The organism is Polycladidibacter hongkongensis (assembly GCF_001561995.1).
GTDB lineage: Bacteria > Pseudomonadota > Alphaproteobacteria > Rhizobiales > Stappiaceae > Pseudovibrio > Pseudovibrio hongkongensis.
In genome coordinates, this window is record NZ_LLWC01000017.1 from 171426 (window position 1) to 227870 (window position 56445).

55 protein-coding genes, 2 tRNA genes, 1 other RNA gene and 1 riboswitch (2 of these 59 running past the window's edge) are annotated in these 56445 nt (G+C 53.7%); of the genes, 37 read left to right on the top strand and 21 right to left on the bottom strand.

Going from position 1 to position 56445, the window contains the following annotated elements:
• A protein-coding gene (locus AYK82_RS07265; protein WP_068313392.1) for a propionyl-CoA synthetase crosses the window boundary here: on the top strand, positions 1-620 show its final stretch. 1288 nt of this gene lie to the left of the window's left edge; only the last 620 of its 1908 coding nucleotides appear in the window; its start codon lies beyond the left edge, outside the window; the stop codon is at positions 618-620.
• Between the two features lie 51 nt (positions 621-671).
• Here the strand turns inward: AYK82_RS07265 and AYK82_RS07270 are convergent, their stop codons facing one another.
• Entirely contained in the window at positions 672-2471 is a 1800-nt protein-coding gene (locus AYK82_RS07270) for an ABC transporter transmembrane domain-containing protein (RefSeq protein ID WP_068313395.1), read from the bottom strand.
• A 259-nt stretch (positions 2472-2730) separates the two neighbouring features.
• Here AYK82_RS07270 and rpmE point away from each other — a divergent pair, with 259 nt between their 5' ends.
• Positions 2731-2955, top strand: a complete 225-nt coding sequence (rpmE, locus tag AYK82_RS07275) for a 50S ribosomal protein L31 (RefSeq protein ID WP_068313612.1) — start codon at positions 2731-2733, stop codon at positions 2953-2955.
• A gap of 48 nt (positions 2956-3003) precedes the next feature.
• On the opposite strand, the gene rcdA is transcribed toward rpmE, so the two are convergent.
• A complete protein-coding gene (rcdA, locus tag AYK82_RS07280; protein ID WP_068313398.1) occupies positions 3004-3552 on the bottom strand; it encodes a protease adaptor protein RcdA in 549 nt (182 codons plus the stop codon).
• A 395-nt stretch (positions 3553-3947) separates the two neighbouring features.
• Positions 3948-4142: a DUF1192 domain-containing protein gene (locus AYK82_RS07285; RefSeq protein WP_068313400.1), complete on the bottom strand. Its 195-nt coding sequence runs from the start codon at positions 4140-4142 to the stop codon at positions 3948-3950.
• Positions 4143-4247: 105 nt separating this feature from the next.
• On the opposite strand from AYK82_RS07285, the gene AYK82_RS07290 reads away from it, so the two are divergent.
• Together AYK82_RS07290 and AYK82_RS07295 are read left to right on the top strand one after the other, a co-directional pair.
• The gene (locus AYK82_RS07290; protein ID WP_244265725.1) at positions 4248-5228 is read left to right on the top strand and encodes an NAD(P)H-quinone oxidoreductase; all 981 of its coding nucleotides are present in this window, start codon (positions 4248-4250) and stop codon (positions 5226-5228) included.
• Between the two features lie 171 nt (positions 5229-5399).
• Positions 5400-6110, top strand: a complete 711-nt coding sequence (locus AYK82_RS07295) for a DUF1013 domain-containing protein (RefSeq protein WP_068313404.1) — start codon at positions 5400-5402, stop codon at positions 6108-6110.
• Between the two features lie 63 nt (positions 6111-6173).
• On the opposite strand, the gene AYK82_RS07300 is transcribed toward AYK82_RS07295, so the two are convergent.
• The 9 genes from AYK82_RS07300 to tkt form a co-directional block, all read right to left on the bottom strand.
• Positions 6174-7205, bottom strand: a complete 1032-nt coding sequence (locus tag AYK82_RS07300; protein ID WP_068313406.1) for a peptidoglycan -binding protein — start codon at positions 7203-7205, stop codon at positions 6174-6176.
• Positions 7206-7207: 2 nt separating this feature from the next.
• Positions 7208-8188 (bottom strand): flagellar motor protein MotA, encoded by a 981-nt coding sequence (locus AYK82_RS07305; RefSeq protein WP_068313408.1) that lies wholly within the window; start codon positions 8186-8188, stop codon positions 7208-7210.
• A 129-nt stretch (positions 8189-8317) separates the two neighbouring features.
• Complete coding sequence (locus AYK82_RS07310) at positions 8318-9112, bottom strand: inositol monophosphatase family protein (protein WP_068313410.1); 795 nt, start codon at positions 9110-9112, stop codon at positions 8318-8320.
• Between the two features lie 62 nt (positions 9113-9174).
• Complete coding sequence (gene efp / locus AYK82_RS07315) at positions 9175-9741, bottom strand: elongation factor P (RefSeq protein ID WP_068313413.1); 567 nt, start codon at positions 9739-9741, stop codon at positions 9175-9177.
• A gap of 183 nt (positions 9742-9924) precedes the next feature.
• Complete coding sequence (locus AYK82_RS07320; protein WP_068313416.1) at positions 9925-11049, bottom strand: tetratricopeptide repeat protein; 1125 nt, start codon at positions 11047-11049, stop codon at positions 9925-9927.
• Between the two features lie 17 nt (positions 11050-11066).
• Complete coding sequence (locus AYK82_RS07325; RefSeq protein ID WP_068313419.1) at positions 11067-11708, bottom strand: thiamine phosphate synthase; 642 nt, start codon at positions 11706-11708, stop codon at positions 11067-11069.
• 182 nt (positions 11709-11890) lie between these two features.
• Complete coding sequence (locus tag AYK82_RS07330) at positions 11891-13084, bottom strand: phosphoglycerate kinase (RefSeq protein WP_068313422.1); 1194 nt, start codon at positions 13082-13084, stop codon at positions 11891-11893.
• A gap of 143 nt (positions 13085-13227) precedes the next feature.
• A complete protein-coding gene (gene gap, locus AYK82_RS07335; RefSeq protein ID WP_068313424.1) occupies positions 13228-14235 on the bottom strand; it encodes a type I glyceraldehyde-3-phosphate dehydrogenase in 1008 nt (335 codons plus the stop codon).
• 131 nt (positions 14236-14366) lie between these two features.
• Complete coding sequence (tkt, locus tag AYK82_RS07340) at positions 14367-16367, bottom strand: transketolase (protein WP_068313427.1); 2001 nt, start codon at positions 16365-16367, stop codon at positions 14367-14369.
• A gap of 567 nt (positions 16368-16934) precedes the next feature.
• Between tkt and AYK82_RS07345 the strand changes: the two genes are divergently transcribed.
• The 6 genes from AYK82_RS07345 to AYK82_RS07365 all read left to right on the top strand — a co-directional run bounded on the left by AYK82_RS07345 (position 16935) and on the right by AYK82_RS07365 (position 20560).
• Positions 16935-17234, top strand: a complete 300-nt coding sequence (locus tag AYK82_RS07345) for a DUF4164 domain-containing protein (protein ID WP_068313430.1) — start codon at positions 16935-16937, stop codon at positions 17232-17234.
• Positions 17235-17633 (top strand): cell division protein ZapA, encoded by a 399-nt coding sequence (locus AYK82_RS07350; RefSeq protein ID WP_068313433.1) that lies wholly within the window; start codon positions 17235-17237, stop codon positions 17631-17633. It abuts the gene before it with no gap.
• A gap of 265 nt (positions 17634-17898) precedes the next feature.
• Positions 17899-18058: non-coding RNA, 6S RNA (ssrS, locus tag AYK82_RS07355), on the top strand.
• The gene (locus AYK82_RS17715) at positions 18049-18786 is read left to right on the top strand and encodes a 5-formyltetrahydrofolate cyclo-ligase (protein WP_244265726.1); all 738 of its coding nucleotides are present in this window, start codon (positions 18049-18051) and stop codon (positions 18784-18786) included. Before ssrS ends, AYK82_RS17715 begins: the two co-directional genes overlap by 10 nt.
• A gap of 3 nt (positions 18787-18789) precedes the next feature.
• Positions 18790-19614: a TIGR00282 family metallophosphoesterase gene (locus AYK82_RS07360; RefSeq protein WP_068313439.1), complete on the top strand. Its 825-nt coding sequence runs from the start codon at positions 18790-18792 to the stop codon at positions 19612-19614.
• A gap of 202 nt (positions 19615-19816) precedes the next feature.
• Positions 19817-20560, top strand: coding sequence for a YebC/PmpR family DNA-binding transcriptional regulator (locus AYK82_RS07365; protein ID WP_068313442.1), 744 nt, complete (start codon positions 19817-19819; stop codon positions 20558-20560).
• A gap of 87 nt (positions 20561-20647) precedes the next feature.
• On the opposite strand, the gene AYK82_RS07370 is transcribed toward AYK82_RS07365, so the two are convergent.
• Positions 20648-21136 carry an Lrp/AsnC family transcriptional regulator gene (locus tag AYK82_RS07370; RefSeq protein WP_068313445.1) on the bottom strand — a complete coding sequence of 163 codons (489 nt, stop codon included), beginning with the start codon at positions 21134-21136 and terminating at the stop codon, positions 20648-20650.
• Between the two features lie 126 nt (positions 21137-21262).
• Positions 21263-22018: a sulfite exporter TauE/SafE family protein gene (locus tag AYK82_RS07375; protein WP_068313448.1), complete on the bottom strand. Its 756-nt coding sequence runs from the start codon at positions 22016-22018 to the stop codon at positions 21263-21265.
• Positions 22019-22135: 117 nt separating this feature from the next.
• On the opposite strand from AYK82_RS07375, the gene ruvC reads away from it, so the two are divergent.
• From ruvC to serA, 16 genes are all read left to right on the top strand, one after another.
• Positions 22136-22681, top strand: coding sequence for a crossover junction endodeoxyribonuclease RuvC (ruvC, locus tag AYK82_RS07380; protein ID WP_068313452.1), 546 nt, complete (start codon positions 22136-22138; stop codon positions 22679-22681).
• Positions 22678-23295, top strand: coding sequence for a Holliday junction branch migration protein RuvA (gene ruvA, locus AYK82_RS07385; protein WP_068313454.1), 618 nt, complete (start codon positions 22678-22680; stop codon positions 23293-23295). The genes ruvC and ruvA overlap by 4 nt, the downstream gene beginning before the upstream one ends.
• Positions 23292-24338 carry a Holliday junction branch migration DNA helicase RuvB gene (gene ruvB / locus AYK82_RS07390; RefSeq protein ID WP_068313457.1) on the top strand — a complete coding sequence of 349 codons (1047 nt, stop codon included), beginning with the start codon at positions 23292-23294 and terminating at the stop codon, positions 24336-24338. The genes ruvA and ruvB overlap by 4 nt, the downstream gene beginning before the upstream one ends.
• Positions 24335-24787, top strand: coding sequence for a tol-pal system-associated acyl-CoA thioesterase (gene ybgC / locus AYK82_RS07395; RefSeq protein ID WP_068313460.1), 453 nt, complete (start codon positions 24335-24337; stop codon positions 24785-24787). The genes ruvB and ybgC overlap by 4 nt, the downstream gene beginning before the upstream one ends.
• Before the next feature lie 276 nt (positions 24788-25063).
• A complete protein-coding gene (tolQ, locus tag AYK82_RS07400) occupies positions 25064-25777 on the top strand; it encodes a protein TolQ (RefSeq protein WP_068313463.1) in 714 nt (237 codons plus the stop codon).
• A 3-nt stretch (positions 25778-25780) separates the two neighbouring features.
• Complete coding sequence (gene tolR, locus AYK82_RS07405; RefSeq protein ID WP_068313466.1) at positions 25781-26239, top strand: protein TolR; 459 nt, start codon at positions 25781-25783, stop codon at positions 26237-26239.
• A gap of 2 nt (positions 26240-26241) precedes the next feature.
• Positions 26242-27168 carry an energy transducer TonB family protein gene (locus AYK82_RS07410; protein WP_068313470.1) on the top strand — a complete coding sequence of 309 codons (927 nt, stop codon included), beginning with the start codon at positions 26242-26244 and terminating at the stop codon, positions 27166-27168.
• A gap of 102 nt (positions 27169-27270) precedes the next feature.
• Positions 27271-28551: a Tol-Pal system beta propeller repeat protein TolB gene (tolB, locus tag AYK82_RS07415; RefSeq protein ID WP_244265730.1), complete on the top strand. Its 1281-nt coding sequence runs from the start codon at positions 27271-27273 to the stop codon at positions 28549-28551.
• A 155-nt stretch (positions 28552-28706) separates the two neighbouring features.
• Positions 28707-29201: a peptidoglycan-associated lipoprotein Pal gene (gene pal / locus AYK82_RS07420; protein WP_156453285.1), complete on the top strand. Its 495-nt coding sequence runs from the start codon at positions 28707-28709 to the stop codon at positions 29199-29201.
• A 137-nt stretch (positions 29202-29338) separates the two neighbouring features.
• Positions 29339-30277: a tol-pal system protein YbgF gene (gene ybgF, locus AYK82_RS07425; RefSeq protein ID WP_068313477.1), complete on the top strand. Its 939-nt coding sequence runs from the start codon at positions 29339-29341 to the stop codon at positions 30275-30277.
• A gap of 3 nt (positions 30278-30280) precedes the next feature.
• Positions 30281-31627 (top strand): tRNA lysidine(34) synthetase TilS, encoded by a 1347-nt coding sequence (gene tilS, locus AYK82_RS07430; RefSeq protein ID WP_068313480.1) that lies wholly within the window; start codon positions 30281-30283, stop codon positions 31625-31627.
• 155 nt (positions 31628-31782) lie between these two features.
• Positions 31783-33759 (top strand): ATP-dependent zinc metalloprotease FtsH, encoded by a 1977-nt coding sequence (gene ftsH / locus AYK82_RS07435; protein ID WP_082733801.1) that lies wholly within the window; start codon positions 31783-31785, stop codon positions 33757-33759.
• A gap of 222 nt (positions 33760-33981) precedes the next feature.
• On the top strand, positions 33982-35328 hold the full coding sequence (gene glmM / locus AYK82_RS07440) for a phosphoglucosamine mutase (RefSeq protein ID WP_068313483.1): 1347 nt from the start codon (positions 33982-33984) through the stop codon (positions 35326-35328).
• A 173-nt stretch (positions 35329-35501) separates the two neighbouring features.
• On the top strand, positions 35502-36254 hold the full coding sequence (locus tag AYK82_RS07445) for an outer membrane protein (protein ID WP_068313485.1): 753 nt from the start codon (positions 35502-35504) through the stop codon (positions 36252-36254).
• Between the two features lie 144 nt (positions 36255-36398).
• Positions 36399-37571 carry a phosphoserine transaminase gene (locus AYK82_RS07450; protein WP_068313487.1) on the top strand — a complete coding sequence of 391 codons (1173 nt, stop codon included), beginning with the start codon at positions 36399-36401 and terminating at the stop codon, positions 37569-37571.
• A gap of 133 nt (positions 37572-37704) precedes the next feature.
• Positions 37705-39297 (top strand): phosphoglycerate dehydrogenase, encoded by a 1593-nt coding sequence (gene serA / locus AYK82_RS07455; RefSeq protein ID WP_068313490.1) that lies wholly within the window; start codon positions 37705-37707, stop codon positions 39295-39297.
• A gap of 51 nt (positions 39298-39348) precedes the next feature.
• On the opposite strand, the gene AYK82_RS07460 is transcribed toward serA, so the two are convergent.
• Positions 39349-40296 carry a DMT family transporter gene (locus AYK82_RS07460; protein ID WP_208976429.1) on the bottom strand — a complete coding sequence of 316 codons (948 nt, stop codon included), beginning with the start codon at positions 40294-40296 and terminating at the stop codon, positions 39349-39351.
• Between the two features lie 326 nt (positions 40297-40622).
• Between AYK82_RS07460 and AYK82_RS07465 the strand changes: the two genes are divergently transcribed.
• From AYK82_RS07465 to AYK82_RS07480, 4 genes are all read left to right on the top strand, one after another.
• Positions 40623-41915, top strand: a complete 1293-nt coding sequence (locus tag AYK82_RS07465; protein WP_068313496.1) for an adenylosuccinate synthase — start codon at positions 40623-40625, stop codon at positions 41913-41915.
• Positions 41916-41945: 30 nt separating this feature from the next.
• Positions 41946-43589 carry a hypothetical protein gene (locus tag AYK82_RS07470; protein ID WP_068313499.1) on the top strand — a complete coding sequence of 548 codons (1644 nt, stop codon included), beginning with the start codon at positions 41946-41948 and terminating at the stop codon, positions 43587-43589.
• A 77-nt stretch (positions 43590-43666) separates the two neighbouring features.
• A riboswitch (TPP riboswitch) is annotated at positions 43667-43770 on the top strand.
• Positions 43771-43849: 79 nt separating this feature from the next.
• Entirely contained in the window at positions 43850-44605 is a 756-nt protein-coding gene (locus tag AYK82_RS07475; RefSeq protein ID WP_244265727.1) for an ABC transporter permease, read from the top strand.
• 30 nt (positions 44606-44635) lie between these two features.
• Positions 44636-45577, top strand: a complete 942-nt coding sequence (locus AYK82_RS07480; protein ID WP_068313502.1) for an ABC transporter substrate-binding protein — start codon at positions 44636-44638, stop codon at positions 45575-45577.
• Positions 45578-45614: 37 nt separating this feature from the next.
• Here the strand turns inward: AYK82_RS07480 and AYK82_RS07485 are convergent, their stop codons facing one another.
• The 3 genes from AYK82_RS07485 to AYK82_RS07495 form a co-directional block, all read right to left on the bottom strand.
• Positions 45615-47654: a CHASE2 domain-containing protein gene (locus tag AYK82_RS07485; protein ID WP_068313505.1), complete on the bottom strand. Its 2040-nt coding sequence runs from the start codon at positions 47652-47654 to the stop codon at positions 45615-45617.
• A gap of 154 nt (positions 47655-47808) precedes the next feature.
• A complete protein-coding gene (gene rpoH, locus AYK82_RS07490; RefSeq protein WP_068313508.1) occupies positions 47809-48708 on the bottom strand; it encodes an RNA polymerase sigma factor RpoH in 900 nt (299 codons plus the stop codon).
• A 141-nt stretch (positions 48709-48849) separates the two neighbouring features.
• The gene (locus tag AYK82_RS07495) at positions 48850-49899 is read right to left on the bottom strand and encodes an RluA family pseudouridine synthase (protein WP_068313512.1); all 1050 of its coding nucleotides are present in this window, start codon (positions 49897-49899) and stop codon (positions 48850-48852) included.
• On the opposite strand from AYK82_RS07495, the gene AYK82_RS07500 reads away from it, so the two are divergent.
• The 3 genes from AYK82_RS07500 to AYK82_RS07510 all read left to right on the top strand — a co-directional run bounded on the left by AYK82_RS07500 (position 49898) and on the right by AYK82_RS07510 (position 50537).
• A complete protein-coding gene (locus AYK82_RS07500) occupies positions 49898-50251 on the top strand; it encodes a DUF6476 family protein (RefSeq protein ID WP_068313515.1) in 354 nt (117 codons plus the stop codon). The two genes, AYK82_RS07495 and AYK82_RS07500, sit on opposite strands and share 2 nt — an antisense overlap.
• 90 nt (positions 50252-50341) lie before the next feature.
• Positions 50342-50416, top strand: a tRNA-Glu gene (locus AYK82_RS07505).
• Between the two features lie 46 nt (positions 50417-50462).
• Positions 50463-50537: transfer RNA gene (locus AYK82_RS07510), tRNA-Glu, on the top strand.
• A 114-nt stretch (positions 50538-50651) separates the two neighbouring features.
• Here AYK82_RS07510 and AYK82_RS07515 read toward each other — a convergent pair.
• The gene (locus tag AYK82_RS07515; protein WP_068313517.1) at positions 50652-50906 is read right to left on the bottom strand and encodes a hypothetical protein; all 255 of its coding nucleotides are present in this window, start codon (positions 50904-50906) and stop codon (positions 50652-50654) included.
• 322 nt (positions 50907-51228) lie between these two features.
• Between AYK82_RS07515 and AYK82_RS07520 the strand changes: the two genes are divergently transcribed.
• Positions 51229-52014, top strand: a complete 786-nt coding sequence (locus tag AYK82_RS07520) for a DeoR/GlpR family DNA-binding transcription regulator (RefSeq protein ID WP_068313520.1) — start codon at positions 51229-51231, stop codon at positions 52012-52014.
• Here the strand turns inward: AYK82_RS07520 and AYK82_RS07525 are convergent.
• Together AYK82_RS07525 and AYK82_RS07530 are read right to left on the bottom strand one after the other, a co-directional pair.
• Positions 52011-52931 carry a hypothetical protein gene (locus tag AYK82_RS07525; protein WP_156453286.1) on the bottom strand — a complete coding sequence of 307 codons (921 nt, stop codon included), beginning with the start codon at positions 52929-52931 and terminating at the stop codon, positions 52011-52013. The two genes, AYK82_RS07520 and AYK82_RS07525, sit on opposite strands and share 4 nt — an antisense overlap.
• 263 nt (positions 52932-53194) lie before the next feature.
• On the bottom strand, positions 53195-53782 hold the full coding sequence (locus AYK82_RS07530; protein WP_068313528.1) for a DUF1134 domain-containing protein: 588 nt from the start codon (positions 53780-53782) through the stop codon (positions 53195-53197).
• Between the two features lie 138 nt (positions 53783-53920).
• Here AYK82_RS07530 and AYK82_RS07535 point away from each other — a divergent pair, with 138 nt between their 5' ends.
• The 3 genes from AYK82_RS07535 to AYK82_RS07545 form a co-directional block, all read left to right on the top strand.
• Positions 53921-54427, top strand: coding sequence for a YHS domain-containing (seleno)protein (locus AYK82_RS07535; protein ID WP_068313530.1), 507 nt, complete (start codon positions 53921-53923; stop codon positions 54425-54427).
• An 87-nt stretch (positions 54428-54514) separates the two neighbouring features.
• Complete coding sequence (gene chpT / locus AYK82_RS07540; RefSeq protein WP_068313533.1) at positions 54515-55159, top strand: histidine phosphotransferase ChpT; 645 nt, start codon at positions 54515-54517, stop codon at positions 55157-55159.
• 140 nt (positions 55160-55299) lie between these two features.
• Positions 55300-56445: the 5' portion of a hybrid sensor histidine kinase/response regulator gene (locus AYK82_RS07545; RefSeq protein WP_068313536.1), read on the top strand. The gene runs 1548 nt beyond the window's last position; 1146 of the gene's 2694 nt are visible here — the first part of the coding sequence; it begins with the start codon at positions 55300-55302; its stop codon lies off the right edge, out of view.

A 56445-nucleotide genomic window follows, 5' to 3' on the forward strand; every position in this document is an offset into this window, starting at 1 on the left:
AGGTGCTTGACGACGCGGGGCATCCGGTTGAAGCTGGCGTTCTGGGCAATATTGCCGTACGGCTGCCGTTGCCCCCGGGGTGCCTGCCTACACTATGGGAGGCCGAGGAGCGCTTCAAAGACGCGTATTTGAGCGAGTTCCCCGGATTTTATAAGACGTCGGATGCCGGTTTAAAGGATGAGGACGGGTATCTGTTCATCATGTCGCGTACCGATGATATTATCAACGTGGCCGGGCATCGGCTTTCAACTGGCGCGATGGAAGAGGTTCTTGCCAGCCATGATGATGTGGCGGAGTGCGCGGTGATTGGGGTCTCGGATAAGCTAAAAGGGCAACTGCCCTGTGGCTTTGTGGTGCTGAAGAGCGGCGTGGAGCGTGAGCATAGCGAGATTGAGAAGGAGCTGGTTGGGCTGGTTCGGCAGCAAATCGGACCAGTTGCCGCCTTTAAACTGGTGATCACAGTGGAGCGTCTACCCAAGACGCGCTCTGGCAAAATCTTGCGTGGCACGATGCGATCCATAGCAGATGGGCAAGACTACAAGATGCCTGCCACCATCGATGACCCCTCTATTCTTGATGAAATTTCAGAGGCTTTGGAGGGCTATCGCTCAACCTCTTAACTCGAGGTAGTTTAGTGGCGCGCAAGCAGGTTTGCTGCGCCGCTACACCTATTAGGGCAGGGCAGCGGCGCTTATGTCGTCTTGTTGCTGCGAGAACTGCATGCGCGCGAGCTTGGCATAAAGACCATCTTTTGCCACCAGTTGTTGGTGGGTGCCGCTTTCGACGATCTCACCTTTATCCATCACCAAAATGCGATCAGCCTTAAGCACCGTTGCCAAGCGGTGGGCGATAACAAGAGTGGTGCGGCCAACCATGACCTCATCCAACGCTTTTTGTACGAGCTTTTCGCTGTGTGCGTCCAGTGCGCTGGTTGCCTCATCGAGCAGCAGAATAGGAGCATCTTTTAAAAACGCCCGCGCGATTGCGATGCGCTGACGCTGGCCGCCGGATAGGGTGACCCCGCGCTCGCCGATTAAGCTGGCGTAGGCTCCATTCATTTTCTCGATGAACTCGTGCGCTTGCGCCATGGCGGCTGCGCGCTGGATATCCCGAGCATTGCCGGTTTGGCGGCCTATGCCGATGTTTTGTGCCACGGTTTCGGCGAAGATCGCCGGATCTTGCGGTACAAGGGCAATCCGTTCGCGCAGGTGTGTAGGGTCTAGTTGTTTGATGTCGACATCATCAACAAGAATGCGGCCCGCCTGCGGATCGTAGAAGCGGCAGAGTAGCTGGAAGAGTGTCGACTTGCCTGCGCCAGATGGACCGACGATCGCAACTGTTTGCCCTGCCTCTACCGAGAAAGAAAGCTGCTCGGTGATGCCAGCGTTTGCCGCACTGGGGTAGGCAAACGAAACGCCTTCAAAGCGGATGTTGCCTTTGGCTGGGGTTGGTAGGCTGGCGGGTTGCGCTGGCGCTGTGATCTGCGGTTTTTCCGATAGGATCTCCGAGAGGCGGCCGGCTGCCCCTGCTGCCTGTGACAGTTCACCCCAAACATTTGATAGTTCTGACAGGGATCCGGCGGCCATAACCGCGAAAATGACAAACTGGGTGAGCTCGCCGCCTGTCATTTGCCCCTCAATAACTGCGATTGCGCCGCTCCATAGCACGCCTACAACGGCGGTGAGCGCCACAAAAATCACTAGGAAAATCAGAAAGGCGCGGGCCCGGGTCGCGGACTGAGCAGCCTTGTAGGCTTCCTCTGCTGAATTGGAGAAGAACTCGCTGGTTTGGGTTTCGGCAGTGAAGGATTGCAGAGTACGAACTCCGCCGAGTGCCTCTGTGGCGAAGGAAGCGCTTTCGGCTAAGGCATCCTGCGCTTTACGCGCGCGGTTGCGCACCATGCGGCCAAAGCCGATGAGCGGGAGGACGATGAAGGGAATTGCGATAATTACAAACGCAGAAAGGCGCGGGCTGGTGACGACCATCATAGCAACCGCGCCGATCAGGGTTAGGAACTGGCGAAGCGCTATGGAGGCGCTGGCTCCGAAGGCGGATTTAATGAGTGAGGTGTCTGCGGTAAGGCGAGAGAGAATCTCTCCAGACTTGTTTTCATCATAAAACTGTGGGCTGAGCTTTAACAGGTGTGCAAAAACATCTTGCCGCAGGTCCGCCGTGACCCTCTCACCAATTGTCATCACAAGATAGTAGCGCAGAGAGCCGCTAACCGCGAGGACCACAGTCACTGCAATAATTGCCAGGAAATAATCTTGAATAAGGGTTGGGTTATCGCCTGCAAAGCCATTGTCGATCATAAAGCGGGCGGCAACAGGTAGCATTAATGCGGCCGCTGCGGCCACAATAAGCGCGACAAAAGCCCAGAAAACACGCAGTTTTCGCTTTTGTAGGTAAGGAAGCAAGGCCGCAAGCGAGCTAAGGCTTTGCTGTTTGGCTGAGCTAGTGGCTTTGGACATAAAAATGGTCCCTGGTGCAAGGTCTTTGGCTATTTATATAAGTGAGCATAGAGATTGTGTCATGCCCGATATCCTGCAAGGGCAAAAGCTTGAATTTCTCTCGCGATTGCCCCCTTGTTTCCCCGCCAGTGATAGGGTATAGACCCTGCACGATTTATTGCTGCGGGGTTCCTGCGGCTTATTCAAGAACAAAGCGCATATCGCCTGCGACCCCTTTGAAAGCAAGATGCGGGCGCGGCGGACGCTGAAAGGACTGGCCATGAAAGAGGGTATCCACCCAGACTACCACGCAATCAAAGTGGTAATGACCGACGGTACCGAGTTCTCCACTCGCTCCACCTACGGTAAAGAAGGCGACACATTGCAGTTGGACATCGATCCAAACTCCCACCCAGCATGGACCGGCGGTGACCGTCAGCTCATGGACCGCGGTGGTCGTGTTTCTCGCTTTAAAGACAAGTTTGGTAGCTTCCTCGGCAACTAAATCTTGTAAAAAGCGTTATTGCTTTAGGGCCTCGGATTTTCCGGGGCCTTATTCTTTTGGGGGCAGCTTGCTAAAGCTTGGGAGTTCTGCCCTTAGTTTCTCAATTTGCTCATCAATCGGGCTTTGTTGCTGTGCCTGTGTTTCTTGTCTACGGAATTGCACAAGCGCTTCTTCCAGATGCTGAACGCGCTCTTGCAGGCGTGTCGCTTTTTCAATGAGAATACAGAGCGGAGTGGGAAGTTCATCCCAGCATTTCGTGTTTTGCGCAGTCATGGCCGGTCCGAACTGCACGCGGCGGCGCTCTGAGTTGGCCTCAGATGGCGTAATTTCTCCCTCTAGTACAGCGCGTTGCAGCAGCAACCATGAGGCAAGTTGCATTAGTCGGGTGGTCAGGCGCATGGATTCGCTTGCGTAGGCCAATGCGGGCGCGCGGGCGAGGCTGCGGGACTGTTTCTTGCCGGGGCCATCGAGATAGGATGCTGTTTCTTCTATCAATGCCATGCCATCTTGAAAGAGATCTTCGAAACCTTGTGACTGTATGACGTGTTGACCGAAGTAAGTCGGAGGTGAGGGGGAAGTTTTTTTGGGCCTAATCATTATTCATACTCCGCACTGTTGATCCCCTTTTGGGATGGCTGGGCTGCGCTGCGGATGTTCTTCGGGAGGTGCAGCGGCTGTGGGATCAGCTTTGCATTTCGTGTCGTGCGAAGGGAATACTTGAGAAATTCTAGGGCACAAACCGCAGATAATTCCCTTGGTTACCTGAGTTTTTCGGCTGTTAGTTTTATTTAAGGTAAATGTGCGGGAAGCGCAGCTTTATATCATTAAGAAAAAAGAAAGCCGCAGAAGAGCGGCTTCTAGAAGTTTCCATAGTCAGGGAGGCGTCTTGGAGCGATGGAAAAGCTCCTTCCACTAACCGGATAGATATATTAAAGATTACTATGGTAAATAAATGGTTAACTTGGCGTGTTTGCTTGTGTAACCTTAGGTAGCTATTTGCTTTTAAAGAGACTTTCAGCTGCCTCTGTCGAAGTTTCTTTGGACCTTATCTCTGATTCAGTACGGGTGATTTCAGCTTTTAATCTCTCGAGGCGCTCTTGCAGTTCGGCTAGCGAGAAGCTGGATAAATCCGGCGAAAGCATGGCTTGGTTTCCGGTCGGTTTCGGGGTTTCATCAAACACACTCATGGTGATCTCCTCGGCTTTTGGTTAAGTCTATTGCGAGATTGGGCGGTTTGCCTAGAGGTAAACGTTTGTGACGGATTGGATGTGAGGGCGGAGATGGGTAACAGCATGATGCAAGCAGTGGAAATTAGCGCAGTTGGTGGGCCGGAGGTGCTGCGGGTTATCGAGGTTGATCTGCCGGTGGTGCAAGCAGGGCAAGTGCTGATTGAAGTAGCAGGCGCAGGGGTAAACCGCCCAGATATTTTACAGCGCCAAGGGGTGTATCCCGCGCCCCAAGGGGCTTCCCCTCTGCCAGGTCTGGAAGTGTCGGGCCGGGTGCATACGGTGGGTGAGGGCGTTGATCCAGAATTGCTCGGGCAAGAGGTTTGCGCTCTGGTTGCTGGGGGCGGGTATGCACAGTTCGCCGTAGCTGAAGCAGCACATTGCCTGCCTGTGCCCGTGGGCGTAAGCCTTTTGGATGCGGCCGGGCTGCCGGAAGTATACATGACGGTGTGGTCAAACGTATTCCAGCGATGTGGCCTGAAAGCAGGCGAGAGTTTTCTTGTGCATGGGGGCAGCTCTGGAATTGGGATCTGCGCTGTGCAGCTTGCCAAAGCCTTTGGTGCTTGCGTGTTCACCACTGTTGGTAGTGAAGAGAAGGTAGGGGCCGTTTTAGAGCAAGGGGCGGATATTGCTATCAACTACAAAGAGCAAGACTTCGTGAAAGAAGTACTGGGGGCTACTGACAAGCGGGGGGTTGATGTGATTTTGGATATGGTTGGCGGCGATTATGTGGAGCGAAACTGGAAAGCTGCCGCTGTAGAGGGGCGCATTTGCCAGATAGCGGCCCTTACAGGTGTCAGCGAGAGTGTGAATATCAACCGCTTGATGATGAAGCGGCTTACTCATACCGGTTCAACTTTGCGTGCGCGTTCCAATGCTTTTAAGGCACAAATCTGCGCGGAGTTGAAGGAGCAAGTGTGGCCACTGTTTGCCGAGGGGCGCCTACGTACAGTGGTGGATAGCGTCTATTCCCTTGCATCGGCGGAGCAGGCGCATCGACGGATGGAAAGTTCGGCTCATATCGGCAAGATACTCTTAAAAGCTTAGTGGTATGCTGCAAGGTGCCCTGTGGGAATTACGGGAAATGCCGCAGTGAGGCGGAAGGGGTTTGCTTTCCGGCAACTCTCGGCCTATATTGTCGTCAATTCCCCGAAATTCAAAGGAATCTGGCTTCACCCTCTTAACTGACCGGTGGGGCATACAGGAGGGTTATATACTATGGCCAATGCGCCTCTTATGCCAAAGGCAACCGCTGTCTGGCTCGTAGACAATACAGCACTGGGCTTTGATCAGATTGCTGCGTTTTGTAAACTTCACCCGCTTGAGGTGAAGGCTATTGCCGATGGCGAATTCGCTCAGGGCATTAAAGGCCTTGATCCGATTGTGGCTGGCCAGCTGACGCGTGATGAGATCGAAAAAGCGCAGAACGAGCCGACTTACCGGATGAAGGTGCATCAGTCCAAAGTGAAAGTGCCTGAAACCAAGCGGAAGGGGCCGCGCTACACGCCTGTATCGCGTCGGCAAGACCGCCCGAACGCGATTTTGTGGTTGGTTGTCAACCATCCAGAGCTGCTTGATGCGCAGATTATCCGTCTGGTTGGCACTACCAAGCCGACGATTGAAGCGATCCGTACACGCACGCACTGGAATTCCTCTAATCTGGAAGCAATGGATCCGGTGACGCTTGGTCTCTGCTCGCAGATTGAGCTGGACATCGAAGTTGAAAAGGCTGCTAAAAATGCGCCGCCTCGCCCTGAAGGGCAGGAGCTGGAAGGCCTGCTTCCGGTGGAAGAGACAACGTCTGAAGAGGCGATTGCGGCAGCATTTGCGCAACCTGCGCCCAAGACCAATGAAGAGGAAGAGATTGACGCTGATGCGGTCTTTGCTAACTTCTCCAGCCTTGGTGAAGATGGCGAAGACGAGCGTTAGGCGCTTTTCTGAACCCTCTGATTATGTAAAAGCCGGGCAAGTGCCCGGCTTTTTCTATAGCTATCAGCGCTGTGTGAGCTTAAGCTCGATGCGGCGGTTCTTGGCAAGATCGCTAGGGCTGTTGCCTGTAGCGCGCGGCTGGTACTCGCCAAAGCCTGCTGCTACGAGGCGGTTTGGCTCCACCCCTTTGCTAATCAGATAGCGAACCACGGAGATGGCACGACCTGCAGAAAGCTCCCAGTTGTTGCGAAAGCGCCCATTGCCGGAAAGAGGCCGGTCATCTGTGTGCCCGTCAACGCGCAATACCCAGTTGATGCCTTCGGGTATTTGTTGTTCCAACTCCAGAACAGCGTCGGCAAGTATATCGAGCTGGGCGCGCCCTTGCGGATTGATCTCATCATCACCGGAGGAGAACAAGACCTCCGACTGGAAGACGAACCGGTCGCCAACCACTTCAATATCAGCGCGCTTTGAGAGAATTTCTCGCAGGCGGCCAAAGAAGTCGGAGCGATAGCGTGAGAGCTCCTGTACGCGCTGCGCGAGGGCTATATTGAGGCGTTTGCCCAGATCTGCAATCTTGGTCTGGCTTTCTCTGTCTCGCTTCTCTGAAGCGTCCAGAGCGGCCTCCAGAGTGGCGATCTGCCGACGCAAGGCGGAAATCTGCTGATTGAGCAACTCTACCTGCGCAAGCGCGCGCGATGAAATGGACTTTTCGCTTTCCAGCGCGTTGCGCAGGCTGGAAATCCGTCCGTCGGCGCTGTCCAACTCTCCGCCGCTGGCACTCAGTAAACCTTGCAAGCGGTTCTTTTCTTCGTTGGCGTCATCCAGATTGAGTTGCAAAGAAGCGATGGTGGCTTCAAGGCTGCCCACATTGGCTTTTTGCAGGGCGAGCAGCTCTGTCAGTTCGGCGATTTGCTGATTCAGCCGGTTAAGCACTGTGTCGCGTCCGGTGAGCTGCTGTGAAAGGAAAAACTGTGCGATCATAAAGATCGACAAGAGGAAGATAAAGACAAGCAGCAGAGCGGACATGGCATCCACAAAGCCGGGCCAATAATCTTCCGAGCCTCGTTCAGCGCGTTTGCTTCTTACCGCCATGCTTAGCCTTTCTCGCGCTCAAGCTGGTCGTTCAAAGTTTTTAGCAGGCGTTCGACACGGCGCTGTTGCATGGATTGAGATTCAGCCCACTCGCGCATCATTTTTTGCTCGGAGCGCACGTGCTGGACAAGGGCCTGTATACCTTCAGCGAGATTGGCCATAGCGGCGCCGGAGGTGCCGTTGGTACCACCTTCGACAGCGCGGCTGATCTTTTCTAGCGAGTGACGGATATCTGCGCCTGCGTTGCCGATGCCGCCCTCTTCCGGATCGATGTCGGTGAGGGTGGAGAGCCAATCTTCGAGCTCTTGGTAGAAGCGGTTTTGTGCCTGACCGGCCTGCAGATCCAGAAAGCCGAGAACAAGCGAACCGGTAAGGCCAAGCAAGGATGAGGAAAATGCGATGCCAAGGCCGCTCATTTGAGCGGTGATGCCGCCAACAAGGTCCTCAAAGATAACGGTGGCATCGGAGCTGGAAGCGTTTAACGTTTGCACCGTAGTTGCTACCGCGCTAACGGTTTGCATCAAGCCCCAGAACGTGCCGACCAGCCCGAGGAACACAAGCAAGCGGGTAAGATAGCGGGAGATTTCGCGGGATTCGTCCAGACGCATGCCGATAGAATCGAGCATGGAGCGCATGGCGGTTGGAGAAAGCGACATATCGCCTGCTTTGTTGCCCAGCAGAGTCGCCATTGGAGCAAGCAAAACGGGAGGGCGACGCACTTCTAGGCGTGGATCGCCGATGCGAAAGCCGTTTACCCAGCTAACTTCCGGGAAAATGCGCAGTGTCTGGCGAAAGCTAAGCAATATACCAAGCGCAGCAACGGCGAAGATGAGGCCATTTAGCGCCGGGTTGGCCATGAACGCAGTTGAGAGCGGTCCAACCAGCAAGAAGGCGATAAAGCCTGCAATGATGAGGAAAATGATCATGCGCCACAGGTAAACCTGCGGGCTCGAAAGGCTGTAGGGATCGTATTCGCGTGCCATAGTCCAGAGCGCATCACTTTTTTATTAAGGATGGTTCTTGATAGCGCGATTTCTGCGGCTTTGAAAACCGGAAATCGCGCTGCTCTGGTATATTTGTCGTTTCACTGCGTTGATTTACGCAGGGAAATCTTAGGCACAGGCCTTGGCGAGGAGCTCGTGAAGTTGCAAGTGGGTAAACTCGTTGCCTGCAACAACCGACTTGGTTTCAAACATTTTCTGCTTGCCGTTTGCATCAGAAACATAGCCACCTGCTTCGCGAATCAAAAGCAGGCCAGCTGCCATATCCCATGGGTTCAGGCCATTTTCCCAAAATGCATCAAGGCGACCGGATGCCACCCATGCCAGATCCAGTGCTGCGGCGCCGCAGCGACGAATACCAGCGACTTCGCCCATGACATGGCGGATTTCTTTTAGGGCGCGGCCATGATCGCCCACGCCGATAAACGGAATGCCGGTGCCGATGAGGCAGTCTGGCAGATCCTTACGCGCGGCAACGCGCAGGCGGCGGTCATTACAGAATGCGCCAGAGCCGCGCTCTGCGGTGTAGAGTTCATCCATGATCGGGTTGTAGATCACTGCCGCAACGATTTGCCCCTGACGCTCCAGCGCGATAGAGACTGCGAACATGGGAATACCATGAAGGAAGTTTGTTGTGCCATCTAGCGGATCAATGATCCAGCGATGCTGGCCGTCCTTACTCTCGATCTCGCCGCCTTCTTCCATCAGCAGGCCGAATTTCGGGCGGGCCCGCTGCAGTTCCTCGCGCAGGATCTGCTCTGCTTTGGTATCTGCCTGCGAGACGAAATCGCCCGGGCCTTTACGGGATACCTGCAGATTTTCAACCTCACCGAAATCACGGGCGAGAGAGCGGCCAGCTTTGGTGGCTGCTTGCACCATGACGTTAAGAAGGGCGGTACGCGCCATTTTTCTTGATCCTTTAATCGGAAGAGGCAGGGGGGCTGCCTCATCCTGTTTAATTGTTGCTCTTAGGATTCCGCGCGGCGGACGTATTCGACGGTTTCAGTGTCGACAATGATTTTTTCACCGGTGGTGATGAATGGCGGAACCATGCAGCGCACACCGTTTTCCAGCTTGGCCGGTTTGTAGGAGGACGACTGAGTCTGACCTTTTACAACAGCGTCAGCCTCGACGATTTCAAGGGTGACGTGCTGTGGCAGAGAGATGCCGATTGGTTTTTCTTCGTGCAGCTCAACTGTAACCATCATGCCGTCTTGCAGGAACGCAGCGCGCTCGCCGACAAATTCCTTTTGCAGCTCAAGCTGCTCGTAGGTGTCGGTATCCATGAAGACCAGCATGTCGCCTTCTTCGTAAAGGAACTGGAAGTCTTTCTGCTCAAGGCGAACACGCTCGACGCTTTCGGTGGCGCGGAAGCGTTCGTTCAGTTTGCGGCCATCCAGCAGGTTTTTCATTTCTACCTGCGCAAATGCTCCGCCTTTGCCCGGCTTCACGTGCTGGACTTTTACAACTGCCCAGAGGGTGTCTTGGTGCAGCAGGACGTTGCCTGGCTTAATTTCGTTGCCGTTGAGTTTCATAGAGCTACCAATCAATCGAGTTGGGATAAGCGGAAAACGCCATCGATGTCAGATCTGGTTTTCCGTATAAATTCCTTTGGGCCGCCTGTGCAACATAAAACAGGCTTAGTTGCAAGCAAAAAGCAGCCTTGCCAAGATATAGAGGGCAGATGCCCCCGTTATCTCCAAGAGGATATGTGATGGTTAGTTTGTGAAAGAGATGCGCGGCAGCATAAGGCGCTGCGCCAGTTCCTTTGCTCGATCTAACACATCTTCCTGTTGCTCAAGAGACAGCGAAGAAGCCAGCTCTTCCAGCTCGCTATCCTTGATACCAAGCGCGGAGGCGTGCGATTGCCATGCCAGCGCTTCGACAAGATCAATTGGCCTGCCACGCCCATTGGCGTAAAGGCGGGCAAGGCGATTCATAGCAATCGGATTTCCAGCTTCTGCCGCGCGCTGGAACCAGTCTGCCGCTTCACTTTCATTGGGAACAACGCCTTCGCCCTTAAACAGCAGCGTGCCGTAATGAACTTGGGCGCTGATGTGTTCGCGCCGCGCTGCGCGGCCCATCCAGAACGCACCGCGCAACTGTGCTTGTAATGGGTCGAATTCAGGAATTTCTGATGTGTCCTGCGATTGTGCGAGGTAGGAGAGGGCGAGTTGGTACATAGCTTCGACTTCACCGGCTTCTGCTGCCCGCTCTAGCAAATCCTGTGACTTCTTTAAATTTTGAGGAACCGCATCCCCCTCTGCATACAGCAGTGCAAGATTGAACAAGGCCTCTGGTAGCTCTACCTTTGCCGCCTGCTCAAGATAGGTAACAGCAACTTGTTTTTCAGCTGTGCTTGGCTCCCCCTGTAGAAGCAGAACGCCGAGACGCAGCGCAGCTTTGTTATCGCCAGACTTTGCGGCCAGTTCGTACCATAGTTTGGCTTTTGCCTTATCCTTGGCAACACCGCGGCCGCTTTCATAAATGACGCCGATAAGCGTTTGCGCTTCTCGATCGCCATTTTGAGCAAACTTGGTGGCCAGTGCCAGTGCTGTCAGGTACCAGCCGCGCTGGAAGGCGCCGTATGCGAGATCGGCATTTTCAGGCAAGTCTGGTGTGCGCTTGTAAACCGGAAGCTGCTCCAGCGGGGAGACCAGCAGGTGCTTCGGCTGTGCAGTTTGCGGCGTTTGCTGTGCGGGGATCGCCTTGGGCGTCGGGATCACATTTTTCGGCTGCGGCACGATTGCCTCGTTTGGAGAGGCCGCGCTTGCAGGCACAGCTAATGCAAAAGCAAGAGCCACGTACGGGACAAGCAAACAATGTTTACGTTGAAGCACCATTCTCAACCTCTTTCGCCTTAGTCTTCTGCTTCAGCGAGGGTGCAGGTTTGCAAAGTGGCGTTGGCAGCGGCGACAGCGGCATTTGGTCCCTCTGGATGATTCCAGACGGCTTCACGCAGTGCGACAAACTCCGCACCGGTTTCTGCTGCGGTCGCAACGGATGCAAGCGAGGTTCCGGCGAGCACGACGCATGGTGTTTCGAAGACTTCTGCCCACCAGTTGCCAAAATCGATTGATTTGCGGTGCGGTTCTTCGCTTTGCTCCAGCTGTAGCAGGCCAAAGAAAATGTAATCAATGCCCATGGAGGCGACCACCATAGCGTCATGACGGGTTTTTACGCCGCCAAAGCCAAGGATTTTGTCCTCATCGAAGTTTTCTAGCTGCTCTTCAAGCACGGCCTGATCGCTGGAAATGTGCAGACCATCAGCGCCGGAGCGACCGGTGATTTGCGTGTCATTCTCAATGAGCGCCGCGGCGCCTGCAGCCTGAATCATCGGGACGAGCTGCTTTGCCGCGGCTTGCAGCGTTGCTTCGGGAGCGCCGGGCATGGAGATCAGCACGCTGGCGACATCGCCGCCGCTAAGCGCTTGTTGCAGCTGCGGGGTGAATGTCTCTAGGTCGAACTGGGCAGGGGTTACCAGAAATAGGCGCGGATGCACGGTAGATTGCTCCTTGTTGCAGCAGCTCAGGTTGTATGTGTCTCCCTGCTACCCTTCGTGGATGGCGGGAGTATGGCCTGTTGTCTTAAATGAAGTTTCCTAACGAAAAAAGAGGGGCGTAGTGCCCCTCTCCGGTTTTTATGGGTTTCGCTGTGGGTGGTTGCGCGAGTGGCGGTGCAACCCTATGCTTTTTCCAGTGCCACAACGCCCGGCAGTTCTTTGCCTTCCAGCCATTCAAGGAACGCACCGCCAGCAGTGGAGATGTAGGAGAAATCTTCGCTTGCCTTGGCATGGTTCAGCGCTGCAACGGTGTCACCGCCACCAGCAACTGTTTTCAGCTTGCCTTCCTTGGTGCGCGCTGCTGCGTGCTGGGCAGCTGCAACGGTTGCCTTGTCGAATGGCGCGATTTCGAAAGCACCAAGCGGACCGTTCCATACAAGCGTTTTAGCGGCATCGATTTTGGCTTTAACAACTTCGATAGAAGCGGCGCCAACATCGAGCATCATCGCGTCTGCTGGGATAGCGTCGAGTGCAACTGTTTCGTTCTTGGTGTTTGCTGCAAATTCCCATGCAACAACAGCATCCGCTGGCAGAACGATTTCACAGCCTGCTTTGTCAGCAGCGGCCATGATGCGTTTTGCTGTGTCGGCAAGATCGTGCTCGCACAGGGATTTGCCAACATTTACGCCTTTGGCAGCGAGGAAGGTGTTAGCCATGCCGCCGCCGATAACCAGAATGTCCACTTTGGAAACGAGATTTTCCAGCAGGTCAATTTTAGAGGAAACTTTCGCACCGCCAACAACAGCCAGAACCGGCCGCTCTGGAGTTGACAAAGCGGAGCCGAGAGCTTCCAACTCGGCTTGCATGGTACGGCCAGCAAATGCGGGCAGAAGCTTGGCAAGACCTTCGGTTGAACCATGGGCGCGGTGTGCTGCGGAGAATGCGTCGTTGACAAAGATGTCGCCGTTGGCAGCCAGTTCTTTGGCAAACTCAGCGTTGTTCTTTTCTTCGCCAGCATAGTAGCGGGTGTTTTCCAGCAGAAGCACATCGCCTTCGGCCATGGCGTCAACAGCAGCTTTTGCGCTTTCGCCAATGCAGTCGTCTGCAAAAGCGACGGGCTTGCCGAGCAGCTCAGCAACAGCTGGTGCTACGGGTGCGAGGCTCATTTCAGGTACTTTTGCGCCTTTAGGACGGCCAAAGTGAGCAAGCAGAATAACTTTACCGCCAGCTGCGGAGATTTCTTTAATGGTCGGCAGTACGCGCTCGATACGGGTGGCGTCGGTAACTTTACCGTCCTTCATTGGGACGTTCAGATCTACACGGGTAAGGACGCGTTTGCCTTTGAGATCGGCATCATTGAGGGTTTTGAAAGACATGGTTTTCTCCGGAAAAACAAAGGTGCGCGTAGGGCGCACTATGCCGAATGGGTGGCAGCGTCACGCGGGCTGTTTTGGGGGAAGCCCGGCGCATGCCTGGTATATAAGTGAAAAAGGGCCGCTCTGGGCGGCCCTTAGTCAGATTAGATGAGCTTTGCCATCGCAACAGCGGTGTCCGCCATGCGGTTGGAGAAGCCCCACTCGTTGTCGTACCAAGTCAGGATGCGGACCATGCGGCCTTCCATGACTTTGGTCTGATCCATGTGGAAAATGGAAGAGTGTGGGTCGTGGTTGAAGTCGGTGGAGACGTTAGGCACTTCAGTGTAGCCCAGAACGCCTTTCAGCTCACCATCAGCTGCTGCTTTGATAGCCGCATTGACTTCTTCAATGGTGGTGTCTTTTTTCGCTTCGAATACCAGATCCACAACGGAAACGTTCGGGGTTGGTACGCGGATAGCAACGCCGTCCAGTTTACCAGCCAACTCAGGCAGAACCAGACCAACAGCTTTTGCAGCACCGGTAGAAGTCGGGATCATGGAAAGAGCAGCAGCGCGGGCGCGGTACATGTCTTTGTGCATGGTATCCAGAGTAGGCTGATCACCAGTGTAGGAGTGAATGGTGGTCATGAAGCCTTTTTCGATGCCAACAGCTTTATTAAGCACCTGAGCTACCGGAGATAGGCAGTTGGTGGTGCAAGATGCGTTGGAAACAACCAGATCTTCAGAAGTCAGGGTGTCGTGGTTAACGCCGTAAACGATTGTCTTGTCAGCGCCTGCTGCAGGAGCGGAAACAAGAACGCGCTTTGCGCCAGCTTCCAGATGCAGGGCAGCTTTTTCTTTTGCAGTGAAGATGCCGGTGCATTCCATTGCAATGTCGATGCCCATTTCACCCCAAGGCAGATCTTTTGGATCGCGAATTGCGGTTACTTTGATTGGGCCGCGGCCAACATCGATGGTGTCGCCGTCTACGGTTACTTTGGCCGGGAACTTTCCGTGCACAGAATCAAACTGTAGCAGGTGTGCGTTGGTTTCAACCGGACCGAGGTCGTTGATGGCTACTACTTCGATGTCTGTACGACCAGATTCAATAATACCGCGCAGAACGTTACGTCCAATGCGACCAAAGCCATTAATGGCTACCTTTACTGCCATGTGTAACCTCTTTCGGTGTCGCGCCGCTGGTTCTCAGGGCGCTTTCAGGTTCAGGTTATGCCGGCACTGTCGGCCAGCCGTCCTAAAAATCGTGCGCCGTGCCGGGAGGTGGTTGGCGCACGAAACTTAAATTAGCCCTCAGCGATGGAGCCGAGGCGCTCTTCAACTTTAGCAACCACATTTTCTGCGGTGATGCCGAAGTGCTCGTACAACTCTTTGTAGGGAGCGGAGGCGCCAAAGCCGTCCATGCCTACGAAAATTCCATCAGGGCCGATAAAGCGATCCCAGCCTTGGCGGATGCCTGCCTCGATCGCAACCTTGACAGCACTAGCACCAATAATTGACGCTTTGTATGCGTCAGATTGTTGCTCGAACAATTCAACGCAAGGGACAGAGACCACACGGGCAAAAATTCCGCGACCTTCCAGCTGTTTCTGTGCCGCTACGGCAATTTCAACTTCAGAGCCCGTTGCGAACAGGGTAACCTGTGGCTCTTGTTCGCTGTCTGAGATGACATAAGCCCCTTTGGCACAAAGGTTTTCTTTTTCGAATACCGGGCGTAGAGAAGGCAGGTTCTGACGCGTGAGAGCAAGAATGCTTGGGGTCTGCTTTTTCTCGATTGCGAGCTGCCAACATTCCAGAGTTTCTGTGATATCCGCAGGGCGGAAGAAATTCACATTAGGAATGGCACGTAGGGCCGCATAGTGTTCCACAGGCTGGTGGGTTGGACCATCTTCGCCAAGACCAATCGAATCGTGGGTCATGACGTGGATGACGCGTTGCTTCATCAGCGCTGCGAGGCGAATGGACGGGCGGCAGTAGTCAGAGAATACCAAGAAGCCGCCAGAATAAGGGATCATGCCGCCGTGCAGGGCCATACCGTTCATGGCGGCGGCCATGCCGTGTTCGCGGATGCCCCAGTGAATGTAGCGACCAGAGAAGTCGTCCGGGGTGATCGGCAGGGTCTGCTCGGTTTTGGTGTTGTTGGAGCCGGTCAGATCGGCAGAGCCACCGATGGTCTCCGGCAGAACAGCGTTGATTACACCCAGTACAGCCTCAGAGGCTTTGCGAGTTGCGATGGTTGGCTGAGTTTCGGCAAGTTCTTGCTTGTAGGCAAGAATTGCATCTTCAAAGCCCGCAGGAAGATCGCCGCGGTTGCGTCGCTCGAATTCGGCGCGCTGATCTGCGTCGCTGGCGGCAAAGCTTGCTTCCCAGTCCTTGCGCGCTTGGGCAGAGCGAAGACCGGCAATGCGCCAAGCGTCCAGAACATCGGAGGGGACGTCGAAGGCTTCGTCTTCCCAGCCCAGTGCAGCACGGGTTGCGGCGATTTCTTCTGCCCCCAGCGGCGCGCCATGTGCCTTGCTGGTACCAGCGCGGTTTGGCGAACCAAAACCAATGGTGGTTTTAGCGGCAATCATGGTTGGCTTGTCTGCTTTGTGGGCAGCTTCAAACGCGGCTTCGAGGGCTTCTGGATCGTGACCATCTACTTCGATCGTGTTCCAGCCCGAAGCCTTGAAGCGGGCAACTTGATCGGTGCTGTCAGCCACTGAAACTTTGCCATCAATGGTAATGCCATTGTTGTCCCAGATCAGGATAAGCTTATTCAGCTTCAGGTGACCTGCAAGTGATATGGCTTCTTGCGAGATACCTTCCATCAAGCAGCCGTCGCCAGCAAGTACGTAGGTGTGGTGGTCCACAAGGCCTGTGCCGAAGCGGTTTGCCTGAATGCGCTCTGCGATCGCCATGCCAAGTGCGTTGCCAAGACCTTGACCGAGCGGGCCGGTGGTTGTCTCGATGCCCGCGCCATGGCCGAACTCAGGGTGGCCGCAGGTGAGCGCGCCCATCTGGCGGAAGTTTTTCAGCTCTTCGATGGTGAAATCTTCATAACCCAGCAGGTAGAGCAATGAGTAAAGCAGCATAGAGCCGTGACCTGCGGACAGGACGAAACGGTCGCGGTCGGCCCAGTTTGGCGCTTTTGGATCAAACTTCAAAAACTTGGTGAAAAGGACAGTGGCAATGTCGGCGGCGCCCATTGGCAGGCCAGGATGGCCAGACTTTGCTTGTTCAACAGCATCAATCGAAAGGAAACGAATGGCATTGGCCATTCTCTGGTGTTTCTCGAGATCGGTCATTTTTGTCCCGTTGCTCGTCCGGCAGGGTGGCCGGTGAAAAGGTCATATTCCATTATTCAGCTGCGCACCAGCACGCGCCTCTACCCCTAAGCGCGAAGAGTTGCCTGCGAGCAGTTAAACAATCTAGGAAAGGAGACATATCAGGTTGAGAGGTTGAGTCAATCAATCCCAAGCTGTCTCGCCGGTGTTTATTGCTCAATAATCGCTAGAGGAAAGCGACGTGCCAGCGAACTAGTAAATCAGAAATTTATAAAAAATGGTGATCTTGTGGAATGAAATTGCAAATATTTCCAGTGAGTGAAAGAAGTTTTCGCCTAGTGCCGGTGACGAGAAAGGTATCTTGGAACACTTGCTAGAATGTCGCAGGGCGTGCGACTACTTAATCCGCGATATAGTGTGCATAAGATCTGGACTTGAGGGGATTGGTATAGCGGGTCAAACCGTTTTTGCCTAGATCGATTTGCAAGGCAGATCATTGCAGGGTTTGAAACCAAACGCAGATGACCCTAAACTAGCCAAAATTAAGAATAAACTATAAAAAATTCGGGAGCTGGGTGCGCACATAACATGATGCAAGAACTGACGGAAAATCGGCAGGGTGTAAACAAAGCGTTGGAGCGGCTGACAAGTTCGATCGACGCTGTACAACGGTGCGCACGTGATCGATTGTCCAAAGACAAGTCTTTAGAAGGTTTGGAAGAAGACATCTTGCGTTTGGGAGAGGATCGATCCGAGCTAGCGGCGAAGCTGGATCGTGCCGAGGCACGCTGCGACTCGCTTGTAGAGGTTAATCGTGATGTGTCGCGCAGGCTGGTCAATGCAATGGAGACGATCCGCAGCGTTCTTGACGGGCAGGGGCAGGGCTAGATGGCGCAAGTCACCGTAACGATAAATGGCCGCACCTATCGCATGGCCTGTGATGATGGTGAAGAAAACCGGTTACACGGGCTTGCTGGGCGATTTGACGAGAGCATCGATAGCCTTCGTAGTAGCTTTGGAGAGATAGGCGATCTGCGTCTTACCGTGATGGCTGGTATTGTTGCGACAGACCAACTGGCGGAAGCCGAAAAGAAGATTTCGCAACTGCAAGAAGCGCAAGAAGCTCTAGAAGCGCGGATGGCGACACTGCAACAGGCCTATGCACAAAGCGATGCTGCGCTTGCTGAAAAGCTGGATGCTGCCAGTGCGCAGCTGGTTCAGCTGGCAAACGATATTGCAAATGGTCAGGCTGCTGTAACTGGCGATGAGCTGGATCGTAGCAGCTAGAGGCGATTGCCGCGCTGTAACTTCAGGAAACGTGCTGGAACATATGTGTGCTTTTGCAGGCGCACTTCACTGCCTGAGTCTATTGCTGCGCTTTGGGGAAGTGCATTTATTATCGCGCGAAAGCGCTTGTCTGGCTAGAGGGGTAAGTTAACGCGACGCGGGTGTTCAACCGGTTGTCCAGTCATGTTTTTTTGGCGCTAAGCAGTTGTTGAGCGCATAACGTTTTTTCTGGCAATTCTGCCGCGGCAAGCCTATAGGAATAGGAGCGTTGCTGCGTGGTTTGTCAGGAGCAAACTATCCCCGGGGCCTTACGCATTTCCTCGGGAGCTGTCCCTGGACCGGCTCGTGGGCTGGACTAAACGGCGCCCACCTACATTGTAGGTTCTCCGGGATGCACATGTCTCCAACGGCCATCGTGGCGCGCACTTTCCTTTATACCTTATTGGCTGCACTTCCGTTGCTTGCTTGTTTTGCCTTTGCTGGTCTGCTAGGGAAAACGCAGGATTTAAGCCAGACGGGGGCGACTATCTCCAGAACCGATCAGGAAACAGATGGCGCGCATATGCTTGTGATGCAGAAGCGTGAGTTGCGCTTGATGGCGCTTGGCTGTCGGGCCAGTTTGCCGCTTGATATGCGTCTAGCTGCGGCGATGGGCATTGCGGATCATGCTGCAATTGCACCTGCGCTGGGTGGAGTTTGCGTAGCCGGGTACTGGCCAATTCACGAAGAAGCCGATCCCCGCCCTTTGATGGACGCGCTGCGTGTGGGCGGGGCAGAGTTGTGCCTGCCTGCGGTTGTTGGCGAGGATTTGGAGTTTCGTCGCTTACATCCAGACAGCGAGCTTGTTGCAGCTGGGTTTGGTACAAAAGCGCCAAAAGATGGCGTGGTTTTGCCGGATGTGCTGTTGGTGCCATTGGCGGCCTTCGATGGTGAAGGGGGCAGGATAGGTTATGGGCGCGGGTTCTACGACCGGGCGCTGGCTAGCCTCTCAAAAGAGAAACAGGTGTTTACCATTGGAGTGGCTTTTGCCTGCCAACGTGTGGGCAACGTGCCCATGGAAGCACATGATCGTTATTTAGATGCCATGGTGACAGAAGACGGCTTCGAGGTGTATAGCGAGGCCTTCAAACGATTTCTCCAGCAAAGGACTTAGGGAATGCGGCTGCTGTTTTTAGGGGATCTGGTCGGGCGTGCGGGCCGGACAATCGTGATCGAGCGGCTACCGGAGCTGGTTGAGCGCAACAGGCTCGATTTTGTTGTTGTCAATGGCGAGAATGCCGCTGCCGGTTTCGGGATAACCGAGCAGATCCTGCAGGATGTGCTGGATGCTGGGGCGGACGTGGTCACGACGGGAAACCATGTGTGGGACCAACGGGATACGCTGGTATATATTGAGCGACAGGATCGTTTGTTGCGACCTGCCAATTACCCAGTGGGATCTCCCGGGCGGGGCGCGCACCTTTTCCGCGCACGTAATGGCGCTAATGTGCTGGTGGCGAACGTGATGGGCCGGGTCTACATGGATGCGTTGGATGACCCGTTTGCGGCGATCGACCGCATTTTGGATGAGTGTCCGCTGGGCCAAGTTGCTGACGCGATTATCATTGATATGCACGCAGAGGCGACTTCGGAGAAGCAGGCCATGGGTCATTTTTGCGATGGTAGAGCTTCGCTGGTGGTGGGAACGCATACGCATACGCCAACAGCGGATCATCAAATACTGGATGGCGGTACAGCTTACCTTTCCGATGCCGGTATGTGCGGAGACTATAACTCAGTGCTTGGTATGGAAAAGGACGAGCCGGTCAGTCGGTTTATGCGTAAGATACCGGGTGGACGCTTTACGCCGTCTATGGGGCCGGCGACGCTTTGCGGGGTTGCCGTGGAGACGGACGACGCGACAGGGCTTGCAACCGCGGTATCGCCTGTGCGCCTTGGGGGGCGGCTTGAGCAGGTGATGCCCAGCTTCTGGGGCAGCTAGGCAACCGAAAGGAAATGTTCGGGCCTGCTGCGACATAGAGGGGAAGGCGCTGCTCCCCCTTTATTTTAGTCTGTAAGGCCTTTATAAGCGGCGGCGCAAAAGAATTCCCATCGAAACGCAAGTGTCCGGCTCCGTAAGGAGGGGCGGGCTGGTGATTTGAAGGGCGAAACTCAAACGACATCACGACTAGCCGGGAAGACCTATGGCAGGACATTCAAAATTTAAAAACATCATGCACCGCAAAGGCCGTCAGGATGCTGTACGGTCCAAGCTGTTTTCACGTTTGTCTAAAGAGATTACAGTTGCGGCGAAAATGGGCGATCCAGACCCGGATAAAAACCCGCGCCTGCGTTTGGCTGTGCAGAATGCCAAAGGCCAATCCATGCCTAAAGATAACATCGCGCGGGCGATTGCAAAGTCGCAAGGCGGTGAAGGCGCTGACTACACCGAGATCCGTTATGAGGGATATGGCCCCGGCGGTACCGCCATCATTGTTGAAGTGTTGACGGACAACAAAAACCGCTCTGCAGCGAATGTCCGGTCCTATTTCACCAAGTATGGTGGCTCTATGGGGGAAACTGGCTCGGTGTCCTTCATGTTCGACCGGGTCGGCGAGTTGGTTTACAAGCCAGAGGCTGGCGATGCCGATGCCGTCATGGAAGCTGGTATCGAAGCTGGTGCGGATGATGTGGAAAGCGATGAAGAAGGCCACACCATTATCTGCGCGTTTGAAGACCTTTCCGAAGTTTCCAAAGCACTGGAAGGTGCGCTGGGCGAAGCTGATTCTGTAAAAACCATCTGGAAGCCGCAGAATCTGGTGGAAGTGAACGAAGAAAAGGCCGGGACCATCATGAAGCTGATGGATGCGCTGGAAGATGATGATGACGTACAGAATGTCTACTCTAACTTCGACATCTCCGAGGACGTGCTTGCCAAGCTTGGCTAGGCGGGCGTGCAGGAATGCAACACTTGCGGACGCAAAATATAAAGGGCAGCTTCGGGCTGCCCTTTATATTTTGCAGGTACTTCGGTGTTAATCGTTATTTTCCAAGTGGTGTAATGGCAGGGGGCCGTTGGCCTTTACGGTGCGGATGGCGAAGTTGGAGCGGACATCTTCGACACCATCAAGCGACATCAAAAAGTCTGTCAGGAAGTGGTCGTAGATGTCTAGGCTGGGCACCACAACCTCGGCCAGAATATCTGATTGCCCGGAAACCAGATGGCATGAAACCACTTCTGGTTGGCTAAGAAGACGCTCGAGAATCCCATCAGCCTTGGCGCGGCTTTGCTTGTTCATGCGCATTTCGACAAAGACGGTCATGCCAAGTCCGACGCTGCGTCGGTTTACCGAAGCTTGATAACCGTCGATTACTCCAGCCTCTTCAAGATTTTTTACCCGCCGCAGGCAAGGTGAGGGGGAAAGTGCGACTTTTGTAGCGAGCTCGACATTAGTCAAGCGGCCATCTTGCTGCAGGTTTTTCAAGATCTCGAAGTCGATCGAGTCGAGGGAAGTCTTTGGCATGAATTCGCTGTTTCTCGGTTGTTATAGGTGTTTTATTGCGAATGCTGCCTTGATTAGTAGATCATTGATGCTAAGGCAATAGCTAATTGCCGTAGAGACGTGTGTAGAAATGCCGCTATTGTGCATCTAGAGGTCGAATATCGGCAGGGATGTGAGCGCCGCTGCCAAAATGAGTAAATACGCTATGCGCCGATAGAAAACTCCAGAGGCTTTGGAAAAAGCCCAGCTGCCCACCTTTAGCGCGAGCGCGTAAACTGGGGCGGCGACTAGAGCCAAGGCAAAGATTTTGAGGCTAAACAAGCCGTACCACCAAAACGCGCTGTAGGAGAACAGGCTACTAAATGCGAAGAAAGTAATAAGGTTGGCCCGTATAATCATGGCTGGCTGAGGGCCAGACATCCAAAAGGAGACAACGGGCGGGCCGGACATTTGTGCAAGGCCGCCTAAAACGCCTGCGGTCATGCCGACACCAAGGGATGGCAATGCGGTCGGCTCGCCTTTGAAGCGCCAGCCAGAGGCAATGAGTGCCAGCAGAGCAAGCACGATAAGTGAAAGGCACCAGCGCACCACCACTTGGTCAAGGTGAGCGAGCAAGTAAACCCCGAGAAAAACCGTGAGACCAGCTCCAATAATGGCAGGAGCAACGGAACGGCGCTGGCATTTGCCGATGGCGCCGGGCACCATGGGCAAGGTTACAAGGGAATCCAGCAATAGAAACGTAGGGGCGACGATTTTGGGATCAACTTGCGTGGCTGCAAGTGGCATCATAATCATACCGGCACCAAACCCGGCAAACCCGCGGGTCAATCCAGCAACGGTCAAGGCGAACGCAAGAAAAATCCAGCCGGACTGTTCCAGCGCTGGTAAGCTGTCGATTATCATAGAGAGGCCTTGAGATTGCCGAATTGGTAAGTGGTTTCCCTAAAATCATAGGGCTTTCTGTCTTTAGTGGGTGGGAGTGGTAGCGTCAAACGGAATCTTTTGTTACCGCTTTGTTCTATGAGCTTAACGATTCGAATACTTGGGATTGATCCCGGTTTGCGGCGCACCGGTTGGGGCGCCATTGATGTAAGCGGTAATCGCATGCAGTTTGTTGGCAGCGGGACGGTGACTTCCGATGCTGATCTTGATCTTGCCAGCAGGTTGAAGCAGCTCCACGATGGCCTGCAGGATGTTGTGGCACAGGTTCGACCACAAGAGACGGCGGTGGAAAACACTTTTGTCAACAAAGATGCCGGGGCGACCCTTAAGCTGGGACAAGCGCGGGGTATAGCGCTGCTTGTTCCTTCCTTGCATGGTTTGCCTGTGGCGGAATATGCGCCTAACCTTGTGAAAAAGACTGTGGTGGGCACAGGGCATGCTGACAAGGAACAGATCCGCATGATGGTCAAGGTTTTGTTGCCTAGAGCGCATTTTAATTCTGACGATGCGGCGGATGCTTTGGCTATTGCCATTTGCCATGCGCAACATCGCGGCGCGCCGGAGCACGCCTTAAAGCAAGCGCCCAGCAAGAAACGAGTAACGACCGGAGGGAGCGCGATATGATTGGCAAGCTAAAGGGTATCGTTGATAGCTATCAAGATGATTATGTGCTGCTTGATGTTCACGGCGTGTGTTATCAGGTTTATTGCCCTTCACGGGTGTTACAGCAGCTGCCAAGAGTTGGCGAAGCCACATCGGTGGCTATCGAAACTGTGGTTCGCGAGGATATGATCCGCCTTTATGGATTTGCTAATGACGGAGAACGTGAGTGGTTCCGCCTGCTCACCACTGTGCAGGGGGTTGGTGCAAAGGTGGCGTTGGCAATCCTCGGGATTATGGGTGCAGCAGATGTGGCTAATGCGATTGCACTGGGTGACAAGACCAGCATTATGCGGGCACCGGGTGTAGGCAAAAAGGTTGCCGAACGTATCCTGAGTGAACTAAAGGACAAAGCGCCCGGATTTGCCAGCGTGGATGCTGGCAGTATTGAAGTGGCGCAAGCAGCCCTAGCACCACTGGGTGCTGGCGCGATTGGCGATGCGGTTTCGGCACTTACCAACCTTGGCTATCAAAATGCGCAGGCGGCAGCAGCCGTTGCGGCGGCAGTAAAGACAGCAGGCGAAGATGCACCAGCGGAGAAACTTATCCGGCTTGGTCTTAAGGAATTGGCGCAATGAGCGATGAGGCAGACCGCCTTGTATCCCCGCAAATCATAGGGGACGAAATTGATAGTGGCATGCGGCCACAAAGCCTTGATGAGTTTACGGGCCAGAAGCTGGCGCGCGAGAATCTCAAGGTGTTCATTGGCGCAGCGAAGGCTCGCGGCGAGGCGCTGGATCACGTGTTGTTCGTGGGGCCTCCCGGCCTTGGCAAGACCACTCTGGCGCAGATCATGGCGCGCGAACTTGGCGTAAACTTCCGAGCGACATCGGGGCCAGTGATTGCCAAAGCGGGTGATTTGGCGGCGCTGCTGACCAATCTGGAAGATCGTGACGTCCTATTTATTGATGAGATTCACCGGCTTAATCCCGCAGTTGAGGAAGTGCTTTATCCGGCAATGGAGGATTTCCAGCTTGATTTGATTATCGGCGAGGGGCCAGCGGCGCGCTCCGTGAAGATTGATCTTGCTAAATTTACATTGGTGGCGGCGACTACACGTCTTGGGCTGCTCACGACGCCGCTACGCGATCGTTTCGGGATTCCTGTGCGGCTGGAGTTTTATACGCCGGAAGAGCTGGAGTTGATTGTTAAGCGCGGGGCGCGGTTGCTGGGAATAGGTATGAGTGATGACGGGGCCCGTGAGATCGCGCGCCGCTCTCGTGGTACGCCACGCATTGCCGGGCGTTTGCTGCGCCGTGTGCGCGACTTTGCCATCGTGGCCGGAGATCAGCAGATTGACACTGGGCTAGCAGACCGTGCTTTGCAGCAGCTTGAAGTAGACCGTGCTGGTTTTGACGCACTTGACCGGCGCTACATGAACCAGATTGCTCGTAACTTTGGTGGCGGGCCAGTGGGAATCGAGACAATAGCTGCCGCGTTATCGGAACCACGTGATGCTATTGAAGAGATTGTAGAGCCCTATTTGATCCAGAATGGTTATTTGCAGCGGACGCCGCGCGGGCGGGTGTTAACGCGCGCGGCTTTCAACCACCTCGGGCTTGCCGTGCCTGAAGCGGGCGGGGCTCCGCAAATGACACTGTTTCAGGAGCCAGAAGAATGAGCACCGCTGAGAGGCGTTGGCCAGATTTGGCGGGCCGGTTTGAAGAGAGAACGCACATTTTGCCGGTACGCGTTTACTACGAGGACACAGACTTCTCCGGTATTGTCTATCATGCCAATTATCTGAAATTTATCGAGCGGGGCCGCAGCGACTTTTTGCGGCTAAAGGGCCTGCATCATCATGAAATGGAAGCGGGAAAGCATGGTCCGCCACTGGTGTTTGCAGTGCGAAAAATGGAAATCGAGTTTCTCAAGTCCGCGCGGATCGATGATGCACTTGTGATTCACACTAGGCTCAATGCTGTGCGCGGTGCGCGAATCAATATGCAACAATCTGTGTGGCGCGGTGAAGAAAAGCTGTTTGAGGCCGAGGTCATGATCGCGGTTATTACGCCAGAAGGCTGGCCCGTTCGACTGCCTGCGGCACTCGCCGAGGCGCTTAATGCTTGACGTGCAATACCCAAAAACTGCAGATTTCAGGGGCTAGAAGCCCCTTTTTTTATCCGCGTGCCCGATGGCACTTCCCCTCATGCGCACTGGTTTAATCTACTTATGTTAAAGCTTCAGTAACCTTAACAGGCTCTTTTTAGGGATTGCTGGAATTGGTCGGACAGTCGAAGTTTTGCCAAATTCAGCGGGCAAGAAGTGAAAGATTTTGTTTTGCAGATACTTGTCGAAGCACCTTGGTGGGGGCCGGCGGGTTGAGACGTCGAAGGGTCGACACCTATGAATTCTGACAGTGTTGTTGAAGGCGCTCTGCAGGGGGCAGCCTCTGACATGTCTTACCTCTCTTTGTTTCTTGAGGCGGATATTGTCGTCAAGCTAGTCATGTTGGGGTTGCTGGCAGCTTCCATCTGGAGCTGGGCGATTATCATCGACAAGGTGTTGCTTTACGCGCGCACCAAGAAGCAAATGGAACGGTTTGAGAATGTGTTCTGGTCTGGCCAGTCGCTGGACGAGCTCTATAAGTCGCTCGGCTCGCGTGCGAATGATGGCATGGCCGCGCTGTTTGTGGCCGCGATGCGCGAATGGAAGCGTTCGCTAGAAACTCCGAAGCCGGCGATCGCAAGTTTGCAGCAGCGCATTGACCGGGTTATGGATTTGACGATTTCCCGCGAGGCGGAGCGACTGGAAAAGCGGTTGTTGTTTTTGGCGACGATCGGCTCGGCTGCGCCGTTTGTGGGCCTGTTTGGCACAGTCTGGGGCATTATGAATGCCTTTACCTCCATTGCTGCTTCGAAGAATACCAGCCTGGCTGTGGTGGCGCCGGGTATTGCCGAGGCGCTGTTTGCGACGGCGCTTGGGCTGATTGCGGCTATTCCGGCGGTTATTGCTTACAACAAGCTGCAATCAGATGCAGGTAAACTGAGTGCGCGCATGGAAGGGTTTGCCGATGAGTTCTCGGCAATTCTATCACGGCGCATTGACGAGCGGGTGTAAGCGATGGGCATGGGCACAGCTGGAGGTTCTGGTGCAGGGCGTTCGCGCCGCGGAAGGCGGCGGCATGCGCATGCACCCATGAGCGAGATCAACGTGACACCGATGGTGGATGTGATGCTAGTGTTGCTCATCATCTTTATGGTGGCGGCACCGTTGTTGACCGTGGGTGTGCCTATTGACCTGCCAAAAACCCGCGCCAACCAGCTGGAAGGGGACACGGAGCCCATAGCGATTTCAGTGCGCGATGATGGCACGGTCTATATTCAGGATACCCAGATCCCTGTCGAAGAGCTGGAAGCAAAGTTGAAGGCAATTGCGAGAAACGGTTACGACGAACGGATTTTTGTGCGCGGCGACAAGAGCACCGATTATGGCGAGGTTATGAAGGTCATGGGCCGGATTAACGCAGCTGGCTATAAGCGTATTGGCCTTGTCACGCTTGAGGAGCAAGGCGGCTCGTAACCATGCGCTCCTCTTTGATTGCCTCAACCGTCTTACATGGGACCTTGCTGGTTGCAGGGCTTATTGCGCTGCCTGACGTGGAGCGAATGAGCGCTGAGCCGGTGGAAAGCTTGCCTGTGGAGTTGCTGAGTATCGAAGAGCTCACGATAATTCAACAGGGTTCTAAGCGGGCAAAGCAGTTGGCTGAAGCCTCTGTCGCACCGACAACAAAACCAAAACCGGTGGAGGATCCAAAAGGCGAGACAGAGGTGAAGAGCGAGGCACCCGTGGCCGAAAAACCAGCGCCGCGTCAAACCCAAAGCGCAGCAGAGCCTGCGCCGCAAAGCGAGCCTGAACCATCTGTTGATCCGCAGGCGCCGAAGCAGGCGGAGGCCGAGCCTCAAGAGGTCGCGGAACCGGCACCTGAGGCTGAAAAGCCGAAACTTGCAGACAAGCTGGTAAAGGTGATGCCGATAAGCAAGCCGCGTGTGCGGCCTCGACCTGAGCCTGAAAAGAAGACAAAGCGCGATTTTGATCCGAACAAGATTGCTGCTTTGTTGAATAAAACAACACCTGCAGGCGGGGGCGTTGCACAGGATGATAAGCCAGCGGCGCTTGGAACGGCGAACGGGCGCACTAATGTCAAGTTGTCGGTTTCCGAACTGGATGCGCTACGCAGCCAGGTTGCGCGCTGTTGGAATCCACCCACAGGTGCGCAAGGTGCCGAAACGTTGAAGGTGCGGTTGCAATTCAATCTCTCGCGTGAGGGGGAGGTGACCGGCGCTCCGCAAGTGTTGAACTCTGTGTCACACCGGGCCTTCCCCGCCGCTGCCCAAAGCGCTGTGCGGGCGGTGTATCGTTGCGGTCCCTATCAGCTACCAGTCGCGAAGTATGACGCATGGCAGACTGTCATTATTAATTTCGATCCCCAGCAGATGCTGGGTTACTAAGACTTGAAGGAGAGCGTGTAGATGCTCGTTGCCCGACGCAAAATGCTCCTGTTGTTGGCAGGGATGAAAATACGCAGGCAGCTGTTTTCAGCATTTGCTGCGATGCTTGGCGTTTTTATGGCCATGCCATCTGCGCATGCACTGATCGAGATCAATATTACCGAGGGCAATGTAGAGCCAATGCCGATTGCGTTGCCCGCATTCGCAGCGCAAGGCACAGCGCCGGATATGGCTAGCAAAGTGAGCGCCGTGGTGGAAGCTGATTTGCGTCGCTCTGGCTTACTAGCGCCATTAGATCCAGCGTCGTTTATTCAGCAAGGCATGTCGGCAAGCAGCATGCCGCGCTTTGGCGATTGGCGTACAATTGGCGCACAGGCATTGGTTAGCGGCTCTTTGGTGGCGCAACCCAATGGGCAGATCAAGGCCGAGTTTCGTTTGTGGGATGTGTTCGCCGGGCAGCAATTGGTGGGGCAGCAATTTGTTACCAGCCCTGAAAACTGGCGGCGTTTGGCGCATATCATCGCTGATACGATTTATGAGAGACTGACCGGCGAGCGTGGTTATTTTGACACGCGCATTGTCTTTATCGATGAAAGCGGACCAAAAGATAAGCGGCGCAAGCGTTTGGCCATTATGGATCAAGACGGGGCGAATGTCCGCTATCTGACCGACGGAGCAGATCTCGTGCTTACACCGCGGTTTTCACCAGTGCGCCAAGAAGTGACCTACATGTCGTATGTGGGTGGCAATCCGCAGGTTTACTTGTTTAATATCGAAAGCGGGCAGCGTGAAGTTCTTGGCAATTTCCCGGGTATGACCTTTGCGCCGCGTTTTTCGCCGGATGGACAAAAGGTCATTATGAGCTTGCAGCAGGGCAGCAATGCTAATCTGTTTGTAATGGATCTGCGCTCGCGCCGGACAACGCGGCTTACCAACACGCCTGCAATTGATACCAGCCCGTCGTTTTCGCCAGATGGTCAACGTGTGGTTTTTGAAAGTGATCGGGGGGGATCGCAGCAGCTTTATGTGATGAACGCCAACGGCAGCAATGCGCAGCGGATCAGCTTTGGGCCGGGGCGCTATTCGACACCTGTTTGGTCGCCGCGCGGTGATTTGATCGCTTTTACAAAAGTGCATCAGGGCCGGTTTATGATCGGGGTTATGCGACCTGATGGCAAAGGCGAGAGAATTCTCACAGAAGGTTATCACAATGAAGGGCCGGCTTGGTCGCCAAATGGGCGCGTGCTTGTGTTCTTCCGCGATACACCGGGTGCGAGCGGTGGGCCGCAAGTGTGGACTGTGGATTTAACGGGATATAACGAACAGCGGGTGGATACGCCGAATTTTGCTTCGGACCCTGCCTGGTCACCGACACTGGACTAAAAGAACAATAACTGCGGTGCGCCTTCTGAATGCATTGGTCATTCTGTTGTCGCCGCTGGGATAATACAAGGAACGCTGTGGTTTTCTTTTGGCCGGATGTGTTAGGCTGTGGCCATGGCGATGTGAACGGGCGCAAAAGCTCAGGAGCTGCAAGGATGCAAGGTAAAATGTTTGGTTTTGAGGGAGTGAAGCGCGCAGCTGTCGTGGGTGCGCTGTGTGTATTGATGGCAGCTTGTGCGCAGACGCGGCCAGAGCTGGCTGGCGGGGCGAACAACATTGCCGCAGGTACAACACAAGACTTTAGCGTGAACGTTGGGGATCGTATTTACTTCCTGAACGATCAAACCAGCTTGAGTGCCGATGCACAAGCGGTGCTGAATAAGCAGGCGCAGTGGCTTAAGGCCTTTCCAAGCTACAAAGTAACTATTGAAGGGCATGCGGATGAACGCGGGACCCGTCAATACAACATCGCTCTTGGGGCTCGCCGTGCAGCGGCAACCAAGGACTATCTGGTGGCGCGCGGTGTGAGTGCGCAGCGCATCAATACGATTTCCTATGGTAAAGAGCGCCCTGTTGCCGTTTGTAATGCTGAAACCTGCTGGAGCCAGAATCGTCGCGCTGTGACGGTGTTAACATCAACTGGCAGCTAATTTTGTGTCGGCGGGTGGGGCGAGATCCTGTCCGTTGACAGAAAACCGGGTTCTAGGCTCTTCCGGTTTTACGAAGAGAAAGCGCCGCGCAACCTTTGTGCTTCATTCAGGTTGTAAGTGGCCTTAGGAGTTTTGGAATGGCGAATATGATCGGCAAATCCATTGGTGTTGCGGGAATTGTTGCTTGCTTGGTTGTTGGTACCAGCAGTGCGCAAGCGCAGTTGTTTGGAAACAATGAAGATAAGACTGCACAAAACACCGCTCGTCTCGTACAGCTGGAAGATCAAGTGCGCACTTTAACCGGGCAGGTAGAAGAGTTGACTTACCAGCTGCGCATGCTGGAGGATAAGCTTCGGCGCGCGCAGGAGGATAACGAATATCGTATCCAGCAATTGGAAAATAGCAATGGTATTGCCAGCGGCGCTGTGCCATTGCCGCAAAGTGGCGCTGCGCCTGCGAAGCAAGGGCAGACACCGGCAAGTGCAGCAGCCGCGCAAGACACAGCGCAGGGCACTGGCGGCGGCCCGCTGGATCTCTCCTCGCTTGGAGCGCCGGGAGCGTTAGATACAACCAAGACAAGCGGCGAGGGTACGATCCTTGTTGGTGATGTCACAAACTCAACTCCTGTTGCCGGAGCTGCGGAGTTTGCAGGCAAGTCGTTCATGGGCGATGTGAATACGCTGCTTACGGGGGATGCGCAGGCGGACTATAACGTCATCTATGGTTTGTTGGTGGATGGCAACTATACGGCAGCTGCAAAAGGCTTTGATATTTACATTGGTATGTATCCAGACTTTGAGCTTGCTCCCAGTGCGCAGCATTGGCTTGGAGAAAGCTATCTGGCGCAGCGCGACTACAAACGTGCGGCAGAAGCCTTCCTGACCAGTTTTCGCGATTATCCAGAGAGTGAGTTAGCGCCGGAAAGCCTGTTAAAGCTGGGTGTTTCCCTTGTGGGGCTTGGTAGTAACGATACAGCCTGCGCCACATTTTCTGAAGTTATCGAGGTGTTTCCCTACGCAAATCCCAGCGTTTTGGAACAGGCGAAAACCGAACAAAAGAAACTTTCCTGCAAATAGTGGATGGGTGTGATTAGCTCTAAACGCTTAGTTCAGGAAGAAATCGATGCCCTGCTTGCGCCTGCCGTTGATGCAGGGCGAGTGGGGCTAGCTGTTTCTGGCGGGATTGACTCGATGGCAATGCTGTTGTGCTTTTGGCAATGGAGCAAGGCCTGCGGAGTAGGGTTGCGCGTTTTTACAGTTGACCACGGTTTGCGGGCCGAGGCCACACAGGAAGCGCAGTTTGTTGCAGACAAGTGTGCGGAGCTTGGCTTGCAGCATCAGATTTTACGATGGCAGGGGCAAAAGCCAAAGGCTAATATTCAAGGTGAGGCAAGGGCGGCGCGTTACGCGTTGCTGGAGGTTGCTGCCAGGGAAAGCGGTTGTGCGTATTTGTGTTTGGCGCATCACCGGCAAGATCAGGCCGAAACGTTTCTGTCGCGCTTGGCGCGGGGGAGCGGAGTTGAGGGGCTTGCCGCAATGCGGGTCGTCTCTAGACATGGCACCGGCGAGGTCCCGCTGTTTCGTCCATTTCTCCATGTCGCTCGCGAGCGTTTGAAAGCGACACTACAGGCATATGGCTGGGAGTTTGTACAGGATCCTAGTAACGAGAACCGGCAGTATGAGCGCGTCCGCCTGCGGCAAAGCCTTGGCGATCTTGCACAGCTTGGTTTGAGCGAGGCGCGCCTTGATAAGACAGCGCGGGCGATAGGACGAGCCGCAGATGCGCTTGCATTTTACCGACAAAAAGCGGAGCGAGAGCTGTGTCAATGGCATGCGGCTGGGTTTGTTCAGCTTGATTGCGCTGGGTTGAAGGAGCTTCCTAAGGAAATTGCCTTGCGCCTTCTAGCGTCGCTTCTAAGGCGGGTTGGTGGGGCTAGGTATACACCGCGACTTGTGCAAGTGGAGCGCTTGTTGCTTGCGCTGTGCGATACCCGCGCCTTTTCCGGTTGTGCTTTGGCAGGGGTTGAGTTGCGTCCCTTCACTGATCAGACTGAGAGTCGTGTGTTGTTGTGCCGTGAAATTGGCCGGTGTGGCATTAACCCGCTACAGTTGGCAGAGGGAGAGAGCGGGGTGTTTGATCGTCGCTTTCGAATCACGGCTCGAGTACCGCTTCGGGTGGATGCTTTCTGTTTATCCGATTTCTCTGCGCTTGGTGTTCCTGCGCCACGAGAGCTTGGCTTGCCATGGCCCAAACAGGCCTTTAATGGGGCACCACTGCTGGTTTTGGCAGATGGATCGCGCTATTTGCCTTGGTATGGGGCGCAAGGCGTTGTGCTTCACAACGGGGGGCGACGTGACACGTCCACTTGGCCCGCTGACATTCGCCCGGTTGATGTGGAGCGAGATTTGCGCTCTTCCGGCGATTAGAGTTTACCTGTGGCAAACTTTGCTGTCGTAAAATCGACAGCTCGCCAGTTTGTTGCTTGCGACACCTTGGCATATGCAGATTGGCTGCCTATGTTAAGGCGCAGAAAAGTTAATAACCGTCACGACCACCGCGCGAACGCGGTGAAGGGATCGAAATGAACACAAATTTCCGTAACTTCGCCCTCTGGGTGATTATCGGTCTTCTCCTTATCGCTCTGTTCAATATGTTCCAAAGCCCGACAGCGCGAAATGCTAGCAATGAAATTGCATTTTCGGAGTTTTTGACCAAGGTTGAGCAAAGCGACGTTCGCGAAGTTACAATCCAAGATCAGAATATCACCGGTGACTACACCTCTGGCGGTTCATTTGCGACTTATGCGCCGCGCGGAGCTCAATATGTCGAGTTGCTGCGTGCCAAAAACGTGCAGATTAATGCCAAGCCACCATCTGAGAATTTCTCGTTGATTGGAGCTTTGATTTCTTGGTTCCCGATGCTGCTGATTCTCGGCATCTGGATCTTCGTGATGCGCCAGATGCAGGGCGGTGGCGGCAAGGCGATGGGTTTTGGCAAGTCCAAGGCCAAATTGCTGACCGAGACAGCGGGGCGCGTCACTTTTGAAGATGTCGCCGGTATTGATGAAGCGAAGGAAGATCTGCAGGAAATTGTCGAGTTTTTGCAAGATCCGCAGAAGTTCCAGCGCCTTGGTGGCCGTATTCCACGCGGAGTTCTGCTTGTTGGCCCTCCAGGTACGGGTAAAACCCTGACCGCGCGGGCGGTGGCTGGTGAGGCTAATGTTCCGTTCTTCACCATCTCCGGCTCTGACTTTGTCGAGATGTTTGTGGGTGTTGGTGCTTCTCGTGTGCGTGACATGTTCGAGCAAGCGAAGAAGAATGCGCCTTGCATTATCTTTATTGACGAGATTGATGCTGTTGGTCGCCACCGCGGCGCCGGTCTTGGCGGCGGCAATGACGAGCGTGAGCAGACCCTTAACCAGCTCCTGGTGGAGATGGATGGCTTTGAGGCTAATGAGGGCGTGATTATCATTGCCGCGACGAACCGGCCAGACGTGCTGGATCCAGCGTTGCTGCGCCCGGGCCGTTTTGACCGACAGATCGTCGTTCCTAATCCTGACATTATCGGCCGGGAGAAAATTCTCAAGGTACACATGCGCAAGGTACCTTTGGCACCGGATGTTGATGTGCATACTCTTGCGCGTGGTACACCGGGCTTCTCCGGTGCGGACTTGATGAACCTTGTTAACGAGGCAGCTCTGCTGGCAGCGCGTCGCAACAAACGGCTTGTGACCATGAGCGAGTTTGAAGATGCTAAGGACAAGGTGATGATGGGTGCGGAGCGCCGCACACTGGTGATGAGCGAGGAAGAGAAAAAACTGACCGCTTACCACGAGGCCGGGCACGCGCTGGTGGCGTTGCATATGCCTGCGAGTGATCCTATTCACAAGGCGACAATTATCCCGCGTGGGCGCGCGCTCGGGATGGTGATGCGGCTACCTGAGAAGGATCAGGTTTCGTTGACCCGCGCTAAATGCCGCGCTGATTTGGCCGTTGCCATGGGTGGCCGTGTAGCGGAAGAAATGATCTTCGGCTATGAAAAGGTGACCACGGGGGCCGGTGGTGACATCCAGATGGCGACGAAGCTCGCACGAGCTATGGCGACGCAATACGGTATGTCTGATGCGCTGGGGCCTCTGCTTTATGGCGAGAATCAGGAGGAAGTGTTCCTCGGGCACTCTGTTGCGAAAAACCAGAGCGTTTCGGAAGATACGCAAAAGTTGGTGGATGCCGAGGTAAAACGCTTTGTTACCGAAGGACTTGAGAAGGCTGAGCAGATCCTGAAGGATCATGAGGATCAGCTGCATACAATCGCCCAAGGATTGCTTGAATACGAGACCTTAAGCGGTGATGAAATCGAGAACCTTCTCAAGGGTGAAGAACCAAGCCGTGATACTGGCGGTGATAGCAAGGCGCCGAGCAAGTCTGCCGTGCCAACCGCCGGTGCTAACAGCGCTACAAATGGTGCTAGTGACGGGACCTCTAGCGAAGGCAACAAGGCAAGCGAGTCTTCGGCATCGTCTGGAGATGCGCCAAGCACACCTGCGCCAGATGCATAAACATAGCTTTGAGATTAAAAATGAGCCTCGCCCCTGCGGCGGGGCTTTTTCTTTTTGGCTTTACGATTATGCATGGCGCATTGCGCTTGTGTAACACTGTGCCGCACAAATTGATGGGATGGATTGGCGGGTCTTAAGGAATTTTTCAGGAGCTTGTTTATAGTCCCTAACAAAATTGGATGGCAGCAAGCCAGTGAACTCAGAGTTTTTATGAGGGTGTTTATGACACGGAAGTATTTTGGAACCGATGGCATGCGCGGTACGGCCAACAGCTGGCCGATTACGCCGGAGATCGCGCTGAAACTGGGGATGGCCGCAGGCATCGTTTTCCGCCGTGGCAAGCATCAGCATCGTGTTGTTATTGGTAAGGACACTCGGCTTTCCGGTTACATGATTGAAAATGCGCTGGTGGCTGGGTTTACGGCTGTTGGCGTAGATGCATTTGTGCTTGGCCCCATGCCAACGCCAGGTGTGGCAATGCTAACGCAATCCTTGCGCGCTGATTTGGGGGTGATGGTCTCTGCTTCTCATAACCCTTTTGAAGACAATGGTATCAAGTTCTTTGGTCCTGATGGCTATAAGCTATCGGATGATGTTGAGTTGGAAATTGAGAGTCTTCTTGAGAAAGATCTAACCGAGCAACTTGCTGCGCCGGGAGATTTGGGGCGGGCAAAGCGCATTGAAGGCATGCGTGATCGCTATATGGAGTTTGCCAAGCGGACTATGCCGCGTGGGGTCTCGCTCGAGGGCATGCGGGTAGTCATCGATTGTGCGAACGGGGCGGCCTATAAAGTTGCGCCAGATGTACTTTGGGAACTTGGTGCGGAAGTGTTCACAATTGGTGTTGAGCCTAACGGCTATAATATCAACCGTGAGTGCGGCTCCACAGCGCCATTGGCACTAAGCGAGAAGGTGCGAGAGCTGCGGGCTGATATCGGCATAGCGCTGGACGGGGATGCGGACCGGGTCATCATCGTTGATGAAAACGGTAAGGTTGTCGACGGCGACCAGCTGATGGCGATTATCGCAAAGTCTTGGCATGAGGACGGTCGGCTGACAGGGAAGGGCATTGCGGCGACAGTCATGTCTAACCTTGGTCTTGAGCGCTTCCTTAACGGGTTAGGGCTGGAGCTGGCCCGTACCAAGGTTGGCGATCGCTATGTGGTGGAGCGTATGCGGGAAAGCGGATTTAATATCGGCGGTGAACAATCCGGACATATTGTGCTTTCTGACTTTGCGACAACCGGAGATGGGTTGGTGGCCGCACTTCAGATTCTCGCATGTGTTAAGCGCATGAAACAGCCGGTATCCAAGGTTTGCCAATGCTTTGAGCCCGTGCCGCAAATACTTCAGAATGTGCGATATGGTGTTGGTAAGCCGCTTGAAAATGAAACTGTTAAGCAGGCTATTGCAGAGGGCGAGGCTGCGCTATCCGGTATCGGCCGCTTGGTCATTCGTGCGAGCGGCACAGAGCCGCTCATCCGCGTCATGGGCGAGGCAGATGATAAGGATAAGCTGATTAGCGTCATTGAGAAGATTGTCGCCGCGGTAAAAGCAGCGGCAAGCTAGGCGCAGATTGACTGCTCGGTTTTTAAGAAGGGGTGGCATCGCCACTCCTTTTTCATTTCAGAGCACATTCACACAAACAAGGTTAATTTACTTGGTTAATAACTAGGTAATATTGACTTGCTATTAACTACGATAATGTGAGCCCATGACGGGCGTATTCTATGGATTTCCACATGTCGTTGTTGTCGCGCTCTCTCGGTTTTTTGGTGTTGCTTGCTGCTTTTCCCGCGGCTGCAGAGGATTTGCCAGAGCCACAAATTCAACATGATCCGATTTTGCCTATGATGGCGGAGCCGGGCGGTTGGTATTTACGGCTTGATGCGGCCTATCCTGCAGCCAATGGCGTGGATGGCGGTGCTGCCTTTCAAAACAATCAATTAGATCGCAATGCTGTAGTCGGCGCCGGTGTTGGCTATCGGTTTGATGAGATGTTAAGGGTTGATCTGAGTGCTGACTACCTGTTGGCGCGCCGTGCGCAAGGTACGTTGGCAGCGGCCCCCACGCAGGAAAGCGCTAGGATTTCCGGGCTTACATTTTTGGCGAATGCGTATGTAGACCTGCCGAATAGTAGCGCTCTTACCCCTTATTTCGGCGCGGGCATTGGTTCCTCCTATCTGATTACCGGGGATGTGGCCGCAACAGCGGCAGATGGGAGCGTGGCGCGGCATGGTGGCGCTCGGAAATGGTCGCTTGCTTGGGCAATGATGGCTGGCGTTGGACTGGAAATATCTCCGCAGTTAAGTCTTGATGCCGGTTACCGCTATATCAAATACGGGGCGGCACACAGCGCAGCGTATTATTCAGGTGGCAACATGGTGCGCACCCAATTTGATGGTCTTGATGCCCATGAGATTCGGTTTGGCATGCGCTACCAGTTTGATTCTGGAGTGATGCGTGCGCCGGGGGCTGTTCTGCCCGATTTTTAGTGGGTAGTTTGTCAGCGGTCTGGTTGGAAAAGCTAGAAACGTCCTTTTCAAAATTTTTTAGTTGACCTCATCTCAGCTTTGCCATAGACCAACCAGTGGGACACCCCTCCCCAACGAGGGGCGCCTATCTGAGAGGGTAGCTACATGGCTAATATTGAAACACCGGCAACCAAGCCGGCGAATCCGAATTTTTCTTCGGGTCCTTGTGCGAAACGTCCAGGCTGGAAACCAGCTGTACTGGAAGACGCACCACTAGGTCGTTCTCACCGTGCGAAAATTGGCAAGGCCAAACTTGCGCAGGCGATTGAGCTGACCCGCGAAGTTCTCGAAGTTCCTTCCGACTACAAAATCGGTATTGTTCCAGCATCTGATACAGGCGCTGTTGAAATGGCGCTCTGGTCTTTGCTTGGCGCGCGCCCTGTCGATATGCTGGCATGGGAAAGCTTTGGCGCTGGCTGGGTCACTGATGTGGTGAAGCAGTTGAAGCTTGCAGATGCTCGCAAGCTGGAAGCTGGTTATGGCGAGTTGCCTGATCTGTCGCAGGTCAACTTCGATCATGATGTTGTATTTACTTGGAATGGCACGACTTCTGGCGTTCGTGTGCCGAATGCAGATTGGATTCCGGCGGATCGCAAAGGGCTGACAATTTGCGACGCAACCTCTGCGGCGTTTGCGCAGGATCTGGATTTCACCAAGTTGGATGTGGTGACTTTCTCTTGGCAAAAAGTGCTGGGCGGTGAAGCTGCGCACGGTGTGCTTATTTTGTCGCCGCGGGCTGTTGAGCGCCTTGAAAGCTACACGCCTGCATGGCCACTGCCGAAGATTTTCCGCCTAACCAAGGGCGGTAAGTTGATTGACGGTATCTTTACCGGTGCAACGATCAACACGCCTTCCATGCTTTGTGTTGAAGATTACCTTGATGCACTTGGCTGGGCAAAAGGCCTTGGTGGGCTGCCGGCATTGATCGGCCGTGCGGATGCCAATTCCGGTGCAATTGCTGATTGGGCCGAGAAAACTGCTTGGGTTGACTTCTTGGCAACCGATAAAGCGACGCGCTCCAATACTTCAGTTTGTCTCAAGATTGTTGATCCCGAAATTCAGCAGTTGGATGAGGCTGCACAAGCCGCTTTTGCAAAGGCGATGGTGAGTGCTCTGGACAAAGAAGGCGTTGCTTATGACATCGGCGCCTATCGCGATGCTCCATCTGGTTTGCGGATCTGGGCAGGCGCTACCGTCGAGTTGGCGAATGTTGAAGCTTTGCTGCCGTGGCTTGATTGGGCATTTGCTCAGGAAAAAGCCAAGCTTGCTAGCGCTTAAGAGCTGATGCCGTTTGCGGGGCGAGGGTGCCCCGCGCCTTTGGAATACCAAAATTCCCAATATATGCTGCCACCGGCCGCGCCAATGTGCGACCGGTCCCCTAGACTATGCCTGCAATTCAAGGATGAGACCCGTGGCACCTAAAGTTCTAATTTCCGACAAGCTATCCGAACGCGCCGTACAGATTTTTAAAGATCGTGGCTGCGATGTAGATTTCCTGCCTGACGTAGGTAAGGATAAAGATAAACTCGCCGAGATTATTGGTCAGTACGATGGCTTGGCTATCCGCTCTGCGACCAAAGCGACGGAGAAAATCATTGAGGCAGCGACCAATCTGAAGGTTATTGGGCGTGCTGGTATTGGCGTTGACAACGTCGATATTCCTGCCGCGACTGCCAAGGGTATCATTGTCATGAATACCCCGTTTGGTAACGCTATCACCACAGCAGAGCATGCTATTGCGATGATGTTTGCTGTTGCCCGTCAGGTTCCTGCTGCTGATGCTTCTACCCAAGCTGGTAAGTGGGAGAAATCCAAATTCATGGGTACGGAGATCACCTCCAAGACCCTTGGCTTGGTTGGCTGCGGTAACATTGGCTCTATCGTTGCCGAGCGCGCAATTGGCCTAAAAATGAAAGTGGTGGCGTTTGATCCATTCCTTTCACCAGAACGTGCTGTTCAGCTGGGCGTAGAAAAAGTTGAGCTGGACGAGTTGTTCAAGCGCGCTGACTTTATCACACTACACACTCCGTTGACCGACAAGACCCGCAACATCATCGATGCTGATGCAATTGCCACTATGAAAGACGGCATTTACATCATCAACTGTGCGCGTGGTGGGCTTGTTGATGAGGTTGCCCTGCGTGCGGCGCTGGATAGCGGTAAAGTCGGTGGTGCGGCGTTTGATGTTTTCACCGAAGAGCCAGCAAAAGAAAACGTGCTGTTTGGTGCGCCGAACTTGGTGTGTACACCGCACCTTGGTGCGTCCACTTCCGAGGCGCAGGAAAACGTTGCGCTGCAGGTGGCTGAGCAGATGTCTGACTACCTGTTGAATGGCGCTGTAACCAACGCCTTAAACATGCCGTCCATTTCTGCTGAAGAAGCGCCGCGTCTGGCACCGTTTGTCAAACTGGCTGAGCAGCTGGGTTCTTTCGCAGGTCAGGCAACTGAAACAGCTATCAAAGGCATTCGCATCGAGTATGAAGGCGATGTTGCCGAGATGAATGTGAAAGCGATGACAGCAGCAGCCGTAACCGGTGTTTTGAAGCCGCTGTTGCAGACCATCAACATGGTTTCTGCACCTGCCATGGCGAAAGAGCGCGGCATTCAGATTGAAGATGTGCGCCGTGAGCGGCAGGGGGCCTATGAAAACTACATTCGTCTGACTGTTGTTACCGAGCGTCAGGAGCGCTCTGTTGCTGGAACCGTGTTTGCCGATGGTAAGCCGCGTGTTATCCAGATCAAAGGCATTAACATGGAAGCCGAGCTGGGCGAGAACATGTTGTATGTGACCAACGAAGATAAGCCCGGCTTTATCGGCCAGTTGGGCATGATCCTTGGTAATGCCGGTGTAAACATCGCTACTTTCAATCTTGGCCGTAAGACTGCCGGTGATGAGGCGATCTGTTTGGTGGAAGTTGATGGCGAAGTTAGCGAGGCAGTGACCGAGCAGATCGAAGCCATTTCGCAGGTGAAGCAAGCCAAACTGCTGCATTTTGCAGGCTAAGGGCTTTCAAGATAAAGTTTGAGACAAGGGCGGCCGTTGGCTGCCCTTTTTTTATGCGCGGTTTCGGCCCAGTTTGATTCTTCCTGAAATTAGCAACAGGGCTGTGAAGATGAGTGCGCCGCCAATCCAGTGATTGACTTGAAGTTTTTCGCCAAGGAAAACATATCCAAGTAAGATTGCAGATAGTGGCACGATAAGCGTGACCAGAGAGGCATTGGTGCTGCCCGCATCGCGGATTAGCTTGAAGTAAATGAGATAGCAAGCAGCGGTGCACACGAGGGCAAGAGCGCCTACAGCCACCCAAACACCAGAAGAAACGGAAGCCAATTCGACGAGCGCGATGGACTGGCCGGGGTTCCAGCTGATGAATAGCACCGGGATAAGCAATACTGATGCTCCAGTTAGTTGTCCCGCCGCAAGTGTGTAAGTGGAGTACCCCTGCATGCGCTTGGCTAACATGAATGCGAAGGCGTAGGACAGGGCGGCGGTAAGGCAAAGGACTTGCGGCAGGAATACACCGGCTTCGCCAGCGAATGCGTCTTGCCCGACGAGAACTGCAACGCCTCCTAAGCCTAGAATGGCCGCCACGACTTTAGCGACCGATAGGCGCTCATCACTTGTGGCAATTTGTGCGAGGAGCATTGTGAATATCGGCGTGAAGGCATTTAGCACAGCGGCGAGGCCGGAAGGAATGTACTGCTGACTCCAGAAAAGCAATGAAAAGGGGAGGACGTTGTTGATGAGGCCCAAGAGTAGAAAGATCGGGATATCCCGATAGGTTAATCGTACTGCGATTCCGGCGACTGCGGCGTATGCCCAAAGGGCGATGGAGGCAATAAAGACACGAAGAAACACCAGCGGCAGGGCAGGGATTTGCGAGACAGCTATTTTTGCCGAGAAAAAGGCCCCTCCCCATAAGCAGCCAAGCAGCAGCAAGAGGAACCAGCTGAGCAGCGACATTTGATTTGACGTAGTTGCGGATGCTGAGGCCTGACTCATTGATTTGGGCACTTTCAAAATACTTAAAAACAATCTTAGTTATCCTGTTAAAGAAATTTGAGCGATTACACCACCCATTTTCTGCTTGATGAAAAAACATCGCTTTTAGTTGCAGAAAACACCCTGAAAATTAGCGAGAAATGTGAGGAAGTGACTCGTCAGGCGAGCGGCTTCTCTATATAAGGTCATCGGATAAGCTCTTAATGGCGAGCGGGCTGCGACTTTTCTCAGTAAGTGGAAAACGTCTCGCGCCATCCATTCGAGCTGGCGGGCAGAAACGCCAGTGATCCTAAAGCATTGAATGCGCCGCAGGAGGGCGAAGTTTCATGGCCAACGTTGTCGTTGTGGGTTCACAATGGGGTGATGAGGGGAAAGGCAAAATTGTCGACTGGCTTTCCGAACAAGCGGATGTGGTTATCCGCTATCAAGGTGGCCATAATGCCGGGCATACTCTCGTTATCGATGGTGTGAGCTACAAGTTGGCACTTCTGCCTTCCGGTTTGGTGCGTGGTAAGCTCTCTGTTATTGGTAATGGTGTGGTTATTGATCCCCATGCGCTGGTTGCAGAAATCGAGCGTCTGGGTGCGCAAGGGGTGAAAGTTACTCCTGATGTGTTGCGCATTGCTGATAATGCAACTTTGATCCTCTCGTTACACCGAGAGCTGGATGCACTACGAGAAAACGCAAGTGCAGAAGGCACCAAGATTGGTACCACTAAACGTGGTATTGGCCCTGCTTATGAAGATAAGGTTGGGCGCCGGGCTATTCGCGTTATGGATCTGGCCAATATGAGCACCTTGCCTGCCAAAATTGATCGTCTGCTGACGCATCATAATGCCCTGCTACGCGGTCTTGGGCTGGCCGAAATCTCCTCTGAGACCATTTTTGAAGAGCTCTCCAGCGTTGCCGATAAAATTCTGCCATTCATGGACAAGAGCTGGTACCTGCTGGATCAGGCACGCCGTGAGGGTAAACGCTTGTTGTTTGAAGGCGCACAAGGGGCGCTGCTGGATAACGATCATGGCACCTATCCGTTTGTAACATCCTCAAATACAGTGGCTGGGCAGGCGACAACCGGTAGTGGTCTTGGCCCGAATTCTATCGATTACGTGCTCGGCATTACCAAGGCTTATACCACGCGCGTTGGTGAAGGGCCTTTCCCAACAGAGCAGCAAAACGAAGTTGGCGAATTCCTTGGCGAGCGCGGCCATGAATTTGGGACCAATACCGGCCGTCGTCGCCGTTGTGGCTGGTTTGATGCCGTAATTGTGCGCCAAACTGTGTGTACCTCTGGTATCACTGGGATTGCCCTGACAAAGCTTGACGTATTAGATGGGTTGGACGAGATTAAAATTTGTGTCGGCTATGAGCTAGACGGGGAGCGGATCGACTACCTTCCAGCTTCGCAAGGGGCGCAGGCTCGGGTGGTTCCGATCTATGAATCCATGCCTGGCTGGAAAGAAACCACACAAGGTGCGCGCTCTTGGGCAGAGCTGCCTGCACAGGCGATTAAATATGTGCGCCGGGTAGAAGAGCTAATCGGCGCGCCGGTGGCTGTGCTTTCCACAAGCCCAGAGCGTGATGACACAATTTTGGTGCAAAATCCGTTTCAGGATTAAACAGGAATGCCTGGAGGCTTGTGAGAGTAAATGGCGGACTATTATTCCGTTCTAAAAAAGACCATTGCAGGTCTTCAGGAAAACAACGGTTCAGCCCGGCGCGCGGTGTATTCTCGTGCGCGGGCGGCAATAGTAAATCAGCTTAAGAATTTTGAACCACCTTTGGCGCCTGCGCAAATAACCGCTGAGCAGCTGAAGCTGGAAGAGTGTATTCGTAAAGTTGAAGCTGAGGCAGCGCGCGAAACATTAGGGCTAAGCGCCAAGCCAAGTCCAGCTAGTGAATTCAGCGCCGACTCTGTCCTGCAGCGAGAACCGACTGCTGTTGCGAACAGTGAGAGCGAGTTGGGAGCTGCGCAAAGCTCGCCTTCGGCATCTGAGCCTGAGGAGACCGCGGCAGCTGAGGAAGAAATCGTTCCGCAGCGAGCATCAGCGCTGCAAGGTGATTCTACAGAGAGCGCAAGTGAAACTGGTGGCTCTTTGTTCAAGCGCGCATTTAAAGCCGCCGGTGCGCTTTCCGCGCAAACATCTCCTGATAAAACTGACATTACACAGTCCCCGGTGGGGGATACAGTCTCCGCACCTCTCGAAGAGCCCAAGGCAGCAGATACTGCGAAGAAGCGGGGGCAGGCATGGGCGTCTTTCGTGAAAAAGGAAGAAGCTTGGGAGCCGGGAAAACCGCGTCGTGCTAAAGGAGATGAGGCATCGAAACAAGGTGCGAATGGTGAGGAGCAGGCAGGGAGCGAGGCCGCAGCTGGTGTTCCCTATCTTTCTGAAGGACTGCAGCCGAGTCGCACTCCGCGCCTTATTGGCTTGGTTTTGGTTGCGCTTGTGTTGCTTGTCGGCGGCTACGGTCTATTCTCGTTAGAGAAGGATGATTGGGCCGCGATGTTTGGCAATGGAAGTAACCATCCAGTTGCAACGGAAAGCGCCGGTACGCCACCATCATCTGTCCAGTCGACACCTCCTGCCGCCCCGCGGAAGAAGCGCGAAGATCGCTTGTTGCAAGATGACAGTGCGAGGGTTGCGCCCGATGCTACGGCCGTGAAGACGACAAGAATATCTGCCTTGCCAAATGCTGGTGGTAGTACAGCTGCTACAGGTAGTGTGCCACCGGCTCAAGCGCTGCAGGATTCCCAGCCGAAAGGGATAGAGGGGTATCGTACCCAGCTTTTTGAAGGTGCGTTGCAAGATGGTGGACGCGGACGCATTCTTGAAGGGCATGTTGTTTGGAGCCTAGAAGAAGTTTCAGGCAAAGACCCTGTCATCAAAGCCCGTGTTGATGTGCCTGGTAACAGGCTTAAAGCCAGCTTTACGATCAGCATCAATCGTGATGACAATCTACCTGCTAGCCATGTCGTGGAGATAGAATTCGACGTGCCGCAAGATTTTTCCGGTGAAGGTATTCAAGATGTTGCCATGTTGCTTGCGCGTAGTGGTGAAGAAGAAAATGCGAAGATGCTACGCGGGGCTTCCGCACCAGTTTCTAACAACCTGTTTTGGTTAGCGCTTTCTGATTTAGAAAGTGAAAAGCAGGATAACCTCTCCTTGCTTAAGTCAAGAGAATTTCTAGAGTTGCCGATGGTTTACCGGAGTGGTCAAAGGGCGCTTTTGAGTATGCAGAAGGGCGAGCGCGGACAACAGGTGTTTGCTAAAGCGATGCAGGCCTGGAATTAGACTGGTTCTGTGCTTGATACATTTCCACTGCTAAGCATTTTTGCTTGCCTTTCGTGAATGTTCGCGGCAAGGTAAGCGCGTTTTCCGAGGGGTGCTCTTGATTGAGCTGAGATGGCGCTATGCCGGACCCTTTGAACCTGATCCGGGTCATGCCGGCGAAGGGACGGATTGCGATAGCTTTTGGGCGCATGCTCTGAGCGTTTACTCGCTTTTTCTCTCCCATTGTCTCTGGTAGCCCGCTCTTTGGCTGGAGTGGTTGCATGTATAATACTGTGAAAAGGCTTATTCATGGCGGCATGGGACTGGGTGCCTTTGTCGGCGTTTGGGCCTTTTGCGTTTGGGCTTTTGCCCTACCACAGTATTTGCTACCGGCACCGCAGGCGGTGTTACACAAGCTTTTGTCGCAGTGGGATTTTCTGCTGGGGCACGCACTTATCACCGCCGGTGAGACTGTCCTAGGGTTTTTAGCCGGGGCACTTGCAGGCATTATTGTTGCGTTGTTGCTTGCGATTTCACCTCTAGCGCGTCGGTTGCTGTTGCCTGCTGTGACGATCACTCAAGCTCTTCCTGTATTTGCGATTGCGCCGTTGTTGGTGTTGTGGTTTGGCTTTGGGCTTGGCTCAAAGATCATCATGGCGGTTTTGGTGATATTCTTTTCGATCACTTCAACGTTTTATGATGGCCTGCGGCGAACAGAGCCAGCTCTTCTGGATTTGGGCAGACTGCATGGCTTGTCGAGATTGCAAATTCTTCGCCACCTGCGCATTCCATACGCGCTGCCTTCGCTAGCCTCTGGGCTGCGCATTGCAGCGGTGTTTGCACCAATTGGGGCTGTGATTGGCGAATGGGTGGGAGCAAAGGGCGGATTAGCATTTATTATGCTGCAATCAAATGCACGCATGCAGACTGATACGATGTTTGCCGCGCTTGCGTTGCTTGCGACCATGGTTTTGCTAGTCAGAGCAATAGTTGATTGGCTGTGTAAACTGCTCGTGCCATGGCAAGCGGAAAACTAATTTTCTTTGTTCTAGCTAACGAGATACATGATGAAAAAAAAACTTGCAGGAATAGCGTTTGCCGCTGCCCTAATAAGTGTTGGTAGTGCGCACGCCGCAGAAAAACTAACAGTTCTGTTGGATTGGTTTGCAAACCCAGATCACGCCCCTCTGGTTGTCGCACAGCAAAAAGGGATGTTTGCCGCGCATGGGCTGGAGGTTGAACTGATTGAACCTGCCGATCCGGCGATGCCACCAAAGCTGGTAGCCGCTGGACAGGGGGATATCGCGATTAACTACCAGCCTTCCTTCCATGCACAGATTGATGAAGGTATGCCGTTGGTACGCATTGGCACGTTGGTTTCAACGCCGCTTAACACATTGACAGTGCTTGCGGATGGGCCAGTGCAAAACCTAGGTGACCTAAAGGGGAAGCGGGTCGGATACTCTGTTTCGGGATTTGAAGATGCGATGCTCGGGGCAATGCTGAAGAAAGCAGGCCTAACGCTGGATGATATCGAGCTGATTAATGTGAATTTCTCGCTTTCGCCGAGTTTGTTGGCCGGTCAGGTTGATGCCGTTATCGGCGGATATCGTAACTTCGAATTGAACCAGATGAAGATTGAAGGGGTGAAGGGGAAAGCCTTTTATCCTGAAGAGAATGGTGTTCCTGTTTATGATGAGCTGATCTATGTTGCGCACAAAGATCGGGTGAATGATGAGCGCTTGGCAAGCTTTATGGCGGCAATTGAAGATGCAACAGTTTACTTGCTGAACCACCCGCAGGAGAGTTGGCAGGCGTTTATCGCGGCGTATCCAAGCCTTGATGACGAGCTTAACCGGTTGGCATGGGCGGATACTTTGCCGCGTTTTGCCTCTCGCCCAGCAGCGCTGGATAGAGGGCGTTATGAGCGGTTTTCAGCGTTTTTGCTGGCGAACAAGCTGATTAAGAACACCGCTGATGTATCAACTTACGCAGTGGAGCTGCGCTAAAACATGCATGTGTGGCGATGCGTAAAGCATCGCTTCACTATTCAGCTGCTTCTGCCTGTGTGAATTCTGTAAGAGCAATGTGCTCTGTAACATGTTGCTCAAAGGCGTCGTAAATCCCCTGCCAATCAAGGCGGGCCTTTCTGCGACAGATCTCGATTAATTCTAGTGCAACTTGCCAATCGCGAGTGCTAACAGCGCTGGTCAGTTTCGCATGATGCTTTTTGAGGATTAGGAACTCCTCTGAGAAGGCGGTGGAGGCATCACCAAGCAGGGCATGGGCCTTTTTGCAGGTGAAAGCAAGATGCATCGGTAGGGGGATGACCTCTAACACAGCAAATTCCTGCAGATCCATAGCGGTATGGTGACAGATCAGCAATGGCCAGCCAGCTTGACTTGTATGGTTGATCAGCTCTTCAGAGTCCTCAACGCAGTTTCCTAATGCGGCGTAGCGAAAATCCTTAGCACCGCCGATATTGCCAATCTTCGCCTTGCCGCTACATACTGCGATTTTCAAAGGCATTTCCAGCGCATTGTAGCCCTTTTGTATGAGCTCGAGCCTGTTCTTTTCATGAATAGCATCCATGGCAGAGAGCATCGCAGTCGCAGTTTTGCTCGCGTGCGCAGTGTAACCAGGCTGATAGACCGGTGCGTTCCAAAAGGCTGAAATTTGCCCACGGCCCCGCCGATTGATTGTCCCCTTTTGCGCAAGTACTTGCTCTGACTGGGCTTCCAGAAAACCACGGGAAAGCTCGATCAACTCTTCGGTATTGAGCTTGTCATAGAGGTTTCTAAACCCATCAAGCTTGGCGTGCAGAAACGAGATGCGCCGTTCCATGCCTTCAAGTCGAACTTGCTCCGGCTCGTTTAACAGATCAGGCAGAGCTCGTTCGCCTAATAGCTTTCGAAAGCCGATGGCGAGGAGTAATTGATCTTGTCGGAGTGTGACAGCGTAGGTGCTAATCCATAGGGTTGCGCTGGCTAGGGCAACGCCCGCGGGGTAGAGAGGATCAATGATAATCCCTTGTATGCGGAACTGATAGGCGGCTAACGCAATAAAAGATGCAATTGCCACAGAGCCAATCGTGTAGGCTGCGTGGATGCCATAAGCTGATGCAGCAATGAGAAAAATTGCAGACAGCGCAAGCGTTGCCATAAATTCCAAGCGCCCCGTCCATAGAGGGCGAGCGAGAGTTGTGCCTTGCTTGATCTGATCAATGGCGCGGGAATGGGCTGCACTGTTTCGTTCTTTTGTGCCTATGGTGACTATTCTTCCCTCTAAAAGGTGCGCGATCTGAGTGCGTGATAGGGCGCGCAAATCCTTTGCGTAGAGCACGTTAGCGCTGTCGAACACGCTTTGCCGCAGAATAATCTCTCCACGGGAGGACTGGCGCTTAGGTACAAACTTGTGGTTTGGATAGGCAAGCTCTAGCGCTGCTGCTGCAGGGGATAGATAGTTATTTGTAGCCATACTGACATCATATTGGTACAGCCAGTCTGAGTTTACCGGTCCAAAGCCCGAGGCAGGGCGGAAGGCAACTGCTGTGGACGCTTCGCGTAGGGGCAGAAATGGTGGAACGACCTGAGTGTTAATTGCTAGGCCATTTTGTATTATCGGGTGGGCCACGAGCACCACTGACTTGTTGCGGATGGCCTTTGCGAGGATCGCGTCATGATCAGGCAGGCTGGAGAGCGGGCTGGGATAGTTTTTAAGATCTGCAAGATACTCTGGCACATGTGCGCGAGGTGACGTTGGGTCAATTTTTCCAAAGTCGAGATCAATGAGAATGGCTGCCGGGTGTGCTGCTCCGACTTTTTTGATCAGACGTGCGAGTTTGGAACGAGGCCAGTCGAGTGCATTGTAGGGGCGTTTCCGCTCATCTAGCAAAATCGTTTTGCTTTGAACTTCGGCAGGTCTTGTCTGGAATACGTAGTTGAAGGCGGCCAGCGAAGTGTCTGCGAAATTTTGGGTAACTTGCGGGTTCGTCAGGCGAAGTAACGCGGCGATGACCAGAAAAATAACGGCGATCACACTGGCAAGTGTGCGCCGGCGCTGAAGTACGCGCGCGGACTCTGACATGATGCCCCCCAAAGCAGCTTATCCGGCGTTGTCGTTTTTGTTCGCCGGTTTTAATCGAAGTTTAGGGGTCTTGTGGTTGATCGACAACTCATATCATTAGGCTTGGCGCTAGTTGCCCCCGTTGTTCTGCGGGGGCAAGGCAACATAAGCGTAATTAACCAACTGAAGTGGCTTGAGTTTTATCTTGTTCTTGTAGGTTGTCGTGAATGGCTTTTTGAATTTTCTCGAATGCACGAACCTCGATTTGGCGCACACGTTCACGGCTTACGCCAAACTCTCCAGAAAGCTCTTCTAGTGTGCTTGGCTCTTCGGAGAGGCGGCGTGCTTCGAATATGCGTCGTTCGCGGTCATTGAGGCACTCCATTGCGCTTTGCAACATGGAGCGACGTTCATCAAACTCTTCTTTCTCGGCAAGCCTATGTTCATGTGATTCAGAATCATCCACCAGCCAGTCTTGCCATTGTCCGGATTCACCTTCGCTTGAGCGGATTGGCGCGTTGAGAGAGGCATCCCCTCCGAGGCGGCGGTTCATGGAGACCACATCGGTTTCTGTGACGCCTAGATCGGTAGCAATTTTCTTGATCTGATCTGGCTTGAGATCACCGTCATCAAGGGCTTGGATACGGCTTTTCATCCGGCGCAGGTTAAAGAACAAACGCTTTTGGTTTGCTGTTGTGCCCATTTTTACAAGGGACCAGGTGCGCAGGATGTATTCCTGAATAGCCGCCTTGATCCACCACATAGCGTAGGTGGCAAGGCGGAAGCCCTTGTCTGGCTCGAAGCGCTTAACCGCTTGCATAAGGCCAACGTTGCCCTCTGAGATTACTTCGCCCATGGGAAGGCCGTAACCGCGATAGCCCATGGCAATTTTTGCCACCAGACGCAGGTGCGAATTCACTAGTTTTTCTGCTGATTCAGCTTCGTCATGCTCTTTGAAGCGCTTGGCGAGCATGTACTCTTCCTGCGGTTGGAGCATGGGAAATTTGCGGATCTCGTCCAGATAGCGTGAGAGGCCACCTTCGCCGGATCCTAAAACTGGTAAATTGCGGGCCATGTGCAGCACCCCTTAGGAAAACACTGGTTTACTTCTGCATTGCAGCAAGTTGGAAAAGAGCAAGGCACCTGAGCGCAGCGTGCCAGCGCCTGATATGGGCGCTCTCGTAGCAAGTTTCCAGAGTTTACCCAGAAAAAAGACCTAAATTTGGCGAAAACCCAGTAACAGCTGCGTGAAGTCTTGTGGCGGTTCTGCCTCAAAACGCTTCAACTCGCCCGTGAGGGGGTGTTCAAATGCAAGCAAGCCAGCATGCAGCGCTTGACGAGTGAAGCCTTTGACACGAGAGCGGAGCGGCTCTTCCAGCTTCATGTATTTGTTCTTGAAATGCGCGCCGTACTCTTGATCTCCCAGCAAGGGGTAACCGAGGTGGGACATATGCACTCTGATCTGGTGCGTGCGGCCTGTTTCGAGGCGGCATTCAATGAGCGAGGCGACAGGGTCCCGTGCTTCATCGCCGAAGCGTTCCAGCGTTTGCCAGTGGGTAATTGCATGGCGGCCGCCGGATTGGACTACGGCAATTTTCTGCCGGTTTGCGGTGGAACGGGCGAGATTTGCATCGACTGTTCCCTGTAGTGTGGGCGGCGCGCCCCAAGCGAGGGCTTTATAGGCGCGTTCAAGAGGGCCCGTGCGGCCATGATCTGCGAATTGGGCGGCAAGGCCTTGGTGGGCAGCGTCGTTCTTCGCCACGACGAGCAAGCCAGTGGTGTCTTTATCCAACCGATGAACAATGCCGGGGCGCTTAACACCGCCGATCCCAGAGAGTTCGTTGCCGCAATGATAGAGCAGCGCATTGACGAGCGTGCCGTTTGGATTGCCCGCGCCGGGGTGTACGACAAGGCCAGCGGGTTTGTTAATGACAATCAGATCCTTGTCTTCATAGGCTATATCCAAAGGAATGCACTCGGGCTCAGGTGCGGCAGGTTCAGGTTCTGGGATGATGATTGTAATCTCATCATCTGCGTTGACCCTGTGTTTGGGCTCCAGTATCTTCCGCCCGCTGATAGTGACTTGGCCAGCGCGGATTAGGGCTTGCAAACGGCTGCGGCTCAGGTCATCACAGGCGCGCGCGAGAAAGGCATCCAAGCGAGAGCCTGTTTCTTCAGCGTCGACGATCACAGTTTCGGGTTCGCCCGAGGCGTTCTCAAAAAGCTGCGGGGCCACTGCTTCGCTTGGTGGAGTTTTCTTTCCCATGAATAATCCTATCGATGACAACCATGCCGAAGGCGACGAGCCACTAGATCCCGCGGCGATGCAGTTGCAGCAAAAACTGCGCAAACTCCTCGTCGGCTCAACTGTCATTATGGGCCTTGGCTTTCTAGCGGTGTTTGCGGCCATCTTTTACAAGCTTAGTTCAGGGAAAAATAGTAGTGAATTACAAATAGCGGCAAATGTGGCTTTGCCGGCCGGAGCTCGTGTTACGAGTATCGACGTTTATGAAGGTGCTATTGTGCTGCTAACCGAGGAAAGCGGCGTGCAAGCTCTTGTGTATATCGACCCGGTGACGGGGAAAACTCTAGCAAAAACAGAGTTTTTGAGCCGTTAAGTGGAAAAACTGTAGTTTCTTTTGGGCTAGGGGGTTGCCAACCCAAAAGAATGCCATTAAACACCCGCTCATCGCAAACGCGAAGCTAGAGCGCCCATCGTCTAGCGGTTAGGACGCCGCCCTTTCACGGCGGAAACAGGGGTTCGATTCCCCTTGGGCGTACCATTAGCTTTTATCGTTTGCCAATAGCTGGTTACCAGCTGTTGAGTGTGCGCCCATCGTCTAGCGGTTAGGACGCCGCCCTTTCACGGCGGAAACAGGGGTTCGATTCCCCTTGGGCGTACCATTCAACCAATACACCCTTCTTAAAATAGAATATTGGACTAAAGCGCGATCTGTAAGTTTGCGTAGTGTGTCTGTTTTAAACTTGCTTGGCTGGCTTGAGAGTTGGCGCTGCTGTTTAGAACCAGCGCCCACCCAGACCCGCGCCAAGATGTGCATCTTCCTTTGAGGTCACGGCGTCATTCCACAATTTTTCTTGGTTTGCCGGTGTGCTGGGCTGACGGGCGCTTTGGCACATAGCCGCGTTTAGCGCCTTCAATTCATCAATGGCGTCGATGACGAGAGGTTGCGCTTGATCTTGCGCTGTAGGCGCAGAAGACTGCTGCCTTGGCTTGGTTTGGCCCGGATTGCGCGACGTTAGTCGGACATGCATTTTGTACTGCTCCCCAAAACTCACATTTCTTAGGCAACCTTTCGCGGCTGCTGCGGCCCAATATGCTTTCTAGCTTTGTCGTGTGTGTGTACTATGACACATTAATAGAATATTCCGTGCGGTTTGGTCTGCCCTACCAAAAAGCGTGGATTAATGTGTCCATATCCATCAAGACGCAACGTAAAGAAAGTAGCCTATTTATTTTACGGCCTATATTTATAATGGCAACATATCAATACAACTTTCCTTTTGGGCCATGGTAGTATTACGTGCCTACATTCCGCTGCGCCAGATGGAATATGCTGACTTTACTGGGGGATAAATGCTGGTAGCGCGCCACAGCTCGATATTGGAAATTGCTCGCGCAAGCGGGCGAGTTGAGGTTGATGATCTCGCCGCACGATTTGAAGTTAGTCCGCAGACAATTCGCAAAGATTTGAATGAGTTGTGTGAGCAAGGGTTGTTGACGCGTGTTCACGGCGGTGCGCTGTTGGCTTTTGGTGTGGAAAACCTTGGGTACCGGGCACGCCAAGCAATGGCTGGGGCCGCGAAACAAGAAATCGGTAAGGCTGCTGCGGCACTCATCCCGGATGGTGCGTCACTTTTTGTAAACATTGGCACCACAACAGAAGCTGTGGCCCAATCGCTGAACCGCCATCGCGGCTTGATGGTTGTTACCAACAATTTAAATGTTGCTAGTGTGATGAGCCCGAACGGCGAGAATGAAGTGGTGATTAGTGGCGGGGTGGTGCGCCCAGCCGATAGCGGTATTGTCGGGGAAGCCGCTGTGGACTTTGTTAATCAGTTCAAGGTCGATTTTGCGATTGTGGGAGTTTCGGCACTTGATGAGGAGGGGTGGCTGCTCGATTTTGATTATCGTGAGGTCAAGGTTGCACAGGCAATTCTGCGCAATGCCCGTCACGTGATTCTTGTAGCGGATCAGAGCAAGTTGGATCGTTCAGCGCCAGTGCGCATCGCCAACATGAGCAAGATTGATAGTTTCGTTACAGATCGCGTTGAAAGTGCGGATTTGCGATCGGTGCTAGAGGCAAACGACGTACGCCTTGTGGAAACGCAGCCTGATGGCACGGCTGAACAAGATGGCTAGGCAGATTTCGAGCGGCGTTGATGCTGCTCTTTGATCTTGTGAGCAAGGGAAGTTACATCTGCTTCGGTTTGTTCTGCGCTTTGCAGCATGGCCTTGTAGGCTTTTTGCAGTGAGGGGTTTTCTTCCATTGCTTTCGCTGTGATTTCTGCTGCGACGTCTTTTAGTTGTTCGCGCTCTACCTTATCGTTGCTCTGTGTTAAGAGGCGCTCTGTTTGGCTGATCGTCATTTGGGATTGTTTTTCGTTTCCTGAAGCGGCTTTGGGCTCTGCCTTTGAAGCGCCGAGCTGTTGCAGTGAGGCTTCTATGCCAGCGTAGTGCGCCGCCCCATGTTCATCGCTCTTGGGTATTATGGTTGTTTTTTTGTCGGCGGCGGTTTTTGCCTCCGCTTGCTTATTTTTCTGCTCAACTGACTCCGGTTTTCGCTGCAGTTCCTGTACCTGTTTTTTCAAAGATACAGCCAGTTTTGCCAGAGGATTGCTGCGTATTTCCTGCGTGGTCAGTGGGGGGGATGCTAGCGCAGTATTCTCTCTTACCGAGACTTGATTTGCATTCGGCGTGTCTAGCACTGGTTCGTGCTTCGTGTGTTCCCGCTCGGCTTCAGGCTCTACTGTGTTTGGTTTTTCCGGGGGCGAGACGTGTTGTTCTACCGGTTGTTGCAGAGTAGTTGGTATTGCTATTTCCGGAGTGGCTGCTCGCGACTTGTTGCCAAGGATGGAGAGGCTCGTTTTCTTATCATTGCGCTGCGCAGCTTTTTCCAGACTGGCCGATTTTGCTGCAAGCTCTAGTTCGGTAATACGGGCCACAGCGCGGCCTAACTGGGCGCGCTCCAGTGCAAGTTCGTCTTTTGCGGAGTGCAGTTCTGCCTCTAGGCGGTTTTTTTCGATAGCGGCGCGGGCGCGCACGATATCTCGTGCCATTTGCGCCTTGGCATAGGTCAGCGGGTTGGCTGCTTCTACGGCCTTGCGAGTTAGCCGGACGGCTCTGGCCCAAATAAAGGGCAGGGCCGCCAGACTGCATAGGCAGGCAGTTAAAAAACCTAATCCGAAGTATAACGCGCTTTCTATCACTATCTCAGCTCAATTTCGTCTTAAAGTCCCTCGGTAGCGGTGCAGCTTCGCGACTGCAAGCGGATTTGCACGCTACCATGGCAACTCTTAATAAACGACACTGCGCTGTTATATCAGAATGGGTTCCACGTTGGCTCCCTAGTAAATTTCAAATATCCCATATTGACACCAAGCCGTGCGCCCATTCCTGTTCGGACGGGGACCACCTGTACATTATTGTTGGCCAGCAGCTGCATGCCGAAGCCGCCTACAAGATATGCTGAGCCCTTAATGCCGACATAGCGACGGTACATGGCATCGATTGTTGGCAGGTTATACACCAGCATCATCACGCGGTTGCCATCGCCGCCAAAGTCCCACCCAAGTGAGGGGCCTTGCCAGAAGACAACATGGTTGCCAGCATTGCGGGTGTAGAGCATACCTTCACCGTATGTTGCCCCCGCTACAAAAGCAGCAGAGCCTTCTTCGCCAAGTATGTAGCCGTTTGGTGCGCCATTTTTTGAAAACGCATTTTCAATGACTTGTGCAAGGCCGGAAGAAAGGCTGCCAAAAAACTGGTGCCCAGCCTGAACAATCTCGTTCTTATGATAGGTGGAGCCTGTGGTGCCTTGTGCCTGGGCGCTTTGAAATGCTGTGAGGCTACCAATTGTAATTGCCAGAGCGGCGACGCTTTTCGCCACAAAACTCGCTAAATTCCGCATGGGTTTCTCCCTAGATGCTGCGGGACCTTAGGTATTTTGATCCAATTTCTCTTAGTAATGCGCGGTATGTGTTAAGTCTTTGCTAAGGTTACCAAGCCCAGACTTACCTGAATATGGAATGAACCGGTGAAACTGCGAATGCCGCGATACTTGCGAGAAAATTTGACCAAAGCCGGGCGCCTGTGTCGGATGCTCACAGGTTTTGTGTTGTTTTGGTTTTTGGCGTGTTTGCACATTCAGCCAGTTCTTGCCGAAAGCGTTGGGGAGAGGGCATGGGCCTCGACGATCGGGGTGGCGCTGGGCGGTGTTGATCCTGTTGCCTATTTCACGAATAGGCAAGTATTATCAGGTAGCCGGAAGCATCGGTTGATATGGCGCAACAAGACTTGGCTGTTTGTGAATGAGGGAAACAAGCGGGCTTTTCAAAAAGCGCCGCAAGCCTATGCGCCTGTTCTGGGGGGCTGTGATGTGTATCGCTTGGCTCAGGGAGTTTACACAAAAGGGTTACCTGCCATCTATGCGCTTTATAACGGGCGCCTTTTGCTTTTCCATGCAAGGGCCAACCGCTACCTGTTTTTGTCTGCTCCAGAGTATTTCTTAAAAGAGGCGCTGCGGCAGGAGGCAACAAACTGCGGGGAAGGATAGAACCGCTATCTTGGTTTGTTGGGTGAGGTGTGTTCCTCTGGCCTAACTGATGCGAATCACTCCTTTTTAATGTGTTGGAGGCTTTCTATGTCTGCTTATGCCGATTTATCTGCTCTAGATCTTGCCGCGCTTATTACAAGCCGTGTTTGCCATGACATCATCAGCCCTGTGGGCGCGATTACAAATGGTCTTGAGGTGCTGGATGAAGAGGGCAACGAAGACATGGCAGAGTTTGCAATGGATTTGATTCGCAAATCTGCAAGACAGGCTAGCAACAAGCTGCAGTTTGCGCGGTTAGCTTTCGGCGCGGCGGGTTCAGCTGGTTCTCAGATTGACCTAGGTGATGCACAGCAAGTTGCTCTTGGGCTGATGGAAAGCGAAAAAGCCACGCTTCACTGGGAGTTGCCACGACTGCTCATGGTGAAAAATCGCGTAAAGGTTGTATTGAATTTGGTCTTGATTGCCAACCAATGTGTGCCACGCGGTGGCGACATTCGGCTGAATCTGGAAGGCGACGCGGAAAACGGCGCGTTTGTTTTGCATGTGAGCGGACGCAACGCGCGTATTCCTCCTGTGATCGAGGCTGTTTTTGCCGGAGAGTTGCCCGAGCAGGTAGATGCCCACTCTATCCAGCCCATGTACACACGAATGCTGGCTGATGAAGATAAAATCCAGCTTGACGCAAGCTTCAGTGGGGATGACGTGGTATTGCGGGCTAGGTATGTAAATTGAATATTTTACCCCCTGAAAATTGGCTAATGCTTCAACCTGTGTTAACAATTGGGGGGAATGCTACCTGTACTGCGTGTGGTTTTCGGGCCAAGATTTTTGCTTCTCGGGCGTGCACCTTTATAAATGAGTGAGTATATGCGATGGACGAGCTACTTAGTGAGTTCCTGACAGAGACCAACGAAAGTCTTGATGTCGTAGATGTGGAATTGGTGAAGTTTGAGCAAGAGCCAAACAACGCTACAATTCTGAACAATATTTTCCGCTTGGTGCACACCATTAAAGGGACCTGCGGGTTCCTTGGGTTGCCGCGACTGGAAGCTTTGGCCCACGCCTCCGAAACGCTTATGGGTAAGTTTCGTGATGGCGCCACCGTCACGCCTGCTGCTGTAACGCTCGTGCTTAACTCGATTGATCGCATTAAGGAGATCCTGAGTGAGCTTGAAGCAGCCAATGGCACAGAACCTGCCGGTGAAGACCGTGACCTGATCGACCAACTAGAGGCCATGTCTGAGGGGGTTGAGTTTGCTCCAGCAGGCAGCGCGTGTGACACACTGCAGGCTTTGGAACGCCCGTTGCGTCCCGGCGAGGTATCGCTGGATGAGCTGGAGCGTGCTTTCCAAGAGGCGGAGGTGGAAGAAGTTGTTCCGCTGACTTTGGTGGAAGACACGCCAGCACCTGCTGAAACTGCCGCCCCTAGCTTTACAAAAGCAGAGGAAAAAGGCGAAGAGGTGCAGAACCCTTCAAATGCTGGAAGCGGTAAGAGCGTCTCCAACCAGTCTATTCGTGTTGCTGTTGATACGCTTGAAGACCTGATGACGATGGTTTCCGAGCTGGTGCTTACCCGTAACCAGCTGCTGGAGATCGCGCGTCGGCATGAAGACAGCGAGTTCAAGGTGCCGTTGCAGCGCCTTTCCAATGTGACTGCGGAACTGCAAGAAGGGGTGATGAAAACCCGCATGCAGCCAATTGGCAATGCATGGCAAAAACTACCGCGTATTGTTCGCGATCTGCAACAGGATCTGGACAAGCACATCGACTTGGTGATGCAAGGCGCGGACACCGAGTTGGACCGTCAGGTGCTTGAGCTCATCAAGGACCCGCTTACCCACATGATCCGCAATTCGGCGGACCACGGGCTTGAAACCACGCAAGAGCGTATCGCTGCGGGTAAACCCGAAAAGGGAACGATTACCCTTTCTGCCTACCACGAAGGTGGGCATATCCTCATCGAAGTGGCTGATGACGGACAGGGCCTCAATCTGGAGCGGATTAAAGGCAAGGCATTG

Bases quoted from the DNA above. Each gene is read 5' to 3' on its own strand.
- AYK82_RS07270 (WP_068313395.1), bottom strand. From the start codon at position 2,471: ATGTCCAAAGCCACTAGCTCAGCCAAACAGCAAAGCCTTAGCTCGCTT.
- rpmE (WP_068313612.1), top strand. From the start codon at position 2,731: ATGAAAGAGGGTATCCACCCAGACTACCACGCAATCAAAGTGGTAATG.
- rcdA (WP_068313398.1), bottom strand. From the start codon at position 3,552: ATGATTAGGCCCAAAAAAACTTCCCCCTCACCTCCGACTTACTTCGGT.
- AYK82_RS07285 (WP_068313400.1), bottom strand. From the start codon at position 4,142: ATGAGTGTGTTTGATGAAACCCCGAAACCGACCGGAAACCAAGCCATG.
- AYK82_RS07290 (WP_244265725.1), top strand. From the start codon at position 4,248: ATGATGCAAGCAGTGGAAATTAGCGCAGTTGGTGGGCCGGAGGTGCTG.
- AYK82_RS07295 (WP_068313404.1), top strand. From the start codon at position 5,400: ATGGCCAATGCGCCTCTTATGCCAAAGGCAACCGCTGTCTGGCTCGTA.
- AYK82_RS07300 (WP_068313406.1), bottom strand. From the start codon at position 7,205: ATGGCGGTAAGAAGCAAACGCGCTGAACGAGGCTCGGAAGATTATTGG.
- AYK82_RS07305 (WP_068313408.1), bottom strand. From the start codon at position 8,188: ATGGCACGCGAATACGATCCCTACAGCCTTTCGAGCCCGCAGGTTTAC.
- AYK82_RS07310 (WP_068313410.1), bottom strand. From the start codon at position 9,112: ATGGCGCGTACCGCCCTTCTTAACGTCATGGTGCAAGCAGCCACCAAA.
- efp (WP_068313413.1), bottom strand. From the start codon at position 9,741: ATGAAACTCAACGGCAACGAAATTAAGCCAGGCAACGTCCTGCTGCAC.
- AYK82_RS07320 (WP_068313416.1), bottom strand. From the start codon at position 11,049: ATGGTGCTTCAACGTAAACATTGTTTGCTTGTCCCGTACGTGGCTCTT.
- AYK82_RS07330 (WP_068313422.1), bottom strand. From the start codon at position 13,084: ATGTCTTTCAAAACCCTCAATGATGCCGATCTCAAAGGCAAACGCGTC.
- gap (WP_068313424.1), bottom strand. From the start codon at position 14,235: ATGGCAGTAAAGGTAGCCATTAATGGCTTTGGTCGCATTGGACGTAAC.
- tkt (WP_068313427.1), bottom strand. From the start codon at position 16,367: ATGACCGATCTCGAGAAACACCAGAGAATGGCCAATGCCATTCGTTTC.
- AYK82_RS07345 (WP_068313430.1), top strand. From the start codon at position 16,935: ATGATGCAAGAACTGACGGAAAATCGGCAGGGTGTAAACAAAGCGTTG.
- AYK82_RS07350 (WP_068313433.1), top strand. From the start codon at position 17,235: ATGGCGCAAGTCACCGTAACGATAAATGGCCGCACCTATCGCATGGCC.
- AYK82_RS07360 (WP_068313439.1), top strand. From the start codon at position 18,790: ATGCGGCTGCTGTTTTTAGGGGATCTGGTCGGGCGTGCGGGCCGGACA.
- AYK82_RS07365 (WP_068313442.1), top strand. From the start codon at position 19,817: ATGGCAGGACATTCAAAATTTAAAAACATCATGCACCGCAAAGGCCGT.
- AYK82_RS07370 (WP_068313445.1), bottom strand. From the start codon at position 21,136: ATGCCAAAGACTTCCCTCGACTCGATCGACTTCGAGATCTTGAAAAAC.
- AYK82_RS07375 (WP_068313448.1), bottom strand. From the start codon at position 22,018: ATGATAATCGACAGCTTACCAGCGCTGGAACAGTCCGGCTGGATTTTT.
- ruvC (WP_068313452.1), top strand. From the start codon at position 22,136: ATGAGCTTAACGATTCGAATACTTGGGATTGATCCCGGTTTGCGGCGC.
- ruvA (WP_068313454.1), top strand. From the start codon at position 22,678: ATGATTGGCAAGCTAAAGGGTATCGTTGATAGCTATCAAGATGATTAT.
- ruvB (WP_068313457.1), top strand. From the start codon at position 23,292: ATGAGCGATGAGGCAGACCGCCTTGTATCCCCGCAAATCATAGGGGAC.
- ybgC (WP_068313460.1), top strand. From the start codon at position 24,335: ATGAGCACCGCTGAGAGGCGTTGGCCAGATTTGGCGGGCCGGTTTGAA.
- tolQ (WP_068313463.1), top strand. From the start codon at position 25,064: ATGAATTCTGACAGTGTTGTTGAAGGCGCTCTGCAGGGGGCAGCCTCT.
- tolR (WP_068313466.1), top strand. From the start codon at position 25,781: ATGGGCATGGGCACAGCTGGAGGTTCTGGTGCAGGGCGTTCGCGCCGC.
- AYK82_RS07410 (WP_068313470.1), top strand. From the start codon at position 26,242: ATGCGCTCCTCTTTGATTGCCTCAACCGTCTTACATGGGACCTTGCTG.
- tolB (WP_244265730.1), top strand. From the start codon at position 27,271: ATGCTTGGCGTTTTTATGGCCATGCCATCTGCGCATGCACTGATCGAG.
- pal (WP_156453285.1), top strand. From the start codon at position 28,707: ATGCAAGGTAAAATGTTTGGTTTTGAGGGAGTGAAGCGCGCAGCTGTC.
- ybgF (WP_068313477.1), top strand. From the start codon at position 29,339: ATGGCGAATATGATCGGCAAATCCATTGGTGTTGCGGGAATTGTTGCT.
- tilS (WP_068313480.1), top strand. From the start codon at position 30,281: ATGGGTGTGATTAGCTCTAAACGCTTAGTTCAGGAAGAAATCGATGCC.
- ftsH (WP_082733801.1), top strand. From the start codon at position 31,783: ATGAACACAAATTTCCGTAACTTCGCCCTCTGGGTGATTATCGGTCTT.
- glmM (WP_068313483.1), top strand. From the start codon at position 33,982: ATGACACGGAAGTATTTTGGAACCGATGGCATGCGCGGTACGGCCAAC.
- AYK82_RS07445 (WP_068313485.1), top strand. From the start codon at position 35,502: ATGTCGTTGTTGTCGCGCTCTCTCGGTTTTTTGGTGTTGCTTGCTGCT.
- AYK82_RS07450 (WP_068313487.1), top strand. From the start codon at position 36,399: ATGGCTAATATTGAAACACCGGCAACCAAGCCGGCGAATCCGAATTTT.
- AYK82_RS07460 (WP_208976429.1), bottom strand. From the start codon at position 40,296: ATGAGTCAGGCCTCAGCATCCGCAACTACGTCAAATCAAATGTCGCTG.
- AYK82_RS07465 (WP_068313496.1), top strand. From the start codon at position 40,623: ATGGCCAACGTTGTCGTTGTGGGTTCACAATGGGGTGATGAGGGGAAA.
- AYK82_RS07470 (WP_068313499.1), top strand. From the start codon at position 41,946: ATGGCGGACTATTATTCCGTTCTAAAAAAGACCATTGCAGGTCTTCAG.
- AYK82_RS07475 (WP_244265727.1), top strand. From the start codon at position 43,850: ATGTATAATACTGTGAAAAGGCTTATTCATGGCGGCATGGGACTGGGT.
- AYK82_RS07480 (WP_068313502.1), top strand. From the start codon at position 44,636: ATGAAAAAAAAACTTGCAGGAATAGCGTTTGCCGCTGCCCTAATAAGT.
- AYK82_RS07485 (WP_068313505.1), bottom strand. From the start codon at position 47,654: ATGTCAGAGTCCGCGCGCGTACTTCAGCGCCGGCGCACACTTGCCAGT.
- rpoH (WP_068313508.1), bottom strand. From the start codon at position 48,708: ATGGCCCGCAATTTACCAGTTTTAGGATCCGGCGAAGGTGGCCTCTCA.
- AYK82_RS07500 (WP_068313515.1), top strand. From the start codon at position 49,898: ATGAATAATCCTATCGATGACAACCATGCCGAAGGCGACGAGCCACTA.
- AYK82_RS07495 (WP_068313512.1), bottom strand. From the start codon at position 49,899: ATGGGAAAGAAAACTCCACCAAGCGAAGCAGTGGCCCCGCAGCTTTTT.
- AYK82_RS07515 (WP_068313517.1), bottom strand. From the start codon at position 50,906: ATGCATGTCCGACTAACGTCGCGCAATCCGGGCCAAACCAAGCCAAGG.
- AYK82_RS07520 (WP_068313520.1), top strand. From the start codon at position 51,229: ATGCTGGTAGCGCGCCACAGCTCGATATTGGAAATTGCTCGCGCAAGC.
- AYK82_RS07525 (WP_156453286.1), bottom strand. From the start codon at position 52,931: ATGGCACGAGATATCGTGCGCGCCCGCGCCGCTATCGAAAAAAACCGC.
- AYK82_RS07530 (WP_068313528.1), bottom strand. From the start codon at position 53,782: ATGCGGAATTTAGCGAGTTTTGTGGCGAAAAGCGTCGCCGCTCTGGCA.
- AYK82_RS07535 (WP_068313530.1), top strand. From the start codon at position 53,921: ATGCCGCGATACTTGCGAGAAAATTTGACCAAAGCCGGGCGCCTGTGT.
- chpT (WP_068313533.1), top strand. From the start codon at position 54,515: ATGTCTGCTTATGCCGATTTATCTGCTCTAGATCTTGCCGCGCTTATT.